This window comes from Streptomyces sp. NPDC058045 (assembly GCF_042885635.1).
Lineage (GTDB): Bacteria > Actinomycetota > Actinomycetes > Streptomycetales > Streptomycetaceae > Streptomyces.
This window is the reverse complement of record NZ_JBHVRR010000046.1, coordinates 1-44,421: the sequence shown is the minus strand read 5'-3', so window position 1 is coordinate 44,421 and position 44,421 is coordinate 1. Positions and strand designations below refer to the sequence as shown.

Below are 44,421 nucleotides of genomic sequence, written 5' to 3'. Positions count from 1 at the left end.
GGTCCTGGTGCGTGCTCTCGGTGTGCCGGCCGGACTCCCTCGTACTGGACGTACTTCGGCGTTCGGCCGGTGCAGCGAGAGTGCGTGCCAGGGCCCGCGACGCCACGGAGATCCAAACGACACGGCCTAGCCACCCGGGACCGTCCCGCGGTGCCGCCTCCACCAGTCCCGCACCGGTCCGTCGAATTGGTATTCCAAAAGGGTGTGCACACCTCTGGACACCCTGATCCCGGTCAATCCAGAATGATAACTGGATACCGTATGCAATGGCTGGTTGCGGTCGTAAGCTCGACTTGATGCTCAGCTCAATCGCTCAGCCGCGTCCCGGCTCGGCCTCAGCTCGACGGCCCAGCTCTCAGTGCCCAGCGCTCACTGCTCAGCTCTAACTGAATGTCCAGTTCCGCGCTCGACTCCGAGCCGGCCCGAAGCCCTTCTTCGGGATCACTCTCAGCTCTCACGGGGCCAGCCCGACGTCCGCCCCCAGCTCGTCCCTCAAGGAGCCGGTATGACGCGCACAACCCGTCCGGTCGCCCTGGCCCGTAACGGGATGGTCAGCTCGCCCCACTACCTCGCCTCTGCCGCCGGTCTTCAGGTGCTGCGGGACGGCGGCAGCGCGGTGGATGCCGCGATCGCCGTCAACGCGACCCTCGGCGTGGTCTACCCGCATATGACGGGCCCCGGCGGAGACGCCTTCTGGCTCATCCACGACGCCGCCACCGGCAGCGTCCAGGCCCTCAACGGCAGCGGCCGCTCCGGCGCCGCCGCCACCCGCGACTTCTACACCAGCAAGGGCCTCACCGAGATCCCCTCCCGCGGCCCGCTCGCCGCCGTCACCGTACCGGGCGCCGTGGACAGTTGGTGCACCGCCCACGAGCGTCACGGACGCCTCCCGCTGTCCGCCCTGCTGCGCGCCGCGATCGACTACGCCAGGGACGGCTTCCCGGTCTGCGACAGCTACGCGGCCTGCGCCTCCGACGTCGCCGAGGTGCTCCACGCGCACCCCCTGACCAGCAGGACCCTGATGCCGGAGCAGCGCCTCCCGGCCATCGCCGACGTCCTCACCCTGCCCCGCCTCGCCGCCACCCTGGAGACCGTCGCCGAGAAGGGCCGGGCCGGCTTCTACGAGGGCCCGGTCGCCGCCGAGATCGCCCGCAGCCTTCAGGAGGCCGGCGGCCTGCTCACCACCGAGGACCTCGCCGCCCACCACTCCGACTGGCAGGACCCGATCTCGACCACCTACCGCGGCTATGTGGCATACCAACACCCGCCGAACTCCCAGGGGTTCGCGCATCTGATGGCCCTGAACATCATCGAGAACTTCGACCTCTCGGGCCTCATCAGCAGCAACGACCCGCGCTATGTGCATCTGCTGGTCGAGGCCACCCGGCTGGCGTTCGCCGACCGCGACCGCCACCTCACCGACCCCGCCTTCCACGAGATCCCCATGGACCGGCTCCTCTCCAAGGGGTACGCCGCCGAACTGGCCTCCCGCATCACCATGGACCGCGCGGCACCCCTCCAGCCCGTGACGCGGATGGGTGGCGACACCACGTGCAGCGTCGTCGTGGACAAGGACGGCAACGCCTCCTCCGTCATCCAGAGCCTGTACCACGAGTTCGGCTCCGGCTTCATCGCCGGCGACACCGGCGTCCTGCTGCAGAACCGCGGCTCCTTCTTCTCGCTCGACGCGGACCACGTCAACAGCCTGGAGCCGAACAAGCGCACCTTCCACACGCTGATGCCCGGCATGTTGCTCCGCGACGGCCGGCTCGACCTCGTCTACGGCACCATGGGCGGTGAGGGCCAGCCGCAGACCTCCAACGCCCTCGTCACCCGCGTCGTCGACTTCGGCCTCGACGTACAGCAGGCCATCGACGCACCCCGCTGGCTCTACGGCCGCACCTGGGGCGACGACCGCCGCGACCTGCGCATCGAGAACCGCTTCCCCGCCGAGGCCCTCGAAAGCCTCCGCAACTGGGGCCAGCCGGTACAGCAGTTGGGCGACTTCGAGGGCGTCATGGGCCACGCCCAGGCCATCCGCGTCGGCGACAAGGTCCTGATGGGCGGCGCCGACCCGCGGGGCGACGGACTCGCGCTCGGCTGGTGACACCCGTTCCCGCGACCTCTCCGGCAATCTGCTCTTCGGCGCCTTCCAGCACACCACCGCACAAGCCGCCGGACTCAGCACCGCCGACGTCCTCGGCGGACAGACCACCGGTGGCGCACTCGGCACCGTGATCGCCCCCGGCAAGATCCTGCTGGGCACCACCACCGCGCGGATCGCCGGCCGCGCAGGACAAGTCCTGCGGATCATCCTGCCGTTGGCACTCGGCACCACCGCGATCGTCGGACCGGCGCGCCTCCTGCTCGGCGGGGCCTCTGCGTCTTCGCCGCCACCATGCTCACCTCCCCGTCCTGCGTTACCGCTCCCGACCGCGTGACTGAACCCGGGAACCGGACCCACCACCTCTGAAAGGGAGCACGTATGTACCACGAGCTTCTCGCCACGCCCGATAACTGCCAGTGGGGCTACTTCGACAACTCCGTGAAGCCGAACCTCACCGTCTCCTCGGGCGATGTCGTGGCCATCGAGTGCCTCACCCACCACGGGGGCGAGGCGCCCGACCTGCTCTTCGACGACGGGGTGCGCGCCGTCTACGAGGCCATAGCGGAACAGGACCGCGGCCCGGGCCCGCACATCGTGACCGGCCCCATCGCCGTCACCGCCGCCGAACCGGGCGACGTTCTGGAATGCCGCTTCCTCCAGGCCCGCCCCCGCCCCGGCCTGCCCTACGGCGTCAACTTCCACGCCAATTGGGGCCTGCTGTACCCCCCGACCCGCGCCCCCATGGAGCACTCCACCCCCGGCGAACTGGAGGGCGAGGAGCATGTGGTCGTCTACGAGGCCGACTGGGAGTCCTACACCGCCCGCGGCGTCTTCCAGTACTCGTATCCGCACGCCGAGCCGCTGCCCAGGCCCGGCATCCTGATCCCGCCGGAGACCACCAGGCGGGAGCCCGTGCTGAACGGCGCCGCGGTCCCGCTGCGCCCGCACATGGGCACCGCGGGGGTGGCCGGCCGCCAACCCGGCAAGATCCACACCGTGCCGCCGGGCGGCTTCGGCGGCAACGTCGACAACCGCAGCTTTGTGCCCGGGACGCAGATGTTCTACCCGGTGCAGGTGCCGGGGGCGCTCTTCTGGGCCGGTGACACCCACTTCGCCGAGGGCGACGGCGAGATCTCCGGCACCGCCATCGAGGGCCACCTCAATGTGCTGGTCCAGTTCGTCCTGCACAAGCAACTCGGCATCCGCACCCCGGTGTTGGAGACGGAGACCGAGATCATGGTGCACGGTTTCCACGAGAACCTGGACGAGGCGGTACGTATCGCCGCCGCCGAGACCGTGTTCGAGATGGGGCGCCGCTGGGGCCTCAGCCAGCGGGAGGCGTACTCGGTGCTCAGCGTCGCCGGCGACGCCCGGGTCACCCAGGTCGTCAACGGGGTGAAGGGCGCCCACTTCGTGGTCAGCAAGAACATCGTCCGCCAAGCCCCGCGGAGCGGCTTCGGCTCGGCCGGGCAGTGACCCGGCGACCGGCGGCGGGCCGGGCCGCCCCGGTGATCCCACCGGGCTCCCGGCCCGCACCGGCACGGCCGTGACAAGCGGAGCTTGCGTGCCGCGGCGGCTGCCCGGGATCATACGGGTGCCCGTAGGCAGTGCCCTAGACGCCCCTCACAGATCGACGCCATGCCGAAGACCAGCACCCCCGCACCCACCGTCCCCGACACCGCCTGGCTGGGGCGCGGGCGCCATCTCGGGCCCGAGCCCGAGCAGGACGTCCGGCGCAACCTGATCGCCCTCAAGGCGGCCGGCGTGATCGACGACTTCCTTGACCTGGCGCCGCCGCACGCCGAGTCCACCGAAGTCGGCCCGCTGCCTGACCCGTTCGGCGCGGAGAGCGGCCCGCCGCTCCCGGAGACCACCCGCCGCCGCTTCGAGGCCCGCTGGCGCGTGGACGAGACGGTCACCGTCCGCGCCCAGTTGACCACGTACGAGGTGGCGGGGCGGCGGCGTACCGGGGAGGCCGTGAGCTGGGTGCTGGCCGCGGAGGCGGAGCGCCCGTGGGAGCTGCGCTGGCCCTCCCCGGCCACCATGTTCTGGCCGGACAGCGACCGCGTCCTCTGGGACTACGACGTGGTGCCCGGCCCCCGCGTGCGAGCCGTCAGCCCGCTCCCCGCGGACGACAAGGAGATGCGGCGCCTGCTCAAGGACTGCGTCCGCCAGAGCTGGAACATCCATGTCGTCGTCCATGAGGCGATGACGCCCGACGAACGCGGCCGCCGTCCCTTCGCCCTCTATCTGCCGCCCAGCCTGCGCCACCGGGTGGTCGAGCACCGCGCCGCCCCTGAACAGTCCCAGATCGCCGACTGGGCGGTACGCGACCTGGGCGTACGGCTGCCCCGCGGCGGCGCCGTCGTCCTGCCCACCGCCACGGGCGGGCCCGGCCCCGACCCGGAGCGCTTCGCGGTGCGCAATGTCTTCCTCGACGGTTCGGAGCCCACCGAACTCGTCCAGAAGGTCATCGCCGTCGCCCTGCGCCCCCGCCCCGCCACCGCGGACACCGAGCACGCCCTCACCGAACTCCGCGGCCGCTGGCACCTGCTCACCATGGAGGAGGAACTGGCGCACACCCGGGAGCTGGTCACCAAGTACGCCGACGCGCTGGAGGCCATGACCAAGTCCCGCGATCTGTACCGGGAGGCCGCGGAACGCGCCCAGGCTGCCCTGGCCGCCGCGCCCCGCCCGCCCGTGCCCGCTCCCGCGACCCCGGCCGACCCGGCCGCCACCAGGCAGGACGGCTCCCCCCTGAGCGCCCTCACCAAGGCCTTCGGCCGCTTCCGCGACGGGGGCAAACCGCCGTCGTAGCCGGCGGAGTCGTCCTGTGCCGCTGAAATCGCCGCCCAGGCCGCTCGGCTCAGTGCACGCAGAACTCGTTCCCTTCCGGATCGGTCATGATCACCCAGCTTCCGGAGGGCTCCGCCACGTGCCGCTGGACGCGGGCGCCGAGGGCCGTCAGGCGTTCCACCTCGGCCTCCCGCTGTCCGTCCGGGCCGTGCAGGTCGATATGGAGGCGGTTCTTCCCCGGCTTCTCCGCGGCCTCCGGGACACGGTTGAACAGCAGACGTCTGGCGGTACCGACGCCGCAGCGCGGGTCGTACGGATCCTCGGGGTGGCGGACCGCGGCGGCGTCCCGCCAGGCCCGGCGGCCGTGGTGCTCGACGACGGCCTCCTCGGTGACGGCGCCGGCGTCCAGCAGCCCGGCGATGAGAGCGCTGTGGTCCTCGACCTCGTAGTGGAGGGCCGCGGCCCAGAAGTCGGCCTGGGCGTGCGGGGCGGCGGTGTCGACAACGAGCTTGAAATGTACGGGTGATGGACGAGATGCAGCAGTTGCGTTCATGGGTCCACTTATAGTCCCCGCCACTGACAACGGGCCTACGTCCGGTCCTCCAGGGCCTCGACCAGCCGTGTGCGGAAGGCGTCCGGGTGCGTGGTCAGCCCGATGTGCCCGCCGGGGAATTCGGCGAGCGGGGTGCCGAGCCGCTGGGCGAGGAACGTGACGGCCCGCTGCGGCAGTTCACCGGTCGAGTCCGCCCCGCACGCCGTCACCAGCCGGTCCGCGACCCCCGCCAGACGTTCCAGGTCCGGGGAGTACGCCATGAAGCCGGGCACGATCCGGCCGAGGAAGTACGGCAGATTGGCCCTGGTCCGCTCGGCCCGCGCGGCGGCCTGCGGCGGCAGCTCGACCGCGGCCGCCGGGGGCGGCGCCCCGTCCGCGGTGAGACCGGCGGCGAACTCGGCCATGGCGGGCCCGAGTCCCTCGGTACGCAGAGTGTGCTGGACCCGCGCCAGGAACTCCCGCTGCGTGGCCGCGTCCGGCAGCACCTCCACCACCGGCGGTTCGTGCACCACCGCACGGGCGACGCGCTCCGGGTGGGCGGTGAGCAGATGGAGCGCGGTGACGGCGCCCGAGCTGGCCCCGAACACCTGGGCCGGCTCGCCGGGGGAGAGGTGTTCCAGCAGCCGCAGCGCGTCCTCGGCGTGATCGGCCACCCGCTGCCGCGCGCCGGGGTCGTCCAGCGGGCTGCGGGAGAGGCCGCGCGGATCGTAGGCGGCGACGGTACGGGTGGCGGCCAGGTCGTCGGCGATGCCGTCGTAGGAGGCCGCGTCGCCCGCGCCACCCGGGATCAGCAACAGGAGCGGACCCTGGCCGCGGACCTCGTAGTGCAGGGTGGCGCCCGGTACGCGCAGGCTGCCGGTGGTGGGCGGGGTCATTCGGGGTCTCCTTGCCGGGGTCGGGCTGGTGCGTCAGGCCTCGGCGAAGGCGAACAGGGCGTCCCGGCCGGAACGTCCATCGGTGGGCTCGGCGATGCGGAGGGTGACACGCCCCAGGAATACGCCCACGGGTTCCGGGCGGGCAACTGGATTTGCCGGCACGGGACTTGGGCACATCGGCGGCGGGGCGGGCTCCGTTTCGCCGGGCACCGGCCGCCGCACCACGGGAGGGGATGCGGCGGCCGGACTCACCCCCCGGAGGGGGCGCGGGTCAGCCGGCCGTGCGCGAAGGGGCCAGGCAGCCACCGCAGTTGTAGAAGGTCACGTCCCAGTGGTTGCCCTCGTAGTAGTAGACGTTCCCGCTACCGGACTTCCACTTCGAGCCGCCGATCGAGCTGAAGTGCTTCTTGACGTAGCTGGTGACACAGCTGGTCATGCCGATGTCGACCTTGTAGCCGTTCCAGTGGCTGTAGGTGCCGCTGGCGTGGCCGGTCTCGGTGCCGCCGGTGAGGCGGATCGCGCAGCGGCTGGCCTTCTTGAGCGTGATCACACCGTTCACGGTGCTGGAGTTGATCTTGTCGAAGGAGGTGCAGTTGGAACGGTTGCGGTTGGAGCAGCCCCCGCTGGAGCTCCAAGTGATGCCGTTGGCCTTGAACTTGGCGGTGGCCTGGGAGTGCGTCAGCTTCGCCTGGACGCTGACATCGGCCTGGGCGCTCTGCGCGGCGTAGCCGACGCCGGGGGCCGCGAGGACGAGGGTCGCGCCGACGGCGACGGCGGCGGCACCGAGCCGGGTGCGGGTGGAGCGGAATCTGTGGGGGGTCTTCATGGGTTCGTCTCCCTGGTCCGGGGATACTTGGTCCGACGCGGGACGGCGGACGCTCCCCGTGGGACGCGCGTCCTACCCGCATCGTGAAATCCCGAGACTCGCATCGTTTGCAGGTACACGTCAACGGCCCCGTTGGTGCCCGTCCGCAGATCCTACGGACGGGGACGGCAGCTCACGCTGAGCCACCATCAGGGGCCCTGCTCGGACCGGCAATGCCCTTGTGAGGAACGGGAGTTGGACGGCGAGCGGGTCAGATCCGGCGCCCGGTCAGAGCCTGCGGGAGGCCGTCCCCGTCCCGCCGCCTCCGCGGCCAGGACGGCCCCCTCCCAAGCCAATCAGGGGCAGAACGCGCCCGGCGGGTGAAACTGGCCGGATGACGGATCACTCCCTCGACAGCGCCATCGCCTCCGACAGCAAGGGCGGCCCCGCCCGCACCGTCCTGCTGGCCGTGGTCCTGTGCGTACCCGCACTCAAGGTGCTGTGGACCCTCGGCGGCAGCGACCACGCCCGGGAAGCCCTGCTCACCATGGAGGCCGCCAACTGGCCCGGCATCCTGGTCGGGATGCTCCTCACCGAGCCGCTGCTCACCTCGGTCCTCGCGGTCCTGGTGTCGCGGACGGTCTCCGCCTGGCTCGCCGCCCGGCACGCCGCGGCCGAACCCGAGCGGCGGCTCCCGCTGTGGAAGGCGGCCCTGATCGGCCTGGTCACCACCCTCGCCTTCGCCCTGCTCGTCGCCACCGTGCACAACTGGGCCTGGGGGCTGGCCACTTGGCTGGTCGCCTATCTGCTGCGCCTCGGCATCGTCGCCACTTACTACGCGACCCCGGGCGGCCGGCGGGAGCGCTTCGCCACGGGCGCACGGCACGCGACGCTGCTGCTGACCGCGGTGGTGCTGCCGCTCGCCGCACTCGCCGCCGTCCTCGACGGGCGTTCCTGGGCCAATGTGCTGGACTGCGACGTGAACACCGGTCACGGCACCGAGCGCACCCGCCTCATCGAGTTCCACCGCGAGTCCAGCGGCGCCACCGGCTGGGACATCCACGGCGCCGAGTCCGTCTTCGGCGCCAACTGCGCCTTCTCCCAGGACCAGACGGTACGCGCCCCGTGGTGGCGACAGTGAACTACCGCTCCCCGCAGTCCAGTTGAGTCCGGCCTGTCCCTGACTCGGGTGCCGCACCGGGCGCGGCGAACCGCCGTACGCCCGGGGCGAGTTGCCCCGCGGCCAGTGCCGTGAGGGCGAGCACGAATCCCGCGAGCTGAACCGGGGCGAGGTCCGCCCCGGCGATCACGGCGCCCAGGGCAGCGGCGACCAGCGGTGACAGCAGCCCGAGCAACGCGGCCGGGGCGACGGCCAGTTGGCGGATTCCGGCGAACCAGACGGTGTACGTCAGCAGCGCCCCCACCAGCCCGAGCCACGGATACCCGCCCACCGCCCTGCCGTCGATCCCCGCCGGGACACCGTCGACGGCCAGCGCCGGAACGAGCAGTACGCCACCGGCCGCGGTGAGTTGCCACCCGGCGAGCCCCACCGCGGAGACACCCTCGGGACGGCCCCACCGCTTGGTGAGGACCACCCGGTACCCATGGACGCCGCCCCGCCGACCCCCGCCAGCACCCCGACCGGATCCAGCGCGGCGTCCGGCCCGAGCACCACCAGCGCGACCCCCGCCACCCCGACGACCCCCCACACCACCCGCCACACCGAGAGACGCTCACGCGGGACCGCCACCGCGAGGAACGCCACCATGATCGGCTGGGCGGCACCCAGGGTCGCGGCGACCCCACCGGGCAGATACTGGGCGGCGCCTGTATCCGGTGCAGTCGATACGCCCGAGGTGTTCGGAGCGGAAGTGCTTGTCCTGGTCACCCGTCCACACTCGGCCCGCCCGGCACCCGCGTCCGACCTGATCCGCGCCGGGCATAGGCTCTGGTCCCATGAGCATCTACGACGTGGAAATCGGGGCCCTCCAGGGCGGCCCCGCGGATCTCGCGCAGTACCGGGGCAAGGCCGTCCTGGTCGTCAATGTGGCCTCCCGCTGCGGGCTCACCCCGCAGTACGCCGCCCTGGAGACGCTGCACGCCCGGTACGCCGACCGCGGGTTCACCGTGTTCGGCGTTCCCTGCAACCAGTTCATGGGCCAGGAGCCCGGCAGCGCCGAGGAGATCGCCGAGTTCTGCTCGGCCACCTACGGTGTCACCTTCCCCATGAGCGAGAAGACCGAGGTCAACGGCCCGGACCGGCACGACCTCTATCGGCGCCTGGTGCCGCACGCGGACGCCGAGGGGCACACCGGCGATGTGCGGTGGAACTTCGAGAAGTTCCTGATCGGCCCGGACGGTTCGGTGGTGGCCCGGTTCGCACCGCAGACCGAGCCGGACGACGCGGCGGTCCTGGCCGCGATCGAGGCGACGCTCCCCGCCTAGTCACCCACCGGGCGTCCCCCCTCCGCCCCTAGGGTTCGCGGGGGGCGCGGAGGGTGGCGACGATGCGTTCCAGGTCGGTGATGCGGTCGGCGAGGGCGGCGAGATCGGTGCCGGGGCGGTCGCGGAGCAGCAGTTCGATCTGGGTGAGCTGGTCGGCGATCTGCGCCAGTCCCTCGCCGATCGGCGGCGGCAACCGCTCCGCCTCCTCGGCCCTGGGCTCCCGCACGGCGCCGGTCGCCGCCGCGGCCGTGGTGTCCGACACCAGTATCCGCTTCAACTGCTCGGCCTGCGCGGACAGTTGGCGACCCTTGCGGTACAGGTCCAGGAAGACGCTCACCTTGGTGCGCAGTACCCAGGGGTCGATGGGTTTGGTGAGGAAGTCCGCCACCCCGATCTGGTAGCCGCGATACGACCAGTCGGAGCCGGCCTCCTTGCCGGTCAGCAGGATGACCGGCACATCCCTGGTCTGGTCGAGGCGCTTGATGTTGGCCGCGGTCTCGAAGCCGTCCATGCCGGGCATCAGCACATCGAGCAGCACCACCGCGAAGTCCTGCCGCAGCATCGCCTTGAGCGCCTGCTCCCCGGAACGCGCCCGCACCAGGCGCTGGTGCAGCGGCCCGAGTACGGCTTCCAGCGCGATCAGGTTGTCCTCCATGTCGTCCACGATGAGGATGCTGGCCGTCTCGGGGGCGGGATTGGTCATGACGCGCCTCCCGGCTCCCGGGGCTCCGATGGATCGGCGGCGGGCGGTCCGGTGCCGCCCTGCCGCGGAGGCACCTCGCCGCTTTCCGGTTCACCGGCTTCCGGCTCACGGATCTCCGGCTCTCCGGGCTGTGACTCGCCCTGGGGCGCGAGGAGTTCGCAGATGGCGGCGAGCAGTTGATCGACGTCGACCGGTTTGGGCACGTACTCGGAGGCGCCGCTGTCGATCGCCTTCTCGCGGTCGCCCGGCATCGCCTTGGCGGTGAGGGCGATGATCGGCAGCCGGGCCAGGCGGGGTGTGCTGCGGATGGCGCGGATCATCTCGTACCCGTCCATCTCCGGCATCATGATGTCCATCAGCACCAGGGACACCTCGGGGGAGCGCTGGAGCACCTCCAGTCCCTCCCGGCCGTTCTCTGCGTACTTGACGGTGATGCCGACGCGGCCCAGGACATGGGTGAGGGCGAAGACGTTGCGGATGTCGTCGTCGACGATCAGCAGATGCCGCCCGGCCAGGACGCGGCCCCTGGGGCCGGTGAGCCAATCGCTCAACCGGGTCGTCTCCGGCCAACTGGCCTCCCGAGCCTGGGGAGTTGGGGGCTCGTAACCCGCCGGGATGTCCGGGGTGAGCGGCACCTCCGGTACCGGCGGTGCCTCGGGGACGGTGGTGTCCTCGGGGAGTGGCGGCAGCTCCGGCGGGGGAGAGGCGAGAGCGGCCGGCGGCACCCCGCGGGTGGCGATGGCCGGCACCCGCAGGTCCGGGGCGCCCGACACGCCCGTCTCGGCGCTGCCGGGGTGGCGGGCCGGGATGTAGAGGGTGAAGCGGGAGCCCGTGCCCAGCTCGCTCTCCGCCGTGATCCGCCCACCGAGCATTCCGGCGATCTCCCGGCTGATGGACAGACCCAGCCCGGTCCCGCCGTACTTGCGGTTGGTGGTGCCGTCGGACTGCTGGAACGCCTCGAAGATCAGCGGGAGTTTCTCCGGTGCCACGCCGATACCGGTGTCCGAGACAGCGAAGGCGATCACGGCCTCCGCGTTGCGCAGGGTGTCCTCCTCGAAGCCCTCGCCGGGCACCTGCTCCACCTGGAGCCGCACCCCGCCGGCCGAGGTGAACTTCAGCGCGTTGGACAGCAGATTGCGCAGCACCTGCTGCACCCGCTGCTCGTCCGAGTACAGCTCGCGCGGCACCTCCTCGCCGACGACGATCTCGAAGTCCAGCCCGCGGTCCACGGCGAGCGGATGGAAGGTGGCGTGCACATACTCCAGCAGTTTGTTCAGCGGCAGCGGCCCGGGGTGGACGTCCATCCGGCCGGCCTCGATCTTCGACAGGTCGAGGATGTCGCTGATGAGTTGGAGGAGATCGGAGCCGGAGCGGTGGATGGTGGTGGCGAACTGCACTTCCTGCGGGGAGAGATGGCCGTCCGGGTTGTCCGCGAGCAGCCGCGCCAGGATCAGCAGCGAGTTCAGCGGGGTGCGCAACTCGTGCGACATGTTCGCCAGGAACTCCGACTTGTACTGCGAGGCCGTCGCCAGCAGCGCCGCCTTCTCCTCCAACTCGGCGTTGGAGGACTGGAGTTCGTCGGACCGCTCCCTCAACTCGGAGGTGAGCCGCTGCGATTCGGAAAGCAGCGACTCGGTACGGGAGTTGGCGATGATGGTGTTGATGGAGACCCCGATGGTGTTGACGAACTGGTCGATGAACGCGAGGTGCATCTCGCTGAACCGGCTGAGCGAGGCCAGCTCGATCACCCCCATCACCTCGTCCTCGAAGAGCACCGGCAGGATGACGACACTGGCCGGAGTCGCCGCGCCCAGACCGGAGTTGATGGTGATGTAGTCCGGCGGCGCGTCCGTGATGAGGATGCGCTTCTTCTCCTGCGCGGCCTGCGCGACCAGCCCGCGTCCCGGGGCACCGGCCTTGATCGCCGCCCCCGCCCCCGGCGCTTTCCAGATGCCGGTACGGGAGGCGGGTCCGCTGCCGTTGGCCTGGTCGGTGCCGTAGCCCGCGATGAACTCCAGGGCCTCGTCCGGCCGGTCGCCCGAGCCGGCCAGGAAGAACGCCCCGAACTGCGCGTTGACCAGCGGAGTCAGCTCCCGCAGCGTCAGATCGGCCACCTCCACCAGATCCCGGTGGCCCTGCATCAGCGCGGCCAGCCGGGTCAGGTTGGACTCCAGCCAGTCCTTGGCGCGGGTCGTCTCGCGGAGGTTGGCCACCATCAGGTTGATGTTGTTCTTCAGCTCCGCGACCTCACCCTGCGCCTCCACGGAGATGGACGGCGACATATCGCCCTGGGTGACCGCACTGGCCACCTCGGCGATGGCGCGGACCTGGGTGGTCAGATTGAGGGCGAGCTCGTTGACGCTGGTGGTGAGCCGCTTCCAGGTGCCGTAGACGCCCTCCACCCGTGCCTGGCCGCCGAGTTGGCCCTCGCTGCCCACCTCGCGCGCCACCCGGGTCACCTCGGAGGAGAACGAGGACAGGGTGTCGACCATGGTGTTGATGGTGGTCTTCAGCTCCAGGATCTCCCCGCGGGCGTCCACGTCGATCTTCTTCGACAGGTCGCCCTGGGCGACGGCGGTGGCGACCTGGGCGATGTTCCGTACCTGTGAAGTCAGGTTGTCCGCCATGAAGTTGACGTTGTCGGTGAGGTCCTTCCACACCCCGGAGACACCGCGGACCTGGGCGCGTCCGCCGAGCCGTCCCTCGGTGCCGACCTCGCGGGCCACCCTGGTCACCTCGTCGGCGAACGCCCGCAACTGCTCCACCATGGTGTTCACGGTGTCCTTCAGCTCCAGGATCTCGCCCCGGGCGTCCACCGTGATCTTCTTGGAGAGGTCGCCGTCGGCCACCGCGGTCGTCACCTGGGCGATGTTGCGGACCTGCGAAGTCAGGTTCAGCGCCATGAAGTTGACGTTGTCCGTGAGGTCCTTCCACACCCCGGACACCCCGCGTACCTGAGCCTGCCCGCCCAGGTTGCCCTCGGTGCCGACCTCGCGGGCGACCCTGGTCACCTCGTCGGCGAACGCGGAGAGCTGGTCCACCATGGTGTTGATGGTGGTCTTCACCTCCAGGATCTCGCCCTTCGCCTCCACGGTGATCGTCTTGCCCAGGTCGCCCTGGGCGACGGCGGTGGCGACCTGGGCGATGTTCCGTACCTGTGAAGTCAGGTTGTCCGCCATGAAGTTGACGTTGTCGGTGAGGTCCTTCCACACCCCGGAGACACCGCGGACCTGGGCGCGTCCGCCGAGCCGTCCCTCGGTGCCGACCTCGCGGGCCACCCGGGTCACCTCGTCGGCGAACGCGGAGAGCTGGTCCACCATGGTGTTCACGGTGTCCTTGAGCTGGAGGATCTCCCCGCGGGCGTCCACCGTGATCTTCTGACTGAGGTCGCCGTTGGCCACCGCCGTGGTGACCTGGGCGATGTTGCGGACCTGTGAAGTCAGGTTGGACGCCATGAAGTTGACGTTGTCGGTGAGGTCCTTCCACACCCCGGACACCCCCGGCACCTGGGCCCGTCCGCCCAACTGCCCCTCGGTGCCCACCTCGCGGGCCACCCTGGTCACCTCGTCGGCGAACGCCCGGAGCTGGTCCACCATGGTGTTCACGGTGAGCTTCAGCTCCAGCAGCTCACCGGTCGCCTCCACGGTCACCTGCCGGGTCAGATCGCCGCTCGCCACCGCCGTCGTGACCACCGCGATGTCGCGCACCTGCGCCGTCAGCCGGGAGGCCATGGTGTTGACGGCCTCGGTCACCGAACGCCAGTCGCCGGCCAGGCCCTGGAGCTTGGCCCGCCCGCCGAGCCGTCCTTCGGTGCCGACCTCCCGGGCCACCCGCGTCACCTCCCCCGTGAACAGCGACAACTGGTCGACCATGCGGTTCACCCCGCGCCCCAGCCGCCGTAGATCACCGTGGAGCTGGCGGGTCCCGTGGTGCAGCTCCACCCGCTGGGTGAGGTCGCCGTCCGCGACCGCGTCCAGGACCCGGGTGGCGTTGGCGACCGGCACCACCAGGGCCTCGATCAGCGCGTTCGCCGCGTCCACATCGGTCGCCCAGCCGCCCTGCCCCGGGCTGGTCTGGAGCCGCTCGTCCAGGTGCCCCTGCCGCACCACCTCGCGCCGTACCCGCTGGAGCTCGCCGGACAGATGTGCGTTGCGGGCGACGATCTGGTCGAAGACACCCGCCATCTCCGCGAGCACACCGTCCTGCGGGACGCCGCCCGCACGCACGGTGAAGTCCCCGTCGCGCAGCGAACGCATCGCCGCCAGCAGCGGCCGCAGTTCAGCCCCCCTGATCCACTCCCCGTCGGCCGGTTCCCGGGGCGGACCACCGCTCACGTCCGGCGACGGGGGAGCCTCGGAAGCGGGTGGAGAGGCAGGTGGGGACGAAGCCGGTTCAGATGCCATGGCCGCCCGTCTCATTCGGTAGAACAAAAGCGTTTATTACGTACTATTTAGACTACATTCATGACCCGGACGTCGAAACAGACGACGTCGAAACAGGCGACGTCCGCACGGAGACATGGACGACGTGGAAACAGACGCCGGGAACGGCGTCCCACCGGACCGGGGGAGGCACCAGTGCCCCTATCGCCCGCCCGCCTGCGGCAGCTCGTCACGCGGATGCGGCTGCCGGCCGAGGAGCCCGCCGCCGCCACCGCCGGCTCCTTCATCCGGGCGTCCCTCACCGAACGCATCCGGTCCGTACCCGGGCTCCCCCCACTCGGAGACCGGATCATCGCGGACGGCGTACTGCTGGCGGGGGAGGCGGTCGCCTACGCGGTGCGGTACGCCGGCGCCGAGATCGAGGTCATCTGCACCGTGAACGCCGGGCCCGCGCTGGCCACCTCGCCGCGAGCGGGCCCCGACCTGGTGCGGCAGGCGGCCGTGCTGATCGAGGTGGTGGACCGCAGACCCGCCGGTACGGACCACGCCGCCGCGCTGCTGGCCGACCTCGGCGGTGACGCCCTGCGGCAGGTGCGGGCGCGGTCCGAGGCCTGGGGCGTGACCCACCGCGGTGGCGAGCAGAGCCTGTGGTTCCGGCTGGACACCCCGCTCGCCGCCGCCGAAGCGGCCGCCGAGGCCGCCGCCGTCCGAGCCCGTACCGCCGCCGGGGACGGCGCCGAGTCCGAGGGCGGGCCGGCCCCCGCCGGGGAGTGGGCGGCACCCGGTGGCCCGTCCTTCCTCGCGGAGGCCAGCGAACTGCTCACCGGACAGCTCGACGAGGACATGGTCGCCGCACTCGCCGGACAGCTCCTGGTGCCGCGGCTCGCCGACTGGTGCGCGGTGTGGCTCACCACCGGCAGCGGCCCCATGCGGCTCTCCCGCGTCTGGCACACCGACGAACGCCGCATCGACGCCCTCCGCCGCGCCCTGGAACAGGACCGGCCCACCGCCACCCACCCCGGCGCCGCTCCCGCCCCGTGGCCCTGGCCGCACATTCCCGGGAACGGTACGGAGGCCGGGAACGGGAGCGAGACCGCGGACGCGGGTGACTCCGACGGCGAGCCGGATCCCTCCTGGGGCGGCTCCGCGCTGGCCGTCCCGCTGATCGCCGCCGGTACGCGCTGCGGGGTGCTGCTGCTGGGCCGGGCCGGCACCCCCGGGCACCCCGCCGGCCCGAGACTCACCGCCACCGCGGTCCGCCTCGCCGAGGACGTGGGCCGCCGCGTCGCCCAGGCCGTCGTCACCGCCCGCCAGTACACCCGGGAGGCGGCCATCAGCCGGGTCCTCCAGCGCAGCCAGTTGCCCGCCGCCCTCGCCGACATCCCCGGCGTGGACACCGCCGTCGTCTACGAGCCCTACGGCGAGGGGCAGACCGTCGGCGGCGACTTCTACGATGTGTTCCCGCTCGGGAACGGCCGCTGGTCCTTCCTCCTCGGCGATGTCAGCGGCCACGACCTGGAGGCCATGTCCGCCACCGGCATGGCCCGGCACCTGGTGCGGATGCTGGCCCGCGAAGGGCATGGGGTGGAACGGCTGCTCGGCAAGCTGAACCAGGCCATCGCGGAGGAGACCGCCGAAGCCCAGGCCTACAGCGGCGACCAGACGGAACAACGCTTCCTGAGCCTGCTCTACGGGGAGTTGGAACCGGACCGGGCCGCCGGCACCGTCCGCTGCACCCTGGCCAGCGCGGGCCACCCGCTGCCGCTGCACCTCGGCGCGGACGGCTCGGTCACCCCCCGCGGCGAGCCCCGGCTCCTGCTGGGCATCGACCCGAAGGCCCGCTTCCGCGCCGAGTGCTTCGAACTCGCACCCGGCGAGACCCTGCTCTGTGTGACCGACGGTGTCACCGAACGCCGCAACGGCGACCGGCAGTTGGACGATAACGACGGCCTCGCCGCACTCCTGCGGGACTGCACAGGCCTGGGCGCCGCGGCGGTCGCCGAACGGGTACGCAGCGCCGCCTACGACTTCGACCCCTCACCCCTCACCGACGACCTCACCGTCCTCGTCCTGGAGGCCCTCTCCGGGCGGGACGGCATCGGTGGGTGAACCGCTCGGGCCGGTTCACGGCGGCTGGGGACCGGCACCTTGACAGGGGCTCCCGGCCGCCTGTGCACTGTCGTCCGTCAGCACCGAAGCGGCGGCCACCCGCCAACCGGTCATCGACCGCGGCCCGTTCCGCGAGACCGGCGCGGGGAAGGGACGTACCGCACAGTGACCCGCGCACACCGCCCCCGTGACCTGGGACTGGCCCCCGGCGTACTGCCCACCGGGCCGCTGAACGCCCTCACCGACGTCCCCGGTGTCCGCGTCGGCCACCTCACCCTGCACCACGACACCCCGGAGCCGGTACGCACCGGGGTCACCGTCGTCGTCCCCGCACCCGGCTCCCTCTTCCGCCGCAAACCGACCGCGGGCCTCGATGTCGTCAACGGCTTCGGCAAGGCCGCCGGACCCAGCCAGATCACCGAACTCGGCGTACTGGAAACGCCGTTGGCGCTCACCAACACCCTCGCGGTGGGCGCCGCCGTGGAGGGCCTGGTACGGCACTCGCTGGACGGGCACTCGGAGATCGGTGTGTCCACCGGCACCGTCAACCCGGCCGTCTTCGAGTGCAACGACGGCTGGCTCAACGACATCCGCGGCCTCCATGTCCGCCCGCAGCACATCCTCGACGCCCTGGCCGCCGCCGACGCGGGCCCGGTCCCCGAGGGCGCCGTGGGGGCCGGTACCGGCATGGTGGCCTTCGGCTGGAAGGCGGGCATCGGGACCAGCTCCCGCATCGTCGACGCCGGCGGTGGCACCCGCTTCACCCTCGGTGTGCTCGTCCTCGCCAACTTCGGCCTGGCCGCCGACCTGACCGTCCTCGGCACCCCCGTCGGCCGCCACCTCACCCCTCAACACGCCGCCGAACAGGCCGAGTTCGCACGCGGCGCCGGCTCCTGCGTCGTCCTCATCGGCACCGACGCCCCCGCCGACGCCCGCCAACTCCGCCGCATCGCCGGACGCGCCACCGTCGGCCTGGCCCGCACCGGCGGCATCATCCAGCACGGCAGCGGCGAGTACGCCCTCGCCTGGTCCACCACCCACCGCGTACCGCACACCCCCGACGCACCGGTCCGCAACGCCACGGCACTGGCGGAGAACGGGCCCCTGATGGACCTCTTCTTCCGCGCCACCGCCGAGGCCACCGAAGAGGCCATCCTCAGCTCACTCCTCACCGCCCCCGCGACCACCGGAGTACGTGGCCACCACGCCCCCGCCCTCCCCGCGGACCGCCTCACCACCCTCGTCCCCACCACCTCTGCCTGACCAACGCCCCTTCACGGCAAGCCCGTTGGGGTCATCGGGCAGGCAAACCGACCAGGCGATTTGAGTTCAACCATGGTTCAAGTTGCAGGGTGGAGCCGTTGCAGGGGGGCCGCGGCTCGAAACCTGCTCAGGGAGTCGGGCGCCGACACCGTGGTCGACTACGGCGAGCAGACCTGGGTGGAAGCGGTGGCCGAGGCGCGAGCCGTCCTGGCCAGTGTGTCAACAGACCTCTGACCGCGCGGACTTCAAGCGGCCGCCTCCAGGGTGAGCAGGGTGGTCTTGGCGTCGAGGCCTCCGATGTAGCCGCCCAGGGTGCCGTCGGTGCGCAGGACCCGGTGGCAGGGGACGACGAGCGGGAGGGGGTTGGTGGCGCAGGCGGTGCCGACGGCGCGGACGGCCTTCGGATTGCCGACCAGTTCGGCGACCTGCCGGTAGCTGCGCGTCTGCCCGTATCCGATGTCCGGGAGATGCTGCTGCACCAGCCGGCGGAAACCGCGGGACAGGGACAGGTCGAGCGGCAGGTCGAACGCCTTCCGGTGCCCGCCGAAGTACTCGTCCAGCTCGCGCGCCGCCTCGTCGAGCCGTCCGGGCATCCGCAGAACGCGCGGGCTCACCCTGGCGGCGAGGTGTTCCAGTACGCGGTCGTGGTCCTCGTTGGCGAAGGCGACGCGCAGCAGGCCGTGGGCGGTCGAGGCCAGCAGCAGTTGTCCCACGGGGGAGTCGACGGTGGTGTAGGCGACGTCGATCAGGCCGGCCGCCTCGGCCCGCTCTTCGAGGCCGCGGTGCAGTCGGGCCAGGGTCTCGCCGTCGACGGGCGCCGATGGGGACTGGGCGACGGCTTCGGATCGGTTGGCGCTCATGAGGAAGCTCCTTTCGGCAGTGCGCCAGGATGGTGCTTTCTGAGGTTGCCGAGTGCGTCGGCGGACGCCCGGCGGGCCGCCTCCGCGGTGCCGCCCAGCAACTGCGCGATCTCGGCGTAGGACAGGCCCGCGAGGTACCGGTAGGCGATGACCTGGCGCTGCTTGTCCGGCAGCCGGCCGACCTCCGTCCACACATCGAGATCGACCGCCTCCGGGACGCCGAGGTCCGTGGGCGCCTCGGGAAGTTCGTCCACCGGGAGCGGCAGCCGCTTGGCCGCCCGCAGGACGTCGATCGCCTTGCGGCGGGCGACGGTCACCAGCCACGCCTCGACATTCGCCGTCTCGGGGAGTCCGGGGTAGGCGCGCATCGCGGCCAGGAAGGTCTCGGACCAGGCGTCGTCGGCGTCATGTGTGCCGAGCAGGACGCGGCAGACCCGCAGCACCGTCGCACCGTGCTCCGTGACCACCTGCTCGAACGGCTGCTTCATGTTCATCCCAGGGAAGACGTTGAACGTGACACTTATGTGAGACGCCCTGCCGGCGCGGGCGTCCGGTACTCAGCACATCACCCTCCGCCGCTCATACCGGATCCCTTCCTTCTCCTTCGACGCTCTCTGCCCTGAAGACGTACGGGAGATGAGGAACGTGAGATGCCGTGGGCGGTCCCGCCTACCGTGGGTGGAATCGCGGCTCGGAGGAAGGCGGGGGTGGGGGCAGGTCGGCGGTCCCGCCTTCGCCGCCGGTGATCAACTGCCCACTCGGCCAGGGCATTTGACGCTCCGTCCGGTTCGGCACCCTCCGCGGTAAACCTTCCGGCCGCCGGGCGCAACTACCCAGCAGGCCCGTCCAGTGGCGGGTCTCCTGCGTGTGGCCGGAGGGGATGTGCTGTGGAGCAAGCAGATTCGAAGAAGTCACCTGAGAGTTCGGAAGCGGACGGCGGAGGCGTGGCGCCGTCGGGGTTCTCCCGCCGCGGATTTCTGGCGGGTGCCGGAGCCGCCGCGGTGATGACCTCGCTCGCCGGTGGAGGGGCGGCCGTCGCGGCTCCCCGGACCGGCAGCAAGGGCGAGTTGAGGCTCGGCACGGGCACCACCTTCGGGGCGCGGGTCTCCCCGGACGGGCGGTGGATCGCCCTGGACCTGCTGGGGGTCCTGTGGGTGATGCCCGCGTCCGGCGGTCAGGCGCGGCGCCTGACCAGTGACCTGTTCGACATCGCGCAGCCCGACTGGGCCCCGGACAGCAGCCGGTTGGTGTTCCAGTCCTACCGTGACGGCGTCTTCAACCTCTGGACGGTACGCCCCGACGGCAGCGCCCTGCGGCAGTTGACCCAGGGCCCCTACGACCACCGCGAGCCCCGCTGGTCCCCGGACGGGCGCACCATCCTCTACTCCGGCGATGAGACGGGCCGCTACGCGATCCATGAGTACGACGTCTCAAGTGGCCGCAGCAGTACGCTCGTTGACGGTCCGGGGGAGGAGTACGAGCCGGCCTGGTCGCCGGACGGGAACCAGGTGGCGTTCGTGGTGGCGAACACCCGGATCGACGTGGTGGACCGTAGGACCGGCCGCCGCAGCACCCGTCTCACCGTGCCGCAGGACCAGGTGATCCACCAGCCGGAGTGGACCCCGGACGGCACCGAGGTGGTCCACCACCTCACCCATGACGGCCGGTGCGACCTGATGCGGGGCGACACTCCGCTCGTGGACGACGAGGAGACCTTCCCGTTCCGGGTGTCCTGGATGGGGCGCGAGCGCTTCCTCTACACCGCGAACGGCGAGATCCATGTGCGCACGCTCGGCGGCGGCAGCGGCACCAAGACCATCGGTTTCTCCGCCGCGGTCACCACCAGGACACCCGAGTACAAGAAGAAGCGGATCGACTTCGAGTCGACCCGGCCGCAGCAGGTACGCGGTATCGGCAGCCCGGTGCTGTCCCCGGACGGTGAGCAGGTCGCCTTCCGGGCGCTCAACGACATCTATGTGATGAGGATCGGGCACGCGCCCAAGCCGCTGACCAGGGACCACTGGTGGAAGTGCGATCCGGCCTGGTCACCGGACGGCACCAGGCTGGCCTACTCCACCGACCGGGGCGGCGCCCTCGACATCTGGATCAGGGACCTCGCCTCCGGCAAGGACCGCCAGCTCACCAACCTCGGTGTCCGGGCGGCGGTGTCCCCGGCCTGGTCGCCCAGCGGAGCGGAGATCGCCTTCCTCGACCAGGACGGCGCGGTCTGGACGGTCGACGTGGCGAGCGGTGACGTACGGCAGGTCTTCACCGCCACCTTCGAGCCCGGCCGCCCCACCTGGTCGCCGGACGGGGAGACCATCGCACTGGCCGCGGTCAAGCCGTACTCGGCCCGGTTCCGTGAGGGCCTCAGCGAGATCCTGCTCGTCGACCGGGCCACCGGGAAGGGCAGATATGTGGAGGCGGTGCCCGGCCGCTCCCTCCAGACCCGGGGGGACGACGGGCCCGTCTGGTCGCCCGACGGGAAGCAGATGGCCTTCGCCGTCGCCAGCGTCCTGTACACCGTGAACGTCGGCAAGGACGGCACACCCCACGGCAAGCCCCGCCAGATCACCGACGAGGTCACCGACGCCCCGAGCTGGAGCGGGGACTCCCGGAACCTGCTGTACCTCAGCAACGGCCGGCTGCGCCTGGTCTCCGCGAAGGGCGGCCCGCCGAGCACCGTACCCGTGCCGCTCACCTGGACCAACGTCAAACCCCCGGCCCGCACCGTGGTCCACGCGGGCCGGATGTGGGACGGGGTGCGCAACGAGGTCAGACGCGATGTGGACATCATCGTGGAGGGTCACCGGATCACCGCGGTCGAACCGCACCGCGCCGGGCGGGCGGGTCAACTCATCGACGCCGGGGACCGGTTGGTGATGCCGGGCCTGATCGACATGCACCACCACCGCGAGATGCAGGGCTACTCCTACGGCGACCGGCAGGGCCGGCTCTGGCTCTCGCTCGGGGTGACCACCACCAGGTCCCCGGGCAGCCCGGCCTACCACATGGTCGAGGAACGCGAGGCCACCCGATCCGGTGCCCGGATCGGACCGCGGTACTTCGCCACCGGCGAGGCCGTCGACGGCCCGCGGATCTACTACAACTTCATGCGCCCCACCTACAGCGACGCACAGCTCGGACTCGAACTCGAACGCGCCGAGAAGCTCGACTACGACCTGATGAAGTGCTACGTCCGGCTCCCCGTGATGTGGCACAAGAAGGTCACCGCCTTCGCCCACGACAACGGCATCCCGGTCACCTCGCACTACCACTACCCGGCGATGGCCTTCGGCGCCGACGCGATGGAGCACACCGGCGCCACCAACCGCTTCGGGTACTCGCGCACCGTCACCCCGCTCGGCACCGGGTACAGCGATGTGCTGGACCTCTTCGTGGCGTCCGACATGGCCAGGACCCCGACCCTCTTCAACTCCACCAGCCTCTTCCGGGAGGACATGTCCCTCATCGAGGACGACCGGGTGCGCACCCTCAACCCGCCCTGGCGGATGGCCGCTCTCCAGGCCAGCGCCGACACCGCGAAGGGCACCGACCAGCGGGCACGCCGCGAGAACCTGGAGGCGCAGGTCCAGCAGGCCCTGCACATCTTCCGCCGCGGCGGACGCGTCATCCTCGGCACCGACGCCCCCATCGACCACGCCGCGGTCAGCCTGCACATGAACCTGCGCGCCATGGTCCGCTACGGCTTCACCCCGTACGAGGCCCTGGTGACCGCGACCAGCCTGGCCGGGAAGACCCTGGGCGAGGACCTCGGCAGGATCGAACCCGGGATGTACGCCGACCTCGCCGTCATCGACGGCGACCCCCTCGCGGACATCAAGGACGCGGCCCGGGCGGAACAGGTCCTGGTGTCCGGCGTCCCGCACACCACCGCCTCCCTGATGGAGCCCTACTCCCGTGCGGCCAGGGCCGGTTCGGCGGCACCCGAGCGCAACACCGTCCTGTCCGCCGTCCCCGACCATCCGGCCAACAAGCACTTCTGGTGGCACGGCCGCGCGTACGTGGAGGAAGCCCGGCACGCCTGCTGTAGCGGCTGACACCGCCGGCCCGCGATCCGCTGTGCCCCGTCGCCCACAAGGTCGACGGGGCACAGCGCTGTGCGGCCCTCCCTGACTTTGTCCTACGGCGAGAAGAAGTTGACCCGGGTCGTGCGTAAGTTCTTCCTGGGTCGGTCGGTTTCTGCTAACTTCCCTCGAAAGCCTGACGACTTGGCCGATGGCGGCAGGCGCCCGGGTCCCCGGCAGGGGGAGGGGAGGGGTTCGTGAGACGGATGACTGCTCGACCTGAGAACGCGCATCAGGCGCGTATGCTCCGGCTGCTGCGTGACAGCGGGCCCAACTCCCGTGCCCAGCTCGGTGATCTGCTGGACCTGTCCCGTTCCAAGCTGGCCGTCGAGGTGGACCGGTTGCTGGCCACCGGGCTGGTCGTCGGGGACGGCCTCGCGCCCTCGCGCGGCGGCCGCCGTTCGCACAACATCCGGCTCGCGCCGACCCTGCGCTTCCTCGGGGTCGACGTAGGTGCCACCTCGATCGATGTCGCCGTCATGAACGCGGAGTTGGAGGTCCTAGGGCATCTGAACCATCCCATGGACGTCCGGGAAGGACCGGTGGCGGTCTTCGAGCAGGTGCTGTCGATGGCCGCCAAGCTGAAGGCCTCCGGAGTCGCGGAGGGCTTCGACGGCGCCGGGATCGGCGTCCCCGGCCCGGTCCGCTTCCCGGAGGGTGTGCCGGTCGCGCCGCCCATCATGCCCGGCTGGGACGGCTTCCCGGTACGGGAGGCGCTCAGCCAGGAACTGGGCTGCCCGGTCATGGTCGACAACGATGTGAACCTGATGGCGGTGGGGGAGCAGCACGCGGGCGTCGCACGTTCCGTGGGCGACTTCCTCTGCATCAAGATCGGGACCGGTATCGGCTGCGGGATCGTCGTCGGCGGCGAGGTCTACCGCGGCGCCACCGGCAGCGCCGGCGACATCGGCCATATCCAGGTGGAACCGTCCGGCCGCGCCTGCGCCTGCGGCAACCGGGGCTGCCTGGAAGCACACTTCAGCGGTGCCGCACTGGCCCGGGACGCGGAGGAGGCCGCCCACGCGGGCCAGTCCGCGGAGCTCGCCGCCCGGCTGGAGAGCACCGGGCACCTGACCGCCGCGGATGTGTCGGCCGCCGCGGCGGCCGGTGACACCGTGGCCCTGGAGTTGATCCGGGAGGGCGGCCGGCGTCTGGGCCAGGTCATCGCCGGACTCGTCAGTTTCTTCAATCCGGGTCTGGTGGTGATCGGCGGCGGTGTGACCGGCCTCGGGCACACCCTGCTGGCCAGCGTCCGGACCCAGGTCTACCGGCAGTCGCTGCCGCTCGCCACGGGCAACCTGCCGATCGTACTGGGTGAGTTGGGACCCGCCGCCGGAACCATCGGCGCGACCCGGCTCATCAGCGACCACGTCTTCTCCCCAGCCTGACCCCACCGGGCGCCCACCGCCCACCCACCGGGCCCCCACCGCCCACGGACCCCCACGAGCGCCACCGCACCACCCGGAGCACCGCCGCACCCCGGCACCGTGCCCCGGTGGCCGGCCCCCGGACACCTACCGGGCGGGGTCCGCCACGTCCGCCGTGCCCTGACGCAAGACGGTGCCCCACCGCCGCGCTCCGCCGCACCACGACGCTCCACCACCAGGTCCTGCCGCAGGACGACGCCCGAGCCGTACGCCCCTACTCCGAAGCAGCGCCCCGCCATGCCCGCACCCTCCGTCCAGCCCTGCCCGCTCATGGCCCGCATCCACTGAGGGGACTCACCGATGGCACCACAACCACCCCTGCTCACCATGTCCGGCATCACCAAGTCGTTCCCCGGAGTCCGCGCCCTGGACGGTGTGGACCTCGACGTCCGGGCCGGTGAGGTCCACTGCCTCCTCGGGCAGAACGGCGCCGGCAAGTCCACCCTGATCAAGGTGCTGGCCGGGGCGCACCAGCCCGACAGCGGTGAGATCACCTGGCAGGGCTCGACGGTGACCCTGGGATCTCCGGTCGCCGCCATGCGGCTCGGCATCGCCACCATCTACCAGGAACTCGACCTGATCGAGGGGCTGTCCGTCGCGGAGAACGTCTACCTCGGCCATGAACCCACCTCCGCCGGATTCGTGGTCCGTGGCCACACCGCCCGTACGTCGACCGCGGACCTGCTGAAGCGGCTCGGGCACCCGGAGATCGATCCGCTGCAACTCGTCGCCGAACTGTCCGCGGCGCAGCGGCAGATCGTGTCGATGGCCCGCGCCCTCTCCCACGAGGTGCGGCTGATCGTGATGGACGAGCCCTCGGCGGCGCTCGACCCCGACGAGGTCGACAACCTCTTCCGGATCGTGGGCGATCTGACCGCCGAGGGTGTCGCCGTCGTCTACATCTCCCACCGCCTGGAGGAGATCCGCCGCATCGGCGCCCGGGTCACGGTCCTCAAGGACGGCCGGGCCGTCGCCGGGGGCCTGCCCGCCGAGTCGACCCCCACCAGCGACCTGGTCGCCCTGATGACCGGCCGCAATGTCGAGTACGTCTTCCCCGACCGCCCTCAAGCCGGGTTCGCCGACGACCGGCGGCCGGTGCTGACGGTCGAAGGGCTCACCCGGCGCGAGGAGTTCGCGCCCGTCGATCTGGAGCTGCGGCCCGGCGAGATCGTCGGCCTCGCCGGGCTCGTCGGCTCCGGGCGCAGCGAGATCCTGGAGACGATCTACGGGGCGCGCAAGGCCGACGGCGGCCGGGTCCTGGTGGAGGGCACCGCGCTGCCGGCGGGCAGTGTCCGCGCCGCCGTCCGCGCCGGGATCGGTCTGGCGCCAGAGGAACGCAAGGCGCAGGGACTGCTGATGCTGGAGTCGGTCAGCAGTAATGTGTCGATTTCCAGCCTGTCCCGGTTCGCCCGCGTGGGGTGGCTCGACCGGCGCGCCGAACGCACCGCCGCCCACCGCGCCGTCCGGGAGCTGTCCCTGCGGCCGGACAATCCCGACGCCGCGATCAGGACACTGTCCGGCGGCAACCAGCAGAAGGCGGTGCTCGCCCGCTGGCTGCTGCGCGGCTGCAAGGTGCTGCTGCTGGACGAGCCGACCCGCGGCGTCGACATCGGCGCCCGCGCGGAGCTGTACGCGGTCATCCGCCGGCTGGCCGACGAGGGCCTGGCCGTACTGCTGGTGTCCAGCGAGGTGCCCGAGGTCCTGGGGCTCGCCGACCGGGTGCTGGTACTCCGCGAGGGCCGGGTCGTACACACCGCGGACGCCCGGGAGCTGGACGAGCACCGGGTACTCGATCTTGTGATGGAAGGGAGCACGACGCCATGACACAGCCGGCCACCGGGGCGCAGGAGGACGCGCCGACGTCCCCGAAGTCCCCCGCGTACAAGGAGAGTTCAGGCCGATCGCGTGGTCTGCGGTGGGATGTGCGCAGCCTGTCCCTGCTCGGTGTCCTCGCGGTGCTCGTCGTGGTCGGCGGGGTCACCGCGCCGGACGAGTTCCTGGCCACCAGCAATCTGCAACTCGTCCTCACCCAGGCGTCCGTGATCGGTGTCGTCACCGTCGGTATGACCTTCGTGATCACCAGCGGCGGGATCGATCTGTCGGTGGGTGCGATGGTGGCGCTCGCCTCGGTGTGGGCGACGACCGTGGCCACCCAGGAGTTCGGCTTCGCCGGCATCCTGTTCACCGCGGTGGCCGTGGGCCTCGGCTGCGGTCTGGTGAACGGTGTGCTGATCGCCTACGGCCGGATGGTGCCGTTCATCGCCACCCTCGCCATGCTCGCCTCCGCCCGCGGCCTCGCCCTGAAGATCACCGGCGGCAGCACCCAGATGGTGACCGTCGACTCGGTGCTCCACCTCGGTGTCCGCGACGCCTACGTCCTCGGTGTGCCGCCGCTTGTCCTGGTGTTCGCCGCGGTCACCGTCATCGGCTGGCTGGTGCTCAACCGCACCACCTTCGGCCGCCGCACCGTCGCCGTCGGCGGCAACGCCGAAGCGGCCCGGCTCGCCGGTATCGACGTCCGCCGCCAGCGCCTCTACCTGTATCTGCTGTCCGGCCTGTGCTGCGGAATCGCCGCGTTCATGCTGATCGTGCTGGCAGGCTCGGGCCAGAACACCAACGGCAACCTCTACGAGCTGGACGCCATCGCCGCGGCGATCATCGGCGGCACCCTGCTCAGCGGCGGACGCGGCACCATCGTCGGCTCCGTCCTCGGTGTGCTGGTCTTCACCACCATCACCAACATCTTCGCCCTGAACAACCTGGAGACCGCGGTCCAGCAGATCGCGAAGGGCGCCATCATCGTCGCCGCGGTCCTGGTCCAGCGCCGCTCACTGCGCGGCGGCGACCTCTGACACCGCCCAACACCCCGCCGGAGAACGGCACTTGACCGCCTCCCGGCACCACCCCGCATCCACCGTCCCCCGCCCCCGTCCACCGTCCAGTCGAAGGGTCGATCCACCATGGCAGGAAATCCGGCCACCAGCCGCAGAGCTCTGATGTTCGGCACCGCAGCCGTCTCCGCCGGTGCGCTGCTGACGGGCTGCACCAGCAACGAGCCCAGCAAGAAGGAGAAGGGGGCCCCGGACAGCGCCCCCATCGCCGACGACAAGCCGGGCAAGGCCGTCACCATCGGCTTCGCCGGGCCCCAGGCCGACCACGGCTGGCTGAACGCCATCAACCAGAACGCCAAGTCGCGGGCGAAGAAGTACTCCGACGTCACCATGGTGACCACCGAGGGCTCCAACGACACCGCCCAGCAGATCGGCCAGATCCAGACGCTGATCAACAAGAAGGTCGACGTGCTGGTGATCCTGCCGGCCGACGGCAAGGCGCTCACCCAGGTCGGGCTGAAGGCCATGCGGGCCGGCATCCCCGTGGTCAACCTGGACCGTGTGTTCGCCTCCCCGCAGGCCTACCGCTGCTGGATCGGCGGCGACAACTACGGCATGGGTCTCAACGCCGGGCACTACATCGGCGAACAGCTCAAGGGCAAGTCCGGCGCCAAGGTGGTCGAACTCGCCGGGCTGGACAACCTCGAACTCACCAAGGAACGCACCCGGGGCTTTGACGACGCCCTCAAGAACTACCCCAACATCAAGAAGGTGGCCCGCCAGGCGGCCGACTTCACCGTCGAGTCCGGGCAGGCCAAGATGGCCCAACTCCTCCAGGCCCAGCCGAAGTTCGACGCGCTGTGGAACCACGACGACGACCAGGGCGTGGGCGCGCTGCGCGCCATCGACCAGGCCGGCCGCGACGACTTCCTGATGGTCGGCGGCGCCGGCGCCAAGGCCGCGATGCGCGCCATCAAGGCCGGCAACAGCGTGCTCAAGGCCACCGTCCTGTACCCGCCGACGATGGCCGCCTCCGCCATCGACCTCGCCCGGGCACTGGGCCAGGGCAAGGGCATCGGCGGTATGGCCGAGATGGAGATCCCGTCCTCGCTGACCCTCTACTCGGCCGTCGTCACCAAGGACAACGTCGACCAGTACCTGCCGACCGGCTTCGTGTGACCGGGCCGGGCACCCCCAAGTGCCCCGGAACGGGACGAGTCAGTGACACTCCGATGAGGGGGAACCCGCATGGAACAGAGGGACACCCGGACCGAGCCGCCGACGCTCGGCGTGGGCATGGTCGGCTACGCGTTCATGGGCGCCGCGCACTCCCAGGGCTGGCGCACCGTACGCCATGTGTTCGACCTGCCGCTGCGGCCGGTGCTCGCCGCGATCGCGGGCCGCGACCCACACGCCGTGCGGGCAGCCGCCGCCAAGTACGGCTGGGCCGCGGCGGAGACCGACTGGCGCGCCCTGCTGGCCCGCGAGGACGTGCACCTCGTGGACGTCTGCACCCCGGGCGACAGCCATGCGGAGATCGCCGTCGCGGCACTGGAGGCCGGCAAGCATGTGCTGTGCGAGAAACCGCTGGCCAATTCGGTCGCCGAGGCCGAGGCCATGGTCGCGGCGGCCGAAGCGGCCCGTGAGCGGGGGCAGTTGGCGATGGTGGGCTTCAACTACCGGCGGGTGCCCGCCCTCAGCCACGCCCGCCGCCTCATCGCCGACGGCCGGCTCGGCACCCTGCGCCACGTCCGGGTCACCTACCTCCAGGACTGGCTGGTCGACCCCGGCTTCCCGCTGACCTGGCGGCTCCAGCGGGAGCACGCGGGCTCGGGCGCGCTCGGCGACCTCGGCGCGCACATCGTGGACCTCGCCCAGTTCCTGGCCGGTGAGGCACTGGTGGGGGTCTCCGCCCAGACGGAGACCTTCGTCCGGGAGCGCCCCCGCCTCGGCGGGGCCTCCGCCGGCCTGACCGCGTCCGGCGGCACCGGGCACGGGCCGGTCACGGTGGACGACGCGGCCGTCTTCACCGGCCGGTTCGCCTCGGGGGCGCTCGCCGCCTTCGAGGCGACCCGGATGGCCTCCGGCCGCAAGAACGCCCTGCGGCTTGAGGTCAACGGCGAGTTCGGTTCGCTGGCCTTCGACCTGGAGCGGCTCAACGAGCTGTCCTTCCACGACCACCGGGAACCGTCCGCCACCGCCGGATTCCGCCGGATCATCGTCACCGAGGCCGAACACCCCTACCTGGAGGGCTGGTGGCCGCCGGGCCACGCCCTCGGCTACGAGCACACCTTCACCCACCAGGCCCGCGACCTGGTCGAGGCCATCGCGTCCGGCACCGACCCGGCACCGTCCTTCGCCGACGGCCTCCAGGTGCAGCGGGTGCTCGCCGCGGTGGAGGAGAGCGCCCAGCGCAACGCCGTCTACACCCCTGTCCAGGAAGCCCGCGCCGGAGTCCGGTAGCGATCCCGCCAGGAACCCCGATCGGAGGCGCCATGACCCGCCCGTTCACCCTGTTCACCGGCCAGTGGGCCGATCTGCCGCTGGAGGAGGTCTGCCGGCTGGCCCGCGACTTTGGCTACGACGGCCTCGAACTCGCCTGCTGGGGCGACCACTTCGAGGTCGACAAGGCCCTGTCCGACCCGTCCTATCTGGACGGCCGCCGCGCCCTGCTGGAGAAGTACGGCCTGAAGTGCTGGGCGATCTCCAACCACCTCACCGGCCAGGCCGTCTGCGACCACCCCATCGACGAACGGCACCAGGGCATCCTCGCCGCCCGCATCTGGGGCGACGGCGACCCGGAGGGCGTACGGCGGCGGGCCGCGGCCGAGATCGAGGACACGGCACGGGCCGCGGCCGCCTTCGGTGTCGACACCGTGATCGGCTTCACCGGCTCCTCCATCTGGCATCTGGTGGCGATGTTCCCGCCGGTACCGGAGCGGATGATCGAGCGCGGCTACCAGGACTTCGCGGAGCGCTGGAACCCGATCCTGGACGTCTTCGACGCGGAGGGCGTCCGCTTCGCCCACGAGGTCCACCCCAGCGAGATCGCCTACGACTACTGGACCACCCGCCGCGCCCTGGACGCGGTGGACAACCGCCCGGCGTTCGGCCTCAACTTCGACCCCTCCCACTTCGTGTGGCAGGACCTGGACCCGGTCGGCTTCCTCTACGACTTCCGGGACCGGATCTACCACGTCGACTGCAAGGAGGCCCGCAAGCGCCTGGACGGGCGCAACGGCCGCCTCGGCTCCCATCTGCCGTGGGGCGATCCCCGACGCGGCTGGGACTTCGTCTCCGCCGGACACGGCGACGTCCCCTGGGAGGACGTCTTCCGGATGCTGCGCTCCATCGACTACCAGGGTCCGGTGTCCGTGGAGTGGGAGGACGCCGGGATGGACCGCCTGATGGGCGCGCCGCAGGCACTCGCCCATCTCAAGCAGTTCGACTTCGACCCGCCCTCGGCGTCCTTCGACGCGGCCTTCGGCGGCGACAACTAGGCCGAGCCAGACCCCGGTTGGACCTGGCGGTGTCCCCGCCGCCGGGTCGGGCCGGGCTGCCCGGACGCTCATTTGTCCTGACGCGGGAAAAAGTTTGACTCTTCGTTGCGTAAGGGCTTTCCGTCGAGGACGAACCGGGCTACCGTCCAATTTCGAACAGGTGCCACCCGGCGACCCGTGCCGATAGAGCATCCCGGTCGCACGCTCACCGCTCGTACGACCGGTCCCCACCGGACATCGGTGCACAGCACAGGGCCAAGTACCCCCGAAGAACCCCCACTTGTCACCGGCGGCAGCCCCGCCGGCTCGCTCGCGCAACCGCGCCGCCCACCGGAACCAGCCGGGGGGCCGCGGTCAACGCCCGCCCATCCGGCGGCCGTTGAGGGGAGAGCACGACCCCCTCGACCGCCCGCCGACCACATCGGGACATCGACATGGCAGGGAGGCTGCCCGTGAACAGCGACGGGAACGTATCGAAGCTCCGGACCGGCGGGCCGACCACCGGAGTCTGGTTCGTGGGCGCACGCGGCTCGGTGGCCACCACCGCCGTCGCCGGATGCGCCGCCATCACCGCCGGACTGCGCCCGCCCACCGGCATGGTCACCGAGACGGCCCCCTTCGACGGAACGGGCCTGCCACCACTGCCCGCACTGGTCTTCGGCGGCCATGACACCGCCGACTGCCCGCTGCCCAAGCGTGCCGAGCACCTCACCGGAGAAGGCGTCCTCCCGCACGGGCTCGCCGCCGCCGTACACGCCGAACTGGCCGCCGCCGACCGGGAGATACGCCCCGGCGGCCCCCTCCCCGGCGACACCCGCGGCGACGAGGAACTCATCAGCGACTTCGCCGCCGACATCACCGCCTTCCGCACCCGCAGCGCCGCGGCCCGGGTGGTCGTCGTCAACGTCTCCTCCACCGAGCCGCTGCCCGCACCCGACGCGGTGCGACTGCCGGCCAGCTCCCTCTACGCGGCCGCCGCCCTGCGCGCCGGCTGCTCCTATGTCAACTTCACCCCGTCCACCGGACTGCGCACCCCCGCCCTGGCGGCCGCCGCCGAGTCAAGTGGCCTGCCCCACGCGGGCCGTGACGGCAAGACGGGCCAGACCCTGCTGCGGGCCGTACTCGCCCCGATGTTCGTCCAACGCGCACTGGACGTACGCGCCTGGTCCGGCACCAATCTGCTGGGCGGCGGTGACGGGGCCGCCCTCGCCGACCCGGCCGCCGCGGCGGCGAAGAACGCGGGCAAGGAACGTGTCCTGGCCGAGACCCTCGGGCACACCCCGGAGGGCGAGGTGCACATCGACGAGGTGCCGGCCCTCGGCGACCACAAGACCGCCTGGGACCACATCGTCTTCGACGGCTTCCTCGGCTCGCGGATGATCCTCCAGACCATCTGGCAGGGCTGCGACTCCGCCCTCGCCGCGCCACTGGTCCTGGATCTGGCCCGACTGGCCGCCCGCGCCCATGAGTTGGGCCTCGCCGGGCCGCTGCCGGAGCTGGGCTTCTACTTCAAGGACCCCGACGCGGGACCCTCCGGGCTCTCGGAGCAGTACACCGCGCTGCTGGCCTTCGCCGACCGCCTGCGAGAGGCGAAGTGATGCCCACCCTGCTGTCCCGCCTCAACCCCCCGGAGCCCGTCAGCTCCCGCGGTGACCTGGGCACCAAGGCATCCACTCCACAGCGCGGACGGCGGGCACGGCTGTGGGACTGGGCCGAACTGCTGCGTGTCTCCGCGCTGTTCACCGTCCCCGGAGACGCCCTCGCCGGTGCCGCCGCGGCCGGCCGGCGACCGGACCGGGGCACCGCGTACGCCGCCGCCGCCTCCCTCTGCCTGTACGAGGCGGGTATGGCGCTCAACGACTGGGCGGACCGCGGTGAGGACGCCGTCGACCGCCCGCACCGCCCCCTGCCCTCCGGCCGGATCTCCCCGGCGGCGGCCCTCGCCGCGGCCGGACTCCTCAGCGCTGCGGGCCTGACCTGCGCCGCCCGCGCCGGGCGCCCCGCACTCGCGGTGGCGACGGCCCTGACCGCCACCGTCTGGGCGTACGACCTCCGGCTGAAGCACACCCCCGCGGCCCCGGCGGCGATGGCCGCGGCCCGCGGTCTTGACGTCCTGCTCGGCGCGACCGCGACCCGGCCCTCGGGGCCTCCCGCCGCCGGTGGTGCGGCCACCGCCGCGGCCGCGCTGGCCGCCCACACCTACGCCGTCACCGCCGTCTCCCGGCATGAGACACAGGGCGGTTCGGCCCGCACCGCCCTCGCCGCGCTCGGCACCACGACCCTGATCGGCCTGCTCCTGGCACGGCCCCGCATCCCGGCCCGCCCCCTCGCGACGCTGCCCGCAGCCGCCCTGCCCGCGGCCGTATACGTCCGCACCGCCGCCGTCCCCGCCCTGCACGCCGTACTCAACCCGTCCCCGCCCCTCACCCAGCGTGCCGTCGGCGGCGGGATCCGCGCCATGATCCCGCTCCAGGCCGCGCTCGCCGCCCGCGCCGGAGCGGGCGCCACCGCCCTCGCCCTGTCGGCACTCGCACCGCTGGCCCGCGCCCTCGCACGAAGGGTGAGCCCCACATGAACCCCCGAGCCCCACTCCGCCTCGGCTACGGCACCAACGGCCTCACCGACCTCCGCCTCCACGACGCCCTCCACCTGCTCGCGGACCTCGGCTACGACGGCGTCGGACTCACCCTCGACCATATGCACCTCGACCCGCTCGCCCCCGACCTCCCCGCCCGCACCGCCCACGTCGCCCGCCTCCTCGGTGAACTCGGCCTCACCGCCACCGTCGAGACCGGCGCCCGCTATGTGCTCGACCCGCGCCGCAAGCACGGCCCCTCCCTCCTCGACCCCGACCCGGAGGGCCGCGCCGCCCGCACCCGGCTGCTGAGGACCGCGGTCCAGGTGGCGGCGGACCTCGGGGCGCACGCCGTGCACTGCTTCAGCGGCATCACACCCCCCGGCACCCCCGAGACCACCGCCTGGCAGCGACTGGAGCAGGCACTCACCCCCGTACTCGACGCCGCGGACGCCGCCGGTGTGCCGATCGCCATCGAACCGGAACCGGGACACCTCCTCGCCACCCTCGCCGACTTCCACCGGCTGCGGACCCGCCTCGGCAGCCCCACCGCCCTCGGCCTCACCCTCGACATCGGCCACTGCCAGTGCCTGGAGCCGGACCCGCCCGCCGAGTGCGTCCGGGCCGCCGGCCCCTGGCTGCGGCATGTGCAGATCGAGGACATGCGCCGCGGGGTGCACGAGCATCTGCCGTTCGGTGACGGCGAGATCGACTTCCCGCCCGTGCTGGACGCCCTCGCCGCCACCGGCTACCAGGGCCTCACCGTCGTGGAACTGCCCCGCCACTCGCACGCCGGGCCCCAACTCGCCCGCACCTCCGTGGAGTTCCTCCGGACCGCGGCAGCGGCCACCGCCCTGAAGGGAGCGCCCACCCCATGACGCCACCCCCTCCCCGCACCCGTGAGCACCTCGCCGCCCGACTCCCCGACGACACCGCCCGCGCCTGGCTGGACCAGGCACTGGCCGACGCCGCGGGCCCCGCCCCCGACTGGGAGTCGCGGTTCGCCGCCGCCGGCCGGTACTGCGGCCCGCAGAACGCGGACGCCGTACGCACCCTCCTGCTGATCGAGGCACGAGCGGACACCGACACCCTCACCCGGCTCTACCAGCAGGGCAGCGCCGCCGAACGCCGTGCCGTGCTCCAGGCACTGCCCGCCCTGGTCGAAGGACCGCAGGCGCTGCACCTGGTGGAGGACGCGCTGCGCACCAACGACACCCGGCTGGTCGCCGCCGCCCTCGGCCCCTACGCCGCTGCCCAACTGCCCCCGCACGCCTGGCGCCACGCCGTCCTCAAGTGCCTCTTCACCGGAGTCCCCGTCGACGCGGTCGCCGGACTGGCCCGGCGGGCGGCCGGCGACACCGAACTGGCCCGGATGCTCGACGACTACGCCGCCGAGCGGACCGCGGCCGGCCGCGAGGTCCCGCCCGCACTCCACCGCGTACTGACCCTGACGGGCGAGAACCCCGAGGAGCTGTGATGCGCATCTTCGACCCCCATATCCATATGACGTCCCGCACCACCGACGACTACGAGGCCATGTACGCCGCGGGGGTGCGTGCCGTGGTCGAACCGGCCTTCTGGCTCGGCCAGCCCCGCACCTCCCCGGCCAGCTTCCTCGACTACTTCGACGCCCTCCTCGGCTGGGAGCCCTTCCGCGCCGCCCAGTACGGCATCGCCCACCACTGCACCATCGCCCTCAACCCCAAAGAGGCCAACGACCCCCGCTGCACCCCGGTCCTGGACGCCCTGCCCCGCTACCTCGCCAAGGACGGAGTGGTCGCCGTCGGCGAGATCGGCTACGACTCCATGACGCCCGCCGAGGACACCGCACTGGCCGCACAGCTCCAACTCGCCGCGGACCACGGCCTGGCCGCGCTGGTGCACACCCCGCACCGCGACAAACCGGCCGGCCTGGACCGCACCCTGGCCGCCGTCCGGGAATCCGCCCTCCCCATGGACCGGGTGCTGCTCGACCACCTCAACGAGACCACCGTCCAGCACGCCAAGGACAGCGGCTGCTGGCTCGGCTTCTCCGTCTACCCCGACACCAAGATGGACGAGGACCGCATGGTCGCCATCCTCGGCACGTACGGAACGGAGAAGGTCCTCGTCAACTCCGCCGCCGACTGGGGCAAGAGCGATCCGCTGAAGACCCGCAAGGTCGGCGACGCCATGCTCGCGGCCGGCTTCACCGACGACGACGTCGACCAGGTGCTGTGGCGCAACCCCGTCGCCTTCTACGGGCTCAGCGGCCGCCTCCAACTCGACGTGCCCCAGCCGGAAAGCCTCCATGAGGGCAACTCCATCCTCCGCGGCGGGGAGTGACCCATGCGCTTCAAGCACCCCGACGGCTCCACCATCCACCTCGCCTACTGCACCAACGTCCACCCCGCCGAAACCCTGGACGGTGTCCGCGCCCAACTCCGCGACCACTGCGAGCCGGTCCGCAAACGCCTCGGACGCGACCGCCTCGGTATCGGCCTCTGGCTGGCGAAGGACGCCGCCCGCGCCCTGAGCACCGACCCGGTGGCACTGCGCGGACTGCGCGCCGAACTCGACCGCCGCGGCCTCGAAGTCGTCACCCTCAACGGCTTCCCCTACGAGGGATTCGGCGCCCAAGAGGTCAAGTACCGTGTCTACAAACCCGATTGGGCCGACGCCGAACGGCTCGCGCACACCACCGACCTGGCCCGGTTGCTGGCGGCGCTCCTCCCGGACGACGCCACCGAAGGCACCGTCTCCACCCTCCCGCTGGCCTGGCGCACCGACTTCGACGAGAGCGCCGCCGCCACCTCCCGCGCCGCCCTCACCACCCTGGCGGAGCGACTCGACGCACTGGAGGAGCTGACCGGCAAGTCGATCCGTATCGCCCTGGAACCGGAGCCCGGCTGCACGGTGGAGACCACCGCCGACGCCATCGCACCCCTCACCGCCCTCCCCGGGCACCGGATCGGCGTCTGCGTCGACACCTGCCACCTCGCCACCTCCTTCGAGGACCCGGCGACAGCGCTGGCCGCACTCGACGCCGCCGGCATCGGCATCCCCAAAGCGCAACTCTCCGCCGCACTGCACGCCGAACACCCCGACCGGCCCGAAGTCCGGGCCGCCCTCGCCGAGTTCGCCGAACCCCGCTTCCTGCACCAGACCCGCACCCGCACCGCCTCCGGACTGCGCGGCACCGACGACCTCGGTGAGGCACTGGCCGGCACCGCCCTGCCCGACAGCACACCCTGGCGCGCCCACTTCCACGTCCCCCTGCACGCCCCGCCCGCCGCCCCGCTCACCTCAACCCTGCCCGTACTCCAGGACACCCTGACCCACCTGGTGGGCGGCGAGACACCCCGCACCCGCCACCTGGAGGTCGAGACGTACACCTGGCAGGCCCTGCCCGCCGACTCCCGTCCCCGTACCAGGACCCAGCTCGCCGACGGCATCGCCGCCGAACTCGCCCTCGCCCGCGGCCTGTTGACCGACCTGGGCCTGAAGGAACTGCCATGACCGACACCCGACCCACCCCGCTGCTGGTCCTGGACGTCGTCGGCCTCACCCCGCGACTCCTGGAGCACATGCCGCGCCTCCGGGCGATGGCCGCCGCCGGCTCCCAGGCCAACCTGTCCACGGTGCTGCCGGCCGTCACCTGCACCGCCCAGTCCACCTTCCTCACCGGCACCCTCCCCGCCGAACACGGCATCGTCGGCAACGGCTGGTACTTCCGCGAACTCGGCGACGTACTGCTCTGGCGCCAGCACAACGGACTCGTCGCGGGCGACAAACTGTGGGACGCCGCCCGCCGCGCCCACCCCGGCTACACCGTCGCCAACATCTGCTGGTGGTACGCCATGGGCGCCGACACCGACATCACCGTCACACCCCGCCCCGTCTACTACGCCGACGGCCGCAAGGAACCCGACTGCTACACCCGCCCACCCACCCTGCACGCCGAACTCACCGAGAAATTCGGCACGTTCCCCCTCTTCCACTTCTGGGGCCCCGGCGCGGACCTCACCTCCAGTCGCTGGATCGCCGACGCCACCCGCCACATCATGCGCACCCGCCACCCCGACCTGACCCTCTGCTACCTCCCGCACCTCGACTACGACCTCCAGCGCTACGGCCCCGACGACCCCCGCTCCCACCGCGCCGCCGCCGAACTCGACACCGTCATCGGCCCGCTGCTCGACGACGGCCGCACCGAGGGCCGCACCGTCGTCGCCCTCTCCGAGTACGGCATCACCCGCGTCACCCGGCCCGTCGACATCAACCGCGCCCTGCGCCGCGCCGGACTGCTGGAGGTGCACACCCAGGACGGTATGGAGTACCTCGACCCGATGGCGTCCCGCGCCTTCGCCGTCGCCGACCACCAGCTCGCCCATGTCTATGTGCGCCGCACCGAGGACCTCGAAGCCACCCGCGAGGCCCTGGCGGACCTGCCCGGCATCGAGCAACTCCTCGACGACGACGGCAAGAAGGCCCACGGCCTCGACCACCCCCGCTCCGGGGAACTCGTCGCCGTCGCCGAGCCGGACGCCTGGTTCACCTACTACTACTGGCTGGACGACGAACTCGCCCCCGACTTCGCCCAGTTGGTCGAGATCCACCGCAAGCCGGGCTACGACCCCGTCGAGCTGTTCATGGACCCCGAGGACCCCTATGTACGGGTCAGGGCGGCCACCGCCGTCGCCCGCAAGAAACTCGGGATGCGCTACCGGCTCGCCGTCGTCCCCCTCGACCCGGCACCCCTCAGAGGCAGCCACGGCCGCCTCCCCACGAGCGACGCAGAAGGTCCGCTCGTCCTCTGCTCCACCCCCCGCGCAGTGTCCGGCCGCGTCGCGGCCACCGAAGTGAAGCCCCTGCTGCTGCGGCTCGCCGGCCTCTCCTGAGACCGCCGCCGTCAGGCACCCGCAGCACCGAGACAACGAAAGTGAGCATCACCGTGACCGCATTCAACGACGACGCCGCCACCGGCGACTCCCTGCGCCGCGCCCTCGGTGTCAACCGCCGCCGCTTCCTGAGCACCTGTACCGCCGTCGGGGCCGCCGCCGTCGCCGCGCCCGTCTTCGGCGCCGGCCCCGCACTGGCCCAGGAGAAGGCGGCCCCCGCCGACGAGCCGGGCCGCTCCGCGCTGGTCCCGCCGCACAAGCGCGGCATCATCCTCTACACCGTCCGGGACGCCGTCGGCCGCAACCCGCTCACCAGCGACCTGCCGTCCGGCTTCCGCGACGTGTTCCGTCAACTGGCCCGCTTCGGCTACCGCCAGGTCGAGTTCGCCGGCTACGGCCAGCACGCCAACGCCCCCGGCGGCGCCAGCCTGGAGTCCGTCGCGGGCGCGAAGCTGCTGCGCTCCTGGCTGGACGAGTACGGTCTGCGGGCGCAGGGCAACCACGGCTTCATCCCGCCGTCCTGGCCGCTGTCCCAGCCCGACCTGGACACCTTCAAGCGCCATCTGGAGATCGCCAACATCCTCGGCATGGAGCACATGGGCACCGGCGGCGACCCCACCGGCAGCCGCTACCGGGCCGACTGGGACGTGGCCGCGGAGAAGTGGAACGCCATGGGCGCCATCGCCGCCCGCGAGGGCATCAAGCTCTACACCCACAACCACGACACCGCCTACGACTTCCTGCTGGACGGCGGCCCGCTGGACGCCGAGGGCCGTCCCACCCGCAGCTCCGGCATCCGGAAGCTGGAGTACTTCCTGGAGGTCTCGGACCCCAAGAGCGTCTATCTGGAACTCGACATCTTCTGGGCACACGTGGCCCAGTACAAGTTCCACACCTACACCGCCCATGACGGTTCGCAGCAGGAGAAGGTCTTCGACCCCGCCGGCCTCGCCAGCCGCAACACCAACCGCTACCCGCTCTTCCACGCGAAGGACGGCACGGTGAACACCACCAACGGCATGGGCTACGACATGGTGCCGTTCGGCACCGGGGACATCGACTACCGCAAGTTCTTCGTCCGGGTCGGCGCGAAGAACTACCACAACCCGATGGTCGAGCAGGACAACGCCCCCAGCGGCACCGTCCCCGGCCAGTCCCTGGAGCACGCCCGGATCGGCTACAACAACCTGGCCGCCCTCCGCGCCAACGGCTGACGGTACGTCAACTGCCTTGCCTACCCGGCGACTTGGAGACGCCGGGGCAGGCAGGACCGCCCTGCCCGAAAACGCTTCGGGCGGGCACCGGACGACCGACCCACTTTCTCCGAAGGGGTTGAGACTTTGTCCTTGACGAGTCGAAAGTAGGCGCCCTAGCGTCCAACTCACTCACTTAGCACGGGTTCTGACCCACGTTCACTCTGCGGCGGCCCTGCTCCACCCCCTCTTCGGCCGTCGAACAGACCAGAGGAGTTCTGAGTGCGCAACAGACGGATCACCACCCTTATCGGGGCGGCGGCACTGGCCGGAGCCATCGGGCTCCTGCCGCTGTCGACGGCCCAGGCCAAACCGACCGCGGAACCGCCCGCCCCGGCGGACTTCCAGAAGGTCACCCTCAACGACCGGCCCGGCGAGCCCATGGCCCTTGCCGTCCTCCCCGACAACCGGGTACTGCACACCGCGCGCGGCGGAGACGTCCGCATCCACGACCCCAAGAGCGGGGTCAACTTCCGTGCCGCCGACATGAAGGAGAGCCCCGGCGGCCTCTACCAGCACGACGAGGAAGGCGTCCAGGGCATCGCGGTCGACCCCGACTTCGCCCAGAACCACTGGGTCTACCTCTACTACTCGCCCCGCCTGAACACCCCCCTGGACAACCCGGCCACCCCCGGCGTCAACGAAGGCGACGCACCGGAGACCGGCACCCCCGAGGACTTCGCCAAGTACCGGGGCTACACACAGCTCTCCCGGTTCAAACTGACCGGCAACAAGCTCGACTTCGGCAGCGAGCAGAAGATCCTCCAGGTGCCCGCGGACCGCGGCATCTGCTGCCACGTCGGCGGCAAGATCGACTTCGACCACAAGGGCAATCTGTTCCTGTCCACCGGCGACGACTCCAACCCGTTCGCCTCCGACGGCTACGCCCCCCTGGACGACCGCCCCGGCCGCAACCCCGCCTACGACTCGCGGCGCACCGCCGGCAACACCAACGACCTCCGCGGCAAGCTGCTGCGCATCAAGGTCAAGGACGACGGCAGCTACGCGATACCGGGCGGCAACCTCTTCGAGAAGGACGCGCCCAAGACCCGGCCCGAGATCTACGCCATGGGCCTGCGCAACCCGTTCCGCTTCACCGTGGACGCCAAGTCCGGCAACGTCTACATGGCCGACTACTCACCCGACGCCAACAAGGCCAACCCCGACCGCGGCCCCGCCGGGCAGGGACGCTGGATGGTCATCGACCGCCCCGCCAACTACGGCTGGCCGTACTGCGTGACCCAGGACATGCCGTACTACGACTACGACTTCGCCACCAAGAAGTCGAGCGGCCCCTTCGACTGCACCAAGCCCGTCAACGACTCGCGGCACAACACCGGCCTCAGTGAACTGCCCCCGGTCAAGGACGCGGAGATCGTCTACGGCTACGGCGCCTCCAAGGACTTCCCGGAGCTCGGCACCGGCGGCATCGCCCCGATGGGCGGCCCCGCCTACCGCTACGACAAGAACAACACCGCCGTCAACCGCTGGCCCGAGTACTTCGACGGCAAGCCCCTCTTCTACGAGTGGACCCGGGACCAGATGCTGGCCCTGACCCTCGGCAAGAAGAACAAGGTCGACAAGATCGAGAACCCGCTCTCCTCGATCGTCACGGACGGCCCGATCGACGCTGAATTCGGCCCGGACGGCGCACTGTACGTCCTCGAATACGGCACCGGGTACTTCGCCGAACTGCCCGAAGCCCAGCTCGCCCGCATCGACTTCACCCGCGGCAACCGCACCCCGGAGCCCAAGGTCTCCGCCGACGTCGACAACGGCACCAACCCGCTGACCGTCCAGTTCTCCAGCGCCGGCACCAAGGACGCCGACGGGGACGCACTCAGCTACGCCTGGGACTTCGACGCCGACGGCACCGTGGACTCCACCGAGCCCAACCCGAAGCACACCTTCACCAAGAACGCCGTCTTCGACGCCACGCTCAAGGTCACCGACAGCACCGGACGTTCGGCCTCCGCGTCGGTCCCGGTGGTGGTCGGCAACAAGGCACCCGTCGTCACCCTCACCACCGACCCGGCCCCCGACAGCGGCACCCCGTTCCACTGGGGCGACACCGTGAAATGGAAGGTGGACGTCACCGACGACCAGCCGGTGGACTGCTCCCGGGTCACCGTCACCTTCATCCTCGGCCATGACACCCACGGCCACCCGCTCTCCACCAGCACCGGCTGCTCGGGCTCCTTCAAGACCTTCGTCGACGGCGGCCACGCCGGCGCGAAGAACCTGAAGGCCGTCTTCAACGCCAGCTACAAGGACGCTCCCCCCGGCGGCCTGCCCTCCCTCTCCGGCAGCGACGAGGTCGCCCTGATCCCGGCCGACTGACCGGCAGTTGAGCCGAATCCCGACCGACGGGGCGCCATCCACCAGGGTGGCGCCCCGTTGCCTGCCTCGGCCTCAGAGCCTGCGGTTGGCCAAGACCGGGAGGGACTTGCGGGTGTGGTCCACTGCGGCCAAGTCGATGTCCGCGACGAGGAGTTGGGGTGCGGGACCGGCCTCGGTGAGGACCTGGCCGGTGGGGGTGACGAGGGCGCTGTGGCCGATGCCGGTGGGGGCGCCCGGCCGGCTGGTGGGTTCGGGGGCGGCCGGGGCGGCCTGGCCGACGGCGGCGAGGAAGCAGGTGCTGTCGAGGGCGCGCGCCCGGGTCAGCAACCGCCACTGTTCGAGCTTGCCGCTGCCCGAGGCCCAGGACGCGGCGACGATCACCAGGCGGGCGCCCCGGTCGGCGAGGGTGGTGAACAGGTTGGGGAAGCGGATGTCGTAGCAGGTGGCGAGTCCGACGGGGACGCCCTGGTGGTCGATCAGTACGGGGGAGGTGCCGGGGACCACGGTGTCGGACTCGGCGAAACCGAAGGCGTCGAAGAGATGGATCTTCTGGTAGGCGGTCAGTCCGTGGGGGCCTGCGGCGATCAGCATGTTGGCGACCTTGCGCCGGCCGTCCGGCCCCCGCTCGCCGGTGGGGGTGAAGGTGCCCGCGACGGCCGTCACACCGTGGTCCGCCGCGAGCGCGGCGAAGCGGGTGGCCCAGGGGCCGTCGAGCGGTTCCGCGACCTCCGCCAAAGGGTGCCCGAAGGCACACATGGTGGCCTCCGGGAACACCACCAGCGAGGCGCCTTCGGCAGCGGCGCGGGTCAGTTGGTCCTCCACCAGGGCGAGGTTCGCCTCCGGGTCGCCGCCGCTCTCGATCTGTGCGAGCGCCATGCGCATCTGCTCATCCTCTCGTCGCCGTCTGCTCGTTGCTGTTCGCTCGTCGCTATCTGCCTGTTGTCGTCTGCCGTACCGGCCTTTGTATACTTCTCATATGCCAGGAGCTGCCGACCCACCGAGGCCCGTGTCGGGGCGCGAACGGGCACTGGCCTATCTGCGGGAGAAGGTGCTCGCCGATCCCGCGGTGCAGGGGACCTTCCTCAACGAACAGGCCATCGCCACCGCGGTCGGCGTCTCACGGACACCGGTGCGGGAGGCCCTGCTGATCCTGGCCGCGGACGAGTTGGTGCGGATCGAGCCAAAGCGCGGTGTGTACATCCCCGCGATGTCCGCCCGGGAGATAAACGAACTCTTCGATCTACGCGGCGTCCTGGAGCGCCATGCCGCCTCCCAGATCGTCACCGGCGGCGAGACCCCGGAGGTGGCGCTGAGGGAACTCCTCGCCGGGCAGCGGGAGTTGGCAGCACGTGCGGACGACGCTCTGGTCGCGGAGTTCGTCGTACTGGACCGGGACTTCCATCAGACGATGGTGGACAGCGCGGGCAGTGCTCTGCTGTCCCGGACCTACGCCGGACTGCGGGAGCGCCAACTGCGGGCCGGTCAGGCCGTGGTTCGCAACCGGCGTGAGCGGTGGGGCGAGGTGTGCGACGAGCACGGCCGGATCGTCGACGCCCTGGCCGCCGGGGACCCCGCCGCGCTCCATGCGGCGATCGACGGCCATCTGCACACCACGCTCACCCAACTCCTGTCGATCTCGGCGAGCTCGTCGATGTGCCGCTGGACGGCGGCCCGGTCCCGCCCGGTGTAACCGGCGACGATGACCTGCGGAGCATCGACCGCCACGGAATCGTCGCGCCCGGCGAGAGCCAGGACGACGGGGACTGCCCCGTAGGCGACTCGACAGCCATGCGCTCCTCTTCCCCTTCCGTTCGGCACCCCACAAGTGCACACCTTGTACACAAGATGATGGCCGGTGAGGGGGAGGGGGGCGGGGCGGAAGGTGCGCGGGGGATCGGCGGGCGGTGGACTTCACAGAGAGACAACTGCCATGTCACGAACGTGTCTTGAGGACGGTCGACAGACAACCCCGGCCTCCGCACCACCTGTCTCACGGGCCGGAAAGCGACCCGGACGAACAACGCCCAACCGCCGCCCGCTCCCCGGACGGCGGCCCCACAGGAGGACACCAGAATGCGCACTCGGAAGATCTCGGTACTGACCGCGACCGTCGCGGCCCTCGGACTGGCGCTGACCGCGTGCGGCAACACCACCACCGACAAGGCGTCCTCCGACCCGTCCTCCGTATCCGCCCCCTCCGCGTCCACGCCCTCTTCAGAGTCCTCGGACGGTTCCTCCTCGGATGCCCCCAACGGTTCCAAGTCCGGCGCCAAGCACGGCAAGCACGCGGGTGCGCCCGCCAGGCCCGGCAAGAAGTGCACCGACCGCATCAACTACGAGGGCGACCCGCGCTCCAACGCCGACATCAACTCCATCGGTGCGGAGACCGGCACCTGCCCGCCCGTCCAGAAGCCCGGCGAGCCCACGGGCGTGCCGAAGAAGCCCGGCATGAAGTGCACCGACCAGATCGACTACGCGGGCGACCCGAGGCCCAACGCCGACATCAACTCCATCGGTGCGGAGACCGGCACCTGCCCGCCCGTCCAGAAGCCCGGTAAGCCGTCCGGCGTGCCGAAGAAGCCCGGTGTGAAGTGCACCGACCAGATCAACTACGCCGGCGACCCGCGCC

General features: G+C 71.4%; 34 protein-coding genes and 1 pseudogene. 26 read left to right on the top strand and 9 right to left on the bottom strand.

The window, feature by feature from the left end:
- Positions 1 to 505: 505 nt before the first annotated feature.
- From ggt to ACFVST_RS23505, 4 genes and pseudogenes are all read left to right on the top strand, one after another.
- Positions 506 to 2,107, top strand: a complete 1,602-nt coding sequence (gene ggt / locus ACFVST_RS23520; protein WP_390155367.1) for a gamma-glutamyltransferase — start codon at positions 506 to 508, stop codon at positions 2,105 to 2,107.
- Between the two features lie 25 nt (positions 2,108 to 2,132).
- Positions 2,133 to 2,441, top strand: a pseudogene (locus ACFVST_RS23515) (L-lactate permease); the annotation flags it as partial.
- 44 nt (positions 2,442 to 2,485) lie between these two features.
- Positions 2,486 to 3,583, top strand: coding sequence for an acetamidase/formamidase family protein (locus tag ACFVST_RS23510; protein ID WP_390155365.1), 1,098 nt, complete (start codon positions 2,486 to 2,488; stop codon positions 3,581 to 3,583).
- 162 nt (positions 3,584 to 3,745) lie between these two features.
- Positions 3,746 to 4,924, top strand: a complete 1,179-nt coding sequence (locus tag ACFVST_RS23505) for a hypothetical protein (RefSeq protein WP_390155363.1) — start codon at positions 3,746 to 3,748, stop codon at positions 4,922 to 4,924.
- Between the two features lie 49 nt (positions 4,925 to 4,973).
- Here the strand turns inward: ACFVST_RS23505 and ACFVST_RS23500 are convergent, their stop codons facing one another.
- The 3 genes from ACFVST_RS23500 to ACFVST_RS23490 form a co-directional block, all read right to left on the bottom strand.
- Positions 4,974 to 5,456 (bottom strand): VOC family protein, encoded by a 483-nt coding sequence (locus ACFVST_RS23500; RefSeq protein WP_390155361.1) that lies wholly within the window; start codon positions 5,454 to 5,456, stop codon positions 4,974 to 4,976.
- Between the two features lie 35 nt (positions 5,457 to 5,491).
- Positions 5,492 to 6,331, bottom strand: coding sequence for an alpha/beta fold hydrolase (locus ACFVST_RS23495; RefSeq protein ID WP_390155359.1), 840 nt, complete (start codon positions 6,329 to 6,331; stop codon positions 5,492 to 5,494).
- A 271-nt stretch (positions 6,332 to 6,602) separates the two neighbouring features.
- On the bottom strand, positions 6,603 to 7,157 hold the full coding sequence (locus ACFVST_RS23490) for a hypothetical protein (RefSeq protein ID WP_390155358.1): 555 nt from the start codon (positions 7,155 to 7,157) through the stop codon (positions 6,603 to 6,605).
- A gap of 373 nt (positions 7,158 to 7,530) precedes the next feature.
- Here ACFVST_RS23490 and ACFVST_RS23485 point away from each other — a divergent pair, with 373 nt between their 5' ends.
- Positions 7,531 to 8,277: a hypothetical protein gene (locus tag ACFVST_RS23485; RefSeq protein WP_390155356.1), complete on the top strand. Its 747-nt coding sequence runs from the start codon at positions 7,531 to 7,533 to the stop codon at positions 8,275 to 8,277.
- Between the two features lies 1 nt (position 8,278).
- Here the strand turns inward: ACFVST_RS23485 and ACFVST_RS23480 are convergent, their stop codons facing one another.
- On the bottom strand, positions 8,279 to 8,731 hold the full coding sequence (locus tag ACFVST_RS23480; protein WP_390155355.1) for an EamA family transporter: 453 nt from the start codon (positions 8,729 to 8,731) through the stop codon (positions 8,279 to 8,281).
- Between the two features lie 361 nt (positions 8,732 to 9,092).
- On the opposite strand from ACFVST_RS23480, the gene ACFVST_RS23475 reads away from it, so the two are divergent.
- Positions 9,093 to 9,581, top strand: coding sequence for a glutathione peroxidase (locus ACFVST_RS23475; protein WP_390155353.1), 489 nt, complete (start codon positions 9,093 to 9,095; stop codon positions 9,579 to 9,581).
- A 28-nt stretch (positions 9,582 to 9,609) separates the two neighbouring features.
- Here ACFVST_RS23475 and ACFVST_RS23470 read toward each other — a convergent pair whose 3' ends face one another.
- Positions 9,610 to 10,284 (bottom strand): two-component system response regulator, encoded by a 675-nt coding sequence (locus tag ACFVST_RS23470; protein ID WP_390155352.1) that lies wholly within the window; start codon positions 10,282 to 10,284, stop codon positions 9,610 to 9,612.
- Entirely contained in the window at positions 10,281 to 14,540 is a 4,260-nt protein-coding gene (locus ACFVST_RS23465) for a HAMP domain-containing protein (protein ID WP_390155369.1), read from the bottom strand. Before ACFVST_RS23465 ends, ACFVST_RS23470 begins: the two co-directional genes overlap by 4 nt.
- Positions 14,541 to 14,861: 321 nt before the next feature.
- On the opposite strand from ACFVST_RS23465, the gene ACFVST_RS23460 reads away from it, so the two are divergent.
- Complete coding sequence (locus ACFVST_RS23460; protein ID WP_390155351.1) at positions 14,862 to 16,775, top strand: PP2C family protein-serine/threonine phosphatase; 1,914 nt, start codon at positions 14,862 to 14,864, stop codon at positions 16,773 to 16,775.
- Between the two features lie 165 nt (positions 16,776 to 16,940).
- Positions 16,941 to 18,038 (top strand): P1 family peptidase, encoded by a 1,098-nt coding sequence (locus tag ACFVST_RS23455; RefSeq protein WP_390155349.1) that lies wholly within the window; start codon positions 16,941 to 16,943, stop codon positions 18,036 to 18,038.
- A 245-nt stretch (positions 18,039 to 18,283) separates the two neighbouring features.
- Here the strand turns inward: ACFVST_RS23455 and ACFVST_RS23450 are convergent, their stop codons facing one another.
- Positions 18,284 to 18,898: a methylated-DNA--[protein]-cysteine S-methyltransferase gene (locus tag ACFVST_RS23450; RefSeq protein WP_390155348.1), complete on the bottom strand. Its 615-nt coding sequence runs from the start codon at positions 18,896 to 18,898 to the stop codon at positions 18,284 to 18,286.
- Entirely contained in the window at positions 18,895 to 19,392 is a 498-nt protein-coding gene (locus ACFVST_RS23445; protein ID WP_390155346.1) for an RNA polymerase sigma factor, read from the bottom strand. Before ACFVST_RS23445 ends, ACFVST_RS23450 begins: the two co-directional genes overlap by 4 nt.
- A 450-nt stretch (positions 19,393 to 19,842) precedes the next feature.
- Between ACFVST_RS23445 and ACFVST_RS23440 the strand changes: the two genes are divergently transcribed.
- The 16 genes from ACFVST_RS23440 (at position 19,843) to ACFVST_RS23365 (ending at position 41,792) form a co-directional block, all read left to right on the top strand.
- On the top strand, positions 19,843 to 22,959 hold the full coding sequence (locus tag ACFVST_RS23440; RefSeq protein WP_390155344.1) for an amidohydrolase family protein: 3,117 nt from the start codon (positions 19,843 to 19,845) through the stop codon (positions 22,957 to 22,959).
- Between the two features lie 233 nt (positions 22,960 to 23,192).
- Positions 23,193 to 24,374, top strand: coding sequence for an ROK family protein (locus ACFVST_RS23435; RefSeq protein WP_390155342.1), 1,182 nt, complete (start codon positions 23,193 to 23,195; stop codon positions 24,372 to 24,374).
- 339 nt (positions 24,375 to 24,713) lie between these two features.
- A complete protein-coding gene (locus tag ACFVST_RS23430) occupies positions 24,714 to 26,237 on the top strand; it encodes a sugar ABC transporter ATP-binding protein (protein WP_390155340.1) in 1,524 nt (507 codons plus the stop codon).
- A complete protein-coding gene (locus tag ACFVST_RS23425) occupies positions 26,234 to 27,265 on the top strand; it encodes an ABC transporter permease (RefSeq protein WP_390155337.1) in 1,032 nt (343 codons plus the stop codon). Before ACFVST_RS23430 ends, ACFVST_RS23425 begins: the two co-directional genes overlap by 4 nt.
- Positions 27,266 to 27,373: 108 nt before the next feature.
- Positions 27,374 to 28,423 carry a substrate-binding domain-containing protein gene (locus ACFVST_RS23420; RefSeq protein WP_390155334.1) on the top strand — a complete coding sequence of 350 codons (1,050 nt, stop codon included), beginning with the start codon at positions 27,374 to 27,376 and terminating at the stop codon, positions 28,421 to 28,423.
- A 69-nt stretch (positions 28,424 to 28,492) separates the two neighbouring features.
- Positions 28,493 to 29,707 (top strand): Gfo/Idh/MocA family protein, encoded by a 1,215-nt coding sequence (locus ACFVST_RS23415; RefSeq protein WP_390155331.1) that lies wholly within the window; start codon positions 28,493 to 28,495, stop codon positions 29,705 to 29,707.
- Between the two features lie 32 nt (positions 29,708 to 29,739).
- A complete protein-coding gene (locus tag ACFVST_RS23410) occupies positions 29,740 to 30,744 on the top strand; it encodes a sugar phosphate isomerase/epimerase family protein (protein ID WP_390155328.1) in 1,005 nt (334 codons plus the stop codon).
- Positions 30,745 to 31,196: 452 nt separating this feature from the next.
- A complete protein-coding gene (locus ACFVST_RS23405; RefSeq protein WP_390155325.1) occupies positions 31,197 to 32,342 on the top strand; it encodes an inositol-3-phosphate synthase in 1,146 nt (381 codons plus the stop codon).
- Positions 32,342 to 33,319 carry an SCO3242 family prenyltransferase gene (locus ACFVST_RS23400; protein WP_390155322.1) on the top strand — a complete coding sequence of 326 codons (978 nt, stop codon included), beginning with the start codon at positions 32,342 to 32,344 and terminating at the stop codon, positions 33,317 to 33,319. Before ACFVST_RS23405 ends, ACFVST_RS23400 begins: the two co-directional genes overlap by 1 nt.
- The gene (locus ACFVST_RS23395; protein ID WP_390155319.1) at positions 33,316 to 34,197 is read left to right on the top strand and encodes a sugar phosphate isomerase/epimerase family protein; all 882 of its coding nucleotides are present in this window, start codon (positions 33,316 to 33,318) and stop codon (positions 34,195 to 34,197) included. Before ACFVST_RS23400 ends, ACFVST_RS23395 begins: the two co-directional genes overlap by 4 nt.
- The gene (locus tag ACFVST_RS23390) at positions 34,194 to 34,796 is read left to right on the top strand and encodes an EboA domain-containing protein (protein ID WP_390155316.1); all 603 of its coding nucleotides are present in this window, start codon (positions 34,194 to 34,196) and stop codon (positions 34,794 to 34,796) included. Before ACFVST_RS23395 ends, ACFVST_RS23390 begins: the two co-directional genes overlap by 4 nt.
- Complete coding sequence (locus ACFVST_RS23385) at positions 34,796 to 35,644, top strand: TatD family hydrolase (protein ID WP_390155313.1); 849 nt, start codon at positions 34,796 to 34,798, stop codon at positions 35,642 to 35,644. The genes ACFVST_RS23390 and ACFVST_RS23385 overlap by 1 nt, the downstream gene beginning before the upstream one ends.
- 3 nt (positions 35,645 to 35,647) lie before the next feature.
- Positions 35,648 to 36,817, top strand: coding sequence for a metabolite traffic protein EboE (gene eboE, locus ACFVST_RS23380; RefSeq protein ID WP_390155310.1), 1,170 nt, complete (start codon positions 35,648 to 35,650; stop codon positions 36,815 to 36,817).
- Positions 36,814 to 38,199 carry an alkaline phosphatase family protein gene (locus tag ACFVST_RS23375; RefSeq protein ID WP_390155307.1) on the top strand — a complete coding sequence of 462 codons (1,386 nt, stop codon included), beginning with the start codon at positions 36,814 to 36,816 and terminating at the stop codon, positions 38,197 to 38,199. Before eboE ends, ACFVST_RS23375 begins: the two co-directional genes overlap by 4 nt.
- A 53-nt stretch (positions 38,200 to 38,252) precedes the next feature.
- Complete coding sequence (locus ACFVST_RS23370) at positions 38,253 to 39,413, top strand: sugar phosphate isomerase/epimerase family protein (protein WP_390155304.1); 1,161 nt, start codon at positions 38,253 to 38,255, stop codon at positions 39,411 to 39,413.
- Positions 39,414 to 39,674: 261 nt separating this feature from the next.
- Entirely contained in the window at positions 39,675 to 41,792 is a 2,118-nt protein-coding gene (locus tag ACFVST_RS23365) for a PQQ-dependent sugar dehydrogenase (RefSeq protein ID WP_390155301.1), read from the top strand.
- Positions 41,793 to 41,864: 72 nt separating this feature from the next.
- Here ACFVST_RS23365 and ACFVST_RS23360 read toward each other — a convergent pair whose 3' ends face one another.
- Complete coding sequence (locus ACFVST_RS23360) at positions 41,865 to 42,674, bottom strand: carbon-nitrogen hydrolase family protein (protein ID WP_390155298.1); 810 nt, start codon at positions 42,672 to 42,674, stop codon at positions 41,865 to 41,867.
- Positions 42,675 to 42,768: 94 nt separating this feature from the next.
- Here ACFVST_RS23360 and ACFVST_RS23355 point away from each other — a divergent pair, with 94 nt between their 5' ends.
- Both ACFVST_RS23355 and ACFVST_RS23350 read left to right on the top strand, forming a co-directional pair.
- On the top strand, positions 42,769 to 43,482 hold the full coding sequence (locus ACFVST_RS23355; RefSeq protein WP_390155295.1) for a GntR family transcriptional regulator: 714 nt from the start codon (positions 42,769 to 42,771) through the stop codon (positions 43,480 to 43,482).
- A 383-nt stretch (positions 43,483 to 43,865) separates the two neighbouring features.
- The coding region (locus tag ACFVST_RS23350) for a hypothetical protein (RefSeq protein ID WP_390155293.1) at positions 43,866 to 44,421 on the top strand (556 nt) is incomplete at its 3' end.

What these genes read in the sequence shown, in the direction of transcription:
- ggt (WP_390155367.1), top strand. Translation starts at nt 506, where the DNA reads ATGACGCGCACAACCCGTCCGGTCGCCCTGGCCCGTAACGGGATGGTC.
- ACFVST_RS23510 (WP_390155365.1), top strand. Translation starts at nt 2,486, where the DNA reads ATGTACCACGAGCTTCTCGCCACGCCCGATAACTGCCAGTGGGGCTAC.
- ACFVST_RS23505 (WP_390155363.1), top strand. Translation starts at nt 3,746, where the DNA reads ATGCCGAAGACCAGCACCCCCGCACCCACCGTCCCCGACACCGCCTGG.
- ACFVST_RS23500 (WP_390155361.1), bottom strand. Translation starts at nt 5,456, where the DNA reads ATGAACGCAACTGCTGCATCTCGTCCATCACCCGTACATTTCAAGCTC.
- ACFVST_RS23495 (WP_390155359.1), bottom strand. Translation starts at nt 6,331, where the DNA reads ATGACCCCGCCCACCACCGGCAGCCTGCGCGTACCGGGCGCCACCCTG.
- ACFVST_RS23490 (WP_390155358.1), bottom strand. Translation starts at nt 7,157, where the DNA reads ATGAAGACCCCCCACAGATTCCGCTCCACCCGCACCCGGCTCGGTGCC.
- ACFVST_RS23485 (WP_390155356.1), top strand. Translation starts at nt 7,531, where the DNA reads ATGACGGATCACTCCCTCGACAGCGCCATCGCCTCCGACAGCAAGGGC.
- ACFVST_RS23475 (WP_390155353.1), top strand. Translation starts at nt 9,093, where the DNA reads ATGAGCATCTACGACGTGGAAATCGGGGCCCTCCAGGGCGGCCCCGCG.
- ACFVST_RS23470 (WP_390155352.1), bottom strand. Translation starts at nt 10,284, where the DNA reads ATGACCAATCCCGCCCCCGAGACGGCCAGCATCCTCATCGTGGACGAC.
- ACFVST_RS23465 (WP_390155369.1), bottom strand. Translation starts at nt 14,540, where the DNA reads ATGCGTTCGCTGCGCGACGGGGACTTCACCGTGCGTGCGGGCGGCGTC.
- ACFVST_RS23450 (WP_390155348.1), bottom strand. Translation starts at nt 18,898, where the DNA reads ATGAGCGCCAACCGATCCGAAGCCGTCGCCCAGTCCCCATCGGCGCCC.
- ACFVST_RS23445 (WP_390155346.1), bottom strand. Translation starts at nt 19,392, where the DNA reads ATGAACATGAAGCAGCCGTTCGAGCAGGTGGTCACGGAGCACGGTGCG.
- ACFVST_RS23435 (WP_390155342.1), top strand. Translation starts at nt 23,193, where the DNA reads ATGACTGCTCGACCTGAGAACGCGCATCAGGCGCGTATGCTCCGGCTG.
- ACFVST_RS23430 (WP_390155340.1), top strand. Translation starts at nt 24,714, where the DNA reads ATGGCACCACAACCACCCCTGCTCACCATGTCCGGCATCACCAAGTCG.
- ACFVST_RS23425 (WP_390155337.1), top strand. Translation starts at nt 26,234, where the DNA reads ATGACACAGCCGGCCACCGGGGCGCAGGAGGACGCGCCGACGTCCCCG.
- ACFVST_RS23420 (WP_390155334.1), top strand. Translation starts at nt 27,374, where the DNA reads ATGGCAGGAAATCCGGCCACCAGCCGCAGAGCTCTGATGTTCGGCACC.
- ACFVST_RS23415 (WP_390155331.1), top strand. Translation starts at nt 28,493, where the DNA reads ATGGAACAGAGGGACACCCGGACCGAGCCGCCGACGCTCGGCGTGGGC.
- ACFVST_RS23410 (WP_390155328.1), top strand. Translation starts at nt 29,740, where the DNA reads ATGACCCGCCCGTTCACCCTGTTCACCGGCCAGTGGGCCGATCTGCCG.
- ACFVST_RS23400 (WP_390155322.1), top strand. Translation starts at nt 32,342, where the DNA reads ATGCCCACCCTGCTGTCCCGCCTCAACCCCCCGGAGCCCGTCAGCTCC.
- ACFVST_RS23395 (WP_390155319.1), top strand. Translation starts at nt 33,316, where the DNA reads ATGAACCCCCGAGCCCCACTCCGCCTCGGCTACGGCACCAACGGCCTC.
- ACFVST_RS23390 (WP_390155316.1), top strand. Translation starts at nt 34,194, where the DNA reads ATGACGCCACCCCCTCCCCGCACCCGTGAGCACCTCGCCGCCCGACTC.
- ACFVST_RS23385 (WP_390155313.1), top strand. Translation starts at nt 34,796, where the DNA reads ATGCGCATCTTCGACCCCCATATCCATATGACGTCCCGCACCACCGAC.
- eboE (WP_390155310.1), top strand. Translation starts at nt 35,648, where the DNA reads ATGCGCTTCAAGCACCCCGACGGCTCCACCATCCACCTCGCCTACTGC.
- ACFVST_RS23375 (WP_390155307.1), top strand. Translation starts at nt 36,814, where the DNA reads ATGACCGACACCCGACCCACCCCGCTGCTGGTCCTGGACGTCGTCGGC.
- ACFVST_RS23360 (WP_390155298.1), bottom strand. Translation starts at nt 42,674, where the DNA reads ATGCGCATGGCGCTCGCACAGATCGAGAGCGGCGGCGACCCGGAGGCG.
- ACFVST_RS23355 (WP_390155295.1), top strand. Translation starts at nt 42,769, where the DNA reads ATGCCAGGAGCTGCCGACCCACCGAGGCCCGTGTCGGGGCGCGAACGG.